The 55,202-nt window shown below is 45.1% G+C and carries 65 protein-coding genes and 1 pseudogene (1 of these 66 running past the window's edge); 54 read left to right on the top strand and 12 right to left on the bottom strand.

Annotated features, from left to right (window positions below; all coding sequences use genetic code 11):
• The 3 genes in view from BS333_RS21745 to BS333_RS21735 are tightly spaced (at most 7 nt apart) and all read right to left on the bottom strand, a layout consistent with a single transcriptional unit that may run on beyond the window.
• Positions 1 to 18: the 5' end (the start) of a site-specific integrase gene (locus BS333_RS21745; RefSeq protein ID WP_021709986.1), read on the bottom strand. It extends 915 nt beyond the left edge of the window; 18 of the gene's 933 nt are visible here — the first part of the coding sequence; the start codon lies at positions 16 to 18; the stop codon falls past the left edge of the window.
• Positions 19 to 25: 7 nt separating this feature from the next.
• Entirely contained in the window at positions 26 to 289 is a 264-nt protein-coding gene (locus BS333_RS21740; protein WP_021709985.1) for a hypothetical protein, read from the bottom strand.
• Complete coding sequence (locus tag BS333_RS21735; protein ID WP_021709984.1) at positions 282 to 500, bottom strand: hypothetical protein; 219 nt, start codon at positions 498 to 500, stop codon at positions 282 to 284. Before BS333_RS21735 ends, BS333_RS21740 begins: the two co-directional genes overlap by 8 nt.
• A gap of 549 nt (positions 501 to 1,049) precedes the next feature.
• Here BS333_RS21735 and BS333_RS21730 point away from each other — a divergent pair.
• From BS333_RS21730 to BS333_RS21720, 3 genes are read left to right on the top strand one after another with little or no spacing between them, the layout of a single operon-like run.
• Entirely contained in the window at positions 1,050 to 1,457 is a 408-nt protein-coding gene (locus BS333_RS21730; RefSeq protein ID WP_021709983.1) for a single-stranded DNA-binding protein, read from the top strand.
• 11 nt (positions 1,458 to 1,468) lie between these two features.
• Positions 1,469 to 2,062, top strand: coding sequence for a hypothetical protein (locus tag BS333_RS22430; RefSeq protein ID WP_021709982.1), 594 nt, complete (start codon positions 1,469 to 1,471; stop codon positions 2,060 to 2,062).
• Positions 2,062 to 4,293 (top strand): DNA topoisomerase III, encoded by a 2,232-nt coding sequence (locus tag BS333_RS21720; RefSeq protein ID WP_021709981.1) that lies wholly within the window; start codon positions 2,062 to 2,064, stop codon positions 4,291 to 4,293. The genes BS333_RS22430 and BS333_RS21720 overlap by 1 nt, the downstream gene beginning before the upstream one ends.
• Here BS333_RS21720 and BS333_RS21715 read toward each other — a convergent pair.
• Positions 4,253 to 5,338 (bottom strand): RNA-guided endonuclease InsQ/TnpB family protein, encoded by a 1,086-nt coding sequence (locus BS333_RS21715; RefSeq protein WP_021709980.1) that lies wholly within the window; start codon positions 5,336 to 5,338, stop codon positions 4,253 to 4,255. The genes BS333_RS21720 and BS333_RS21715 overlap by 41 nt on opposite strands.
• Positions 5,339 to 5,462: 124 nt before the next feature.
• Between BS333_RS21715 and BS333_RS21710 the strand changes: the two genes are divergently transcribed.
• The 39 genes from BS333_RS21710 (at position 5,463) to BS333_RS21520 (ending at position 37,375) form a co-directional block, all read left to right on the top strand.
• Complete coding sequence (locus tag BS333_RS21710) at positions 5,463 to 5,747, top strand: hypothetical protein (protein ID WP_021709979.1); 285 nt, start codon at positions 5,463 to 5,465, stop codon at positions 5,745 to 5,747.
• A 226-nt stretch (positions 5,748 to 5,973) separates the two neighbouring features.
• A complete protein-coding gene (locus BS333_RS21705; RefSeq protein ID WP_021709978.1) occupies positions 5,974 to 6,396 on the top strand; it encodes a DUF3577 domain-containing protein in 423 nt (140 codons plus the stop codon).
• A gap of 174 nt (positions 6,397 to 6,570) precedes the next feature.
• Positions 6,571 to 6,774, top strand: a complete 204-nt coding sequence (locus tag BS333_RS21700; RefSeq protein ID WP_021709977.1) for a hypothetical protein — start codon at positions 6,571 to 6,573, stop codon at positions 6,772 to 6,774.
• Between the two features lie 170 nt (positions 6,775 to 6,944).
• Positions 6,945 to 7,202: a type II toxin-antitoxin system Phd/YefM family antitoxin gene (locus BS333_RS21695; RefSeq protein ID WP_050584455.1), complete on the top strand. Its 258-nt coding sequence runs from the start codon at positions 6,945 to 6,947 to the stop codon at positions 7,200 to 7,202.
• Entirely contained in the window at positions 7,192 to 7,488 is a 297-nt protein-coding gene (locus BS333_RS21690) for a type II toxin-antitoxin system RelE family toxin (protein ID WP_021709975.1), read from the top strand. The genes BS333_RS21695 and BS333_RS21690 overlap by 11 nt, the downstream gene beginning before the upstream one ends.
• A gap of 317 nt (positions 7,489 to 7,805) precedes the next feature.
• Positions 7,806 to 8,978 carry a hypothetical protein gene (locus BS333_RS21685; RefSeq protein ID WP_021709974.1) on the top strand — a complete coding sequence of 391 codons (1,173 nt, stop codon included), beginning with the start codon at positions 7,806 to 7,808 and terminating at the stop codon, positions 8,976 to 8,978.
• Positions 8,975 to 10,495, top strand: a complete 1,521-nt coding sequence (locus BS333_RS21680) for a type II secretion system protein GspD (RefSeq protein ID WP_021709973.1) — start codon at positions 8,975 to 8,977, stop codon at positions 10,493 to 10,495. Before BS333_RS21685 ends, BS333_RS21680 begins: the two co-directional genes overlap by 4 nt.
• Entirely contained in the window at positions 10,492 to 11,682 is a 1,191-nt protein-coding gene (locus BS333_RS21675; RefSeq protein ID WP_021709972.1) for a hypothetical protein, read from the top strand. Before BS333_RS21680 ends, BS333_RS21675 begins: the two co-directional genes overlap by 4 nt.
• Positions 11,660 to 12,391 (top strand): hypothetical protein, encoded by a 732-nt coding sequence (locus BS333_RS21670; protein ID WP_021709971.1) that lies wholly within the window; start codon positions 11,660 to 11,662, stop codon positions 12,389 to 12,391. The genes BS333_RS21675 and BS333_RS21670 overlap by 23 nt, the downstream gene beginning before the upstream one ends.
• Positions 12,388 to 14,025, top strand: a complete 1,638-nt coding sequence (locus BS333_RS21665; RefSeq protein WP_021709970.1) for a GspE/PulE family protein — start codon at positions 12,388 to 12,390, stop codon at positions 14,023 to 14,025. The genes BS333_RS21670 and BS333_RS21665 overlap by 4 nt, the downstream gene beginning before the upstream one ends.
• Positions 14,026 to 14,027: 2 nt before the next feature.
• Positions 14,028 to 15,026 (top strand): type II secretion system F family protein, encoded by a 999-nt coding sequence (locus BS333_RS21660; RefSeq protein WP_033003836.1) that lies wholly within the window; start codon positions 14,028 to 14,030, stop codon positions 15,024 to 15,026.
• Positions 15,027 to 15,048: 22 nt separating this feature from the next.
• Positions 15,049 to 15,579, top strand: a complete 531-nt coding sequence (locus BS333_RS21655; protein ID WP_021709968.1) for a hypothetical protein — start codon at positions 15,049 to 15,051, stop codon at positions 15,577 to 15,579.
• Positions 15,580 to 15,738: 159 nt separating this feature from the next.
• A complete protein-coding gene (locus BS333_RS21650) occupies positions 15,739 to 16,095 on the top strand; it encodes a hypothetical protein (RefSeq protein WP_152428727.1) in 357 nt (118 codons plus the stop codon).
• Positions 16,096 to 16,106: 11 nt separating this feature from the next.
• The gene (locus tag BS333_RS21645; protein WP_021709966.1) at positions 16,107 to 17,078 is read left to right on the top strand and encodes a hypothetical protein; all 972 of its coding nucleotides are present in this window, start codon (positions 16,107 to 16,109) and stop codon (positions 17,076 to 17,078) included.
• A gap of 17 nt (positions 17,079 to 17,095) precedes the next feature.
• Complete coding sequence (locus BS333_RS21640) at positions 17,096 to 17,737, top strand: hypothetical protein (protein WP_021709965.1); 642 nt, start codon at positions 17,096 to 17,098, stop codon at positions 17,735 to 17,737.
• Positions 17,738 to 17,895: 158 nt separating this feature from the next.
• The gene (locus BS333_RS21635) at positions 17,896 to 18,969 is read left to right on the top strand and encodes a trypsin-like serine protease (protein ID WP_021709964.1); all 1,074 of its coding nucleotides are present in this window, start codon (positions 17,896 to 17,898) and stop codon (positions 18,967 to 18,969) included.
• Positions 18,970 to 19,171: 202 nt separating this feature from the next.
• Entirely contained in the window at positions 19,172 to 19,447 is a 276-nt protein-coding gene (locus BS333_RS21630) for an HU family DNA-binding protein (RefSeq protein ID WP_021709963.1), read from the top strand.
• Between the two features lie 195 nt (positions 19,448 to 19,642).
• Positions 19,643 to 20,353 carry a hypothetical protein gene (locus tag BS333_RS21625; protein ID WP_021709962.1) on the top strand — a complete coding sequence of 237 codons (711 nt, stop codon included), beginning with the start codon at positions 19,643 to 19,645 and terminating at the stop codon, positions 20,351 to 20,353.
• 9 nt (positions 20,354 to 20,362) lie between these two features.
• Positions 20,363 to 21,046, top strand: a complete 684-nt coding sequence (locus tag BS333_RS21620; protein ID WP_021709961.1) for a TIGR03759 family integrating conjugative element protein — start codon at positions 20,363 to 20,365, stop codon at positions 21,044 to 21,046.
• Positions 21,025 to 21,543: a lysozyme family protein gene (locus tag BS333_RS21615; RefSeq protein ID WP_021709960.1), complete on the top strand. Its 519-nt coding sequence runs from the start codon at positions 21,025 to 21,027 to the stop codon at positions 21,541 to 21,543. Before BS333_RS21620 ends, BS333_RS21615 begins: the two co-directional genes overlap by 22 nt.
• A gap of 83 nt (positions 21,544 to 21,626) precedes the next feature.
• The gene (locus BS333_RS21610) at positions 21,627 to 21,977 is read left to right on the top strand and encodes an integrating conjugative element protein (RefSeq protein WP_227739148.1); all 351 of its coding nucleotides are present in this window, start codon (positions 21,627 to 21,629) and stop codon (positions 21,975 to 21,977) included.
• 36 nt (positions 21,978 to 22,013) lie between these two features.
• Entirely contained in the window at positions 22,014 to 22,205 is a 192-nt protein-coding gene (locus BS333_RS21605) for a hypothetical protein (protein WP_021709958.1), read from the top strand.
• Positions 22,195 to 22,398, top strand: coding sequence for a hypothetical protein (locus BS333_RS21600; RefSeq protein WP_021709957.1), 204 nt, complete (start codon positions 22,195 to 22,197; stop codon positions 22,396 to 22,398). The genes BS333_RS21605 and BS333_RS21600 overlap by 11 nt, the downstream gene beginning before the upstream one ends.
• Positions 22,395 to 24,533, top strand: a complete 2,139-nt coding sequence (gene traD, locus BS333_RS21595; protein ID WP_021709956.1) for a type IV conjugative transfer system coupling protein TraD — start codon at positions 22,395 to 22,397, stop codon at positions 24,531 to 24,533. Before BS333_RS21600 ends, traD begins: the two co-directional genes overlap by 4 nt.
• Positions 24,530 to 25,027 (top strand): hypothetical protein, encoded by a 498-nt coding sequence (locus tag BS333_RS21590; protein ID WP_021709955.1) that lies wholly within the window; start codon positions 24,530 to 24,532, stop codon positions 25,025 to 25,027. Before traD ends, BS333_RS21590 begins: the two co-directional genes overlap by 4 nt.
• A gap of 139 nt (positions 25,028 to 25,166) precedes the next feature.
• Complete coding sequence (locus BS333_RS21585; protein ID WP_033003826.1) at positions 25,167 to 25,811, top strand: IncC plasmid conjugative DNA transfer DtrJ family protein; 645 nt, start codon at positions 25,167 to 25,169, stop codon at positions 25,809 to 25,811.
• Between the two features lie 149 nt (positions 25,812 to 25,960).
• On the top strand, positions 25,961 to 26,275 hold the full coding sequence (locus BS333_RS21580; RefSeq protein ID WP_021709953.1) for an integrative conjugative element protein, RAQPRD family: 315 nt from the start codon (positions 25,961 to 25,963) through the stop codon (positions 26,273 to 26,275).
• Entirely contained in the window at positions 26,184 to 26,507 is a 324-nt protein-coding gene (locus BS333_RS21575) for a TIGR03758 family integrating conjugative element protein (protein WP_227739149.1), read from the top strand. Before BS333_RS21580 ends, BS333_RS21575 begins: the two co-directional genes overlap by 92 nt.
• A complete protein-coding gene (locus BS333_RS21570; RefSeq protein ID WP_021709952.1) occupies positions 26,507 to 26,857 on the top strand; it encodes a DUF2976 domain-containing protein in 351 nt (116 codons plus the stop codon). Before BS333_RS21575 ends, BS333_RS21570 begins: the two co-directional genes overlap by 1 nt.
• Positions 26,857 to 27,186 (top strand): DUF3487 family protein, encoded by a 330-nt coding sequence (locus tag BS333_RS21565; protein WP_033003817.1) that lies wholly within the window; start codon positions 26,857 to 26,859, stop codon positions 27,184 to 27,186. Before BS333_RS21570 ends, BS333_RS21565 begins: the two co-directional genes overlap by 1 nt.
• A 9-nt stretch (positions 27,187 to 27,195) precedes the next feature.
• The gene (locus BS333_RS21560) at positions 27,196 to 27,843 is read left to right on the top strand and encodes a PFL_4703 family integrating conjugative element protein (RefSeq protein ID WP_021709950.1); all 648 of its coding nucleotides are present in this window, start codon (positions 27,196 to 27,198) and stop codon (positions 27,841 to 27,843) included.
• Positions 27,840 to 28,679 carry a TIGR03749 family integrating conjugative element protein gene (locus BS333_RS21555; RefSeq protein WP_021709949.1) on the top strand — a complete coding sequence of 280 codons (840 nt, stop codon included), beginning with the start codon at positions 27,840 to 27,842 and terminating at the stop codon, positions 28,677 to 28,679. The genes BS333_RS21560 and BS333_RS21555 overlap by 4 nt, the downstream gene beginning before the upstream one ends.
• Positions 28,676 to 30,148, top strand: a complete 1,473-nt coding sequence (locus BS333_RS21550) for a TIGR03752 family integrating conjugative element protein (protein ID WP_021709948.1) — start codon at positions 28,676 to 28,678, stop codon at positions 30,146 to 30,148. Before BS333_RS21555 ends, BS333_RS21550 begins: the two co-directional genes overlap by 4 nt.
• Positions 30,135 to 30,542 (top strand): TIGR03751 family conjugal transfer lipoprotein, encoded by a 408-nt coding sequence (locus tag BS333_RS21545; protein ID WP_021709947.1) that lies wholly within the window; start codon positions 30,135 to 30,137, stop codon positions 30,540 to 30,542. The genes BS333_RS21550 and BS333_RS21545 overlap by 14 nt, the downstream gene beginning before the upstream one ends.
• Positions 30,542 to 33,271, top strand: coding sequence for a conjugative transfer ATPase (locus BS333_RS21540; protein ID WP_021709946.1), 2,730 nt, complete (start codon positions 30,542 to 30,544; stop codon positions 33,269 to 33,271). The genes BS333_RS21545 and BS333_RS21540 overlap by 1 nt, the downstream gene beginning before the upstream one ends.
• 1 nt (position 33,272) lies before the next feature.
• A complete protein-coding gene (locus tag BS333_RS21535; protein WP_021709945.1) occupies positions 33,273 to 34,226 on the top strand; it encodes a TIGR03756 family integrating conjugative element protein in 954 nt (317 codons plus the stop codon).
• 19 nt (positions 34,227 to 34,245) lie between these two features.
• A complete protein-coding gene (locus BS333_RS21530) occupies positions 34,246 to 35,523 on the top strand; it encodes an integrating conjugative element protein (protein ID WP_021709944.1) in 1,278 nt (425 codons plus the stop codon).
• Positions 35,523 to 35,798, top strand: coding sequence for a hypothetical protein (locus tag BS333_RS21525; protein WP_021709943.1), 276 nt, complete (start codon positions 35,523 to 35,525; stop codon positions 35,796 to 35,798). Before BS333_RS21530 ends, BS333_RS21525 begins: the two co-directional genes overlap by 1 nt.
• Positions 35,789 to 37,375 carry a conjugal transfer protein TraG N-terminal domain-containing protein gene (locus tag BS333_RS21520; protein WP_021709942.1) on the top strand — a complete coding sequence of 529 codons (1,587 nt, stop codon included), beginning with the start codon at positions 35,789 to 35,791 and terminating at the stop codon, positions 37,373 to 37,375. Before BS333_RS21525 ends, BS333_RS21520 begins: the two co-directional genes overlap by 10 nt.
• A 217-nt stretch (positions 37,376 to 37,592) precedes the next feature.
• On the opposite strand, the gene BS333_RS21515 is transcribed toward BS333_RS21520, so the two are convergent.
• Positions 37,593 to 37,835 carry a hypothetical protein gene (locus tag BS333_RS21515; RefSeq protein ID WP_021709941.1) on the bottom strand — a complete coding sequence of 81 codons (243 nt, stop codon included), beginning with the start codon at positions 37,833 to 37,835 and terminating at the stop codon, positions 37,593 to 37,595.
• Between the two features lie 137 nt (positions 37,836 to 37,972).
• Between BS333_RS21515 and BS333_RS21510 the strand changes: the two genes are divergently transcribed.
• Complete coding sequence (locus BS333_RS21510) at positions 37,973 to 38,224, top strand: hypothetical protein (protein ID WP_021709940.1); 252 nt, start codon at positions 37,973 to 37,975, stop codon at positions 38,222 to 38,224.
• Positions 38,225 to 38,290: 66 nt separating this feature from the next.
• On the opposite strand, the gene BS333_RS21505 is transcribed toward BS333_RS21510, so the two are convergent.
• Positions 38,291 to 38,536 (bottom strand): hypothetical protein, encoded by a 246-nt coding sequence (locus BS333_RS21505; protein ID WP_021709939.1) that lies wholly within the window; start codon positions 38,534 to 38,536, stop codon positions 38,291 to 38,293.
• Positions 38,537 to 39,135: 599 nt separating this feature from the next.
• Here BS333_RS21505 and BS333_RS21495 point away from each other — a divergent pair.
• From BS333_RS21495 to BS333_RS21485, 3 genes are all read left to right on the top strand, one after another.
• Positions 39,136 to 39,546 carry a hypothetical protein gene (locus BS333_RS21495; RefSeq protein ID WP_021709938.1) on the top strand — a complete coding sequence of 137 codons (411 nt, stop codon included), beginning with the start codon at positions 39,136 to 39,138 and terminating at the stop codon, positions 39,544 to 39,546.
• Between the two features lie 78 nt (positions 39,547 to 39,624).
• Positions 39,625 to 40,149: a RadC family protein gene (radC, locus tag BS333_RS21490; protein WP_021709937.1), complete on the top strand. Its 525-nt coding sequence runs from the start codon at positions 39,625 to 39,627 to the stop codon at positions 40,147 to 40,149.
• Positions 40,150 to 40,246: 97 nt separating this feature from the next.
• Entirely contained in the window at positions 40,247 to 40,672 is a 426-nt protein-coding gene (locus tag BS333_RS21485) for a hypothetical protein (RefSeq protein WP_021709936.1), read from the top strand.
• A gap of 303 nt (positions 40,673 to 40,975) precedes the next feature.
• On the opposite strand, the gene BS333_RS21480 is transcribed toward BS333_RS21485, so the two are convergent.
• Entirely contained in the window at positions 40,976 to 41,944 is a 969-nt protein-coding gene (locus BS333_RS21480) for a ParB family protein (RefSeq protein ID WP_021709935.1), read from the bottom strand.
• 1 nt (position 41,945) lies between these two features.
• Positions 41,946 to 43,148, bottom strand: coding sequence for an AAA family ATPase (locus BS333_RS21475; RefSeq protein ID WP_021709934.1), 1,203 nt, complete (start codon positions 43,146 to 43,148; stop codon positions 41,946 to 41,948).
• Between the two features lie 644 nt (positions 43,149 to 43,792).
• On the opposite strand from BS333_RS21475, the gene BS333_RS21470 reads away from it, so the two are divergent.
• Positions 43,793 to 44,842, top strand: coding sequence for a replication initiation protein (locus BS333_RS21470; protein WP_021709933.1), 1,050 nt, complete (start codon positions 43,793 to 43,795; stop codon positions 44,840 to 44,842).
• A gap of 107 nt (positions 44,843 to 44,949) precedes the next feature.
• Here BS333_RS21470 and BS333_RS21465 read toward each other — a convergent pair whose 3' ends face one another.
• Both BS333_RS21465 and BS333_RS21460 read right to left on the bottom strand, forming a co-directional pair.
• Positions 44,950 to 45,258, bottom strand: a complete 309-nt coding sequence (locus tag BS333_RS21465) for a transcriptional regulator (RefSeq protein ID WP_021709932.1) — start codon at positions 45,256 to 45,258, stop codon at positions 44,950 to 44,952.
• A 46-nt stretch (positions 45,259 to 45,304) separates the two neighbouring features.
• Positions 45,305 to 45,622, bottom strand: a complete 318-nt coding sequence (locus BS333_RS21460; RefSeq protein ID WP_021709931.1) for a helix-turn-helix domain-containing protein — start codon at positions 45,620 to 45,622, stop codon at positions 45,305 to 45,307.
• 987 nt (positions 45,623 to 46,609) lie between these two features.
• On the opposite strand from BS333_RS21460, the gene mobH reads away from it, so the two are divergent.
• Genes mobH through BS333_RS21440 form a run of 4 tightly spaced genes read left to right on the top strand, consistent with a single transcriptional unit; the run spans position 46,610 to position 50,757 of the window.
• Positions 46,610 to 48,544: a MobH family relaxase gene (gene mobH / locus BS333_RS21455; RefSeq protein WP_021709930.1), complete on the top strand. Its 1,935-nt coding sequence runs from the start codon at positions 46,610 to 46,612 to the stop codon at positions 48,542 to 48,544.
• On the top strand, positions 48,541 to 49,074 hold the full coding sequence (locus BS333_RS21450) for an STY4526/YPO1902 family pathogenicity island replication protein (RefSeq protein ID WP_021709929.1): 534 nt from the start codon (positions 48,541 to 48,543) through the stop codon (positions 49,072 to 49,074). Before mobH ends, BS333_RS21450 begins: the two co-directional genes overlap by 4 nt.
• Positions 49,064 to 49,720, top strand: a complete 657-nt coding sequence (locus BS333_RS21445) for a PFL_4669 family integrating conjugative element protein (RefSeq protein WP_021709928.1) — start codon at positions 49,064 to 49,066, stop codon at positions 49,718 to 49,720. Before BS333_RS21450 ends, BS333_RS21445 begins: the two co-directional genes overlap by 11 nt.
• 32 nt (positions 49,721 to 49,752) lie before the next feature.
• Positions 49,753 to 50,757 carry a hypothetical protein gene (locus BS333_RS21440; protein ID WP_021709927.1) on the top strand — a complete coding sequence of 335 codons (1,005 nt, stop codon included), beginning with the start codon at positions 49,753 to 49,755 and terminating at the stop codon, positions 50,755 to 50,757.
• A 684-nt stretch (positions 50,758 to 51,441) separates the two neighbouring features.
• Here BS333_RS21440 and BS333_RS21435 read toward each other — a convergent pair.
• Positions 51,442 to 52,041 carry an SUKH-3 domain-containing protein gene (locus BS333_RS21435; protein ID WP_039990984.1) on the bottom strand — a complete coding sequence of 200 codons (600 nt, stop codon included), beginning with the start codon at positions 52,039 to 52,041 and terminating at the stop codon, positions 51,442 to 51,444.
• Positions 52,042 to 52,296: 255 nt separating this feature from the next.
• Here BS333_RS21435 and BS333_RS21430 point away from each other — a divergent pair, with 255 nt between their 5' ends.
• The gene (locus BS333_RS21430; protein WP_033004597.1) at positions 52,297 to 52,683 is read left to right on the top strand and encodes a hypothetical protein; all 387 of its coding nucleotides are present in this window, start codon (positions 52,297 to 52,299) and stop codon (positions 52,681 to 52,683) included.
• 76 nt (positions 52,684 to 52,759) lie between these two features.
• On the opposite strand, the gene BS333_RS21425 is transcribed toward BS333_RS21430, so the two are convergent.
• Positions 52,760 to 53,404 (bottom strand): DUF805 domain-containing protein, encoded by a 645-nt coding sequence (locus BS333_RS21425; RefSeq protein ID WP_033004595.1) that lies wholly within the window; start codon positions 53,402 to 53,404, stop codon positions 52,760 to 52,762.
• A 383-nt stretch (positions 53,405 to 53,787) separates the two neighbouring features.
• On the opposite strand from BS333_RS21425, the gene BS333_RS21420 reads away from it, so the two are divergent.
• Positions 53,788 to 54,924, top strand: coding sequence for a hypothetical protein (locus tag BS333_RS21420; RefSeq protein ID WP_021711922.1), 1,137 nt, complete (start codon positions 53,788 to 53,790; stop codon positions 54,922 to 54,924).
• A 65-nt stretch (positions 54,925 to 54,989) separates the two neighbouring features.
• Positions 54,990 to 55,139: pseudogene (locus BS333_RS21415) on the top strand (IS6 family transposase); the annotation flags it as partial.
• Positions 55,140 to 55,202 lie beyond the last annotated feature (63 nt).

Raw genomic sequence — 55,202 nt, 5'->3', positions numbered from 1 at the left:
CTTATCTTTCTTTGCCATTAAAATCCTATTCTCTTTCAATGCCTTGCCAGTGATTAATGCGATTTAAAATGGCTATCTTTGACACACTTATGGATTTATTGTTTTTTAGCCATAGTTGGATGACTGCTAAGCTACATGATTTTTCATAACGTAACGTTAAGATATCGTACCTAAATGGATCTAATTTTGATGTGTAGCGCCGTTTACGTTTTTTAACCTCAACATTACCTCTTGTCTTTAGGATCTTGTTCTTTATATGAATTAATGCCTCATCCTTTAATCTATTCATCCAACCATTTCTCCATTCGATATTGAATATTTCTAGGCGTAACCTTCAACTGCTTTTCTGTAGCAAGATATTCTGCAATGTTTCGATAGCTCATGCCGCATAACTTTAAGATCATTACCTCTTTTTTAAATGGATCAAGTTTTGACGGCTTATTTCTATAGATTCTAAAATCATCATTATCGGTTATTTCATGATTTTTCATTATATCCATGACCTGCCTCATTCTTTATTACAATGAGAAAAATATCTGTTAACCGTTAATTTGTGGGGTTTTGCCTCAGTAGGATAACAGAAGCCCCGTGCCATGCAACCTAGCGTCCCCTCAAGGTGTAAGCAAAGCGCGACACCCTGAGGGGGCGCTAGGGCTACAGAGGGCTTATGGACAAATTACTTATGAGGCAATGAAATAAAAAGTGAGGCAAATGGAAATAACCGAAGAAGCACGATTCCCCTAATATTAGAGGAGCTTAGCGACGGCTTTACTACTGAGACATATTATAAAATTATGAGGCATTGTAAATACAGTGCAGTGATAATATGAGGCAGAATAATACAAGTCATTGAGATGGGTGGGAAATAATCAAATCCTGTCCACTCTGAATTTTATAAATTTAAAGTAGGTTTGTTTTTGGGATAAAAACGCCCTAGTTTAACACAAAATAAAATATAAGTACTCGTTAGAAATAATTATTTTTAACAAGTATTTTTAATTTTTACTTTGTTAAGTTTTTCTTTCTTTTAACTGGAAAGGATAAAAACAATGGCAAAAGGTTTATTTCTATTTGATGGCAATATTGGTGTTACCCCTGAATTACGTTGGCAACCAGGTAATGAACGCTCAAATGGCGAATCACGTCCCTTGCTTAAGTTTAATGTCAAATATGACCGATTAGTGAAAATGCAGAATGAAGAGAATTCTTACGAAGATAAAGGCGGTTTTTGGGTAGACGTTAGTTACTGGGGAAAAGATGCAGAAGAGCTCAGTAAGCTATTACAAAAAGGCATGCGAGTAAAAATATCGGGTGAATTAAGAATGGACAGTTGGGAGGATAAAAATACAGGTGAACTCGTCAATGGCATGGCGGTTACTGCATCCGAGATATCTATTTGTCCTCGCCGTATCGAATCAATTTCAATGAAAGTTCGTCAACTATCAGCGGAAAAATAAGGAGGTAAACAATGCACGGGGTCAATCTTTCTAATGCCATTAAAGCCCTTCGATTTAGAGCAAAGTCACGTCGTTTGGGTGATAAGAATCAGCTCGTTCAAGCCGAGCTAGAAGTAAAAGCACAAGCTCCTTATGCCGCTCAAGTTCAGCAAGCCTTAATCAATAATTCAGAACGAATGACGCTGAGCAAAGTAACGCCTGGCTGGGTTAAATCTCAACTCAAAAAAAAGAAACAAATCGGTTATCAACTTTTAAATCCTCTGGAAACAGAGTCATCTCTGCTTATACAAAACCTTTCGCGAGAAACCAGTCATCCGATTGAGCCCGCAATGTATGTTCAGCTCAAGTCGGAAGAAATATTTGGTGTACGTCTTAGTGCAAAGAGGCTCGGTCAAATTCTGGTGCAATTATATGGCTATAAGGTCATTGAAACAGCAGAAACGGTTGAGCAAGTCGATGTACGTGAAGCTCGCGAGCATGTCGAAGTAAAAGATGTTAGCGAGAATTCGAGCTTAGATCGCGACGGCCTAATCAAAGCTATTCGACAATCCATCCCTCACGACGTGATAACGCTTGACGAACGACTGCAGAAGAAGGTGAGCTAATGAAAGTCTTTCTTTGCGAAAAACCGTCACAAGGCCGTGATATAGCCAAAGTGTTAGGCTGCAACCAAAAGCTAGACGGTGCGCTGCAAGGTAATGGTGCCATTGTGACTTGGGGTGTTGGTCATTTATTCGCCCAAGCCGATCCTGAACACTATGATGAGGCGTATCAAACGTGGTCACTTGACCTCTTGCCGATTATTCCTGCTCCGTGGAAAAGCGTTGTTCCAGCGGATAAGAAAAAACAATTAGCCGCTGTTCAACGTTGTTTGGCCAAAGCGACGGAGGTGGTCATTGCGACTGACCCTGATCGAGAAGGCGAGGTCATCGCTCGTGATATTTTGGAACATCACAACTACACGGGGCCGGTTTCAAGACTTTGGTTAAGCTCTTTGGATGAGGCAAGCATCAAAAAAGGCTTGGCCACATTGAAGCCCGGCCACGAGACCAAGCCGCTTCACCAATCTGGCCGAGCTAGATCTCGTGCAGACTGGCTCATTGGCATGAACTTTACCCGTTTGTGTACTGTGATTGGGCGAGAAGCCGGTTATACAAACGTCCTCTCGGTCGGTCGTGTTCAGACTCCAACTTTAAGAATTGTCGTTGAGCGCGACGAGGCCATCGCACATTTTGTCCCTGTTCCTTTTTACGATGTTTTTGTTGATGCCGGCTTTCGGGCCAAATGGCAGGTGCCAGAATCTCTGGCTGATGAGGCAAATCGCTGCCTGTCTTCTGCAGCAGCTCAGAATGTCGTGAATCAGTGTCAAGGTCAAACCGCACAAGTGACGGACTTTGAGACGAAACGTCGCAAAGTTTCGCACCCTAAATTGTTCCATCTTGGCTCTCTACAAAAGGAGATGTCAGCAAAACACGGTCACACTGCTCAGCAAGTGTTGGATGCGGCGCAAGCCTTGTACGAGAAGCACAAGTTGACAACCTACCCTCGTACCGATTGCGATTATTTGCCACTGTCTCAATTGGCTGAAGCCCCTTTAGTTTTGCAAGCTCTTGGTGACCTTGATGCATACCATTCTCATTGTCAGCAAGCCAACCCTCAAATTAAAAGCGGTTGTTGGAACGATAAGAAGGTCGAGCAAAGTGCTCACCATGCGATCATCCCTACATTCAAAAAGCCTTCACTTGAAGGGCTCAGTGAACGAGAAAAACACGTCTATCAGGCTATTGTCGAGCGATATCTCGCGCAGTTCTTTGAGTCTGCAGAGGATGACATCACAACCATTAATATTCGTTGTGGCGAACATGCTTTTAAGGCCTCTGGAAAGATTGAACGCGTTGCCGGCTGGCGAGTGGTTTTAGGTAAAGAGGCCGAAGCTCAAGATGAAGAAGGTACTCAAACTTTGCCCGCTTTATCGAACGGTGAATCTGTCACGATATCGTCTGCAAAAGTACTCAACAAGAAGACTAGTCCACCGTCTGCCTTCAGCGAAGGTACATTACTGGATGCGATGGCCAACATTGCTCGCAGTGACACGATTCCAGCCCAATTTAAGAACATTCTGAAGGAAACTGCAGGGCTCGGAACACAAGCAACCCGTGCCGGTGTTTTGGAGACGTTGAAGAAACGTGGTTATGTCGTGAACAAAGGTAAGAAATTGATCAGTACGGATACGGGCCGAGCATTGATCCATGCTTTACCTAACGAACTGTCCAGTCCAGCCATGACCGCGATTTGGGAGCAAGCGTTAGAGAGCATTGAGCAAGGGGCGATGCCTTTTGACGACTTCATGGCGAATCAAGAGGGGTTTGTTAGGGCGCTGGTCAGTAAAGTAAAAAATGGCGAAGTAACACTTGAGCTCCCAAAAGTTATCCAACCTATTGAACCCTGCCCTTTATGCAAAGGCAATATGAAGTTAATTCAGGGTAAGCACTCAATTTGGGTATGCCAAGCAAAAGATAAATGTGGGTTAATTCTAGACAGTGTAAGAAGCAAACCCGCTAAAAACGCCCCTTGTTCATGTAAGCAAGGGGTCCAAGTCCGTAAAGCTGGAAAAAATAAAGGCAGTTGGTACTGGAGTTGTTCAGCCTGGAAGCAAGGGTGTCAAATCCGACACTTTGATGACAAAGGTAAAATTGGCAACTTGACTGCTCCTCTCCCTAAAGGAAGAGGATTCTTAGTTCGACACGCTTTCACTAGGCTGAGTGTTTCCACTCAACCCCCGATCCAGTCGCTCCCTAAGCTAACCCCGCAAGCCCTGCGGTTTTTATGTTCTTAGCTGCGTTTATGTCTCTATCGTGGTGTGTTTCGCAAGACGGACACACCCAATCACGGACATTCAACGGCATTGCTTCATTCACGAACCCACAACAGCTACAACGTTTAGAGCTAGGGAAGAATCTATCAATCTTGGCGATAGTTCGATTAGCCCATTCAGTCTTGTATTCAAGTTGGCGTACAAACTCACCCCAACTCACATCGGCTATGTGTTTAGCTAGTTTTGGATTACGGAGCATATTCTTCACTTGAAGCGATTCAACACAAACAACTTGGTTTTCGTTAATGAGTTTGCGAGACAACTTGTGTAAGTTATCTAATCGACTATCGGCAATTTTTGCATGTAGACGGGCTACTTTGTGTCGCATCTTGTCACGATTCTTACTGCCGCGTTGTTTCTTTGACAGTTGACGTTGAAGATAAGCGAGTTTCTTTTCGTAGCGTTTGAAGTGGCGAGGATTATCGACTTTCTCACCGCTATCCGTGATGAATAGGTGGTTTAGACCTACATCAATACCAACCATGTTAGGCGTTACTGGTAGTGCTGTAGGCTCAAATTCGCAAAGCATGGATACAAAGTATCGACCTGCTTTATCTTTTGAAATCGTGATTGAGCTTGGTTCACTTGGAAGCTCACGACTCCATTTGATGTTAAGAGGTTGCTTTGATTTGGCAATGAATAGTAGACCGTCTTTGTATTTGAAAGCGGCTTTAGTTAGGCGTATTGATTGCTTATCGTGCTTCGATTTGAAGCGAGGATACTTAGCACGATGATCCCAAAAGTTTTTAAATGCTTCTTGCTGATCTCTTAGTGCTTGTTGAAAGACAACGCTTGATACCTCTTTTAGCCATTCAAATTCAGCTTTCAAATGTACTAGGCGTTTCTCAAGAAAAGAGTGGGAAATAGATTCACCGCGCTCATAGTATGCGTCAGTGCGATACTTTAGCGAGTTGTTCCAGACAAAACGACAACAACCAAACGACTTTGCCAGTAGTTCGGCTTGCTGATTATCTGGATAGAATCTATAACGGTATGCTCTTTTCATTTTTACAGCATCCTACAATTTCTGTAAGCAATCAACTATTCTTTTGCTACTTCGTAGCAATGCCTTACATCCCCGACCTAAAGGACGGGGCTTTACGGCTTATTGGTAATTGGGGAATAAGACAATGGAAATTGAAGAACAATCGCTGGGTAGCCGTGGGGAGTCATCTATGAATGTCATCCATGTTAATGATATTCCAAGCGAAGTGTTTCCAGAGTGTCCAGTCTGCAAACAGCCGATTTATATAAATCCGGTGATCATCAGCGAGCCGGATTTTGGCATGTTGTGTTTGGCTCACCGTCGATGCATTCATCGAGAGAGTGAAACAACCTGTGAAACATTTGGAGATACATCGTTACCAAAAAATGCTTTACAAGTGATTTTCGACTGCTATCCTCAGGATGTTTAACGTTGTGTACTGACGTAAAGTACAAAGCACACGGGTTTAACCGCCCTTAAATGGCTTTCTGAAACGTGTCGCGATTTCCTCTGCTTAGCAAGAGAGAAATTGGAAAGCATTCTTATACTGCCCTTAGCTTAAGCTTTGGCGCTCATACTTTGTTCTACCCACACGGGAAAATTATTTCCCAGTGGGACAGTAATTTTTCTCGTGCAGCCTGTCATGGAGAAAAATTATGTCGAACAACTCAAACGCTTACTTTGATCTACATACAACTGGTTTCGGTTATCTTAACCGCGTTCGTAAAGTAGTACCAAAGAGAGGCAACCCGTTTTACGCCGTCACCATTGCCTGTTTACGAGGTGATGATAACGAAAAAACGTACATAGACTGTAAAGTTGTTGGCAAAGAAGCGATGGCTCTTTTCGAACAACATCAGCTAGATAAAATCAAGTTCGGTCAAGGTCAAAGCACGGGCTCATTGAGCTTTGTGATTGGCGACTTGTACTTAGATACTTTTACTTACCCGAGCAACCATGCTTCGAAACCGGGTCAGACAGGTGCAGCCCTCAAAGGTCGCCTTCTGCGAGTAAAGTACCTCAAAGTGAACCAACAGGTTCTATTCCAATCAAGCAATTGTGAACAACAAGCGGCTTGATACTTAACTACCCCATCATACTTTGTATGTTGGGGTTTTCTTTTTTGACCTTTATTGAAGTATTGACGCGGCCATTCACAAGCTGGCCAGAGCAACACTTCAAATAAATAGTTTTAACCCACCGGGGATTCGATCCCCTGGGTGTCGTCTCTCCTTTTTTCATTGGAGAGAATGATGAAAAACTTAGTGACTTTTTCCGTTGCGAAAGGCAGTGACATTACCCCACCTGAACTCGCGAGAGCAGGCATAAAAATGCTGGATCATCGCTTTTATCCTAATGATATTGAGCTAGTAAAAAATCTGCTTACAGATTATATCGTTTGGGATGAATCAACTGATACTCGTTCTATTTTTCGCTTTGAACGAGCACCTTACTAATTGACCTTCACCCTCAAAGATTGACTTCTTTGAGGGCGATTCCTTCTCGATAGATAGCTTAAACGCTCAATCAATAATGAAGCTCTACACTACTCAGTGAAAACTTTACAAGTTTACATTATAATTCTACTATTAAATAACTTTTAAAAATCTTTAATAAGGCGTTTTAAATGAGCATGACACATACAATACTCACTGATATCAGTGCTGGTATTACACAATTAAAAGCTGACCCAATGGGTGTAATTGAAGAAGCGAATGGTGCTCCGGTAGCTATCCTGAATCGCAATAAGCCAGCCTTTTACGCGATACCTTGTGCTCTTTTCGAGAGTATGATGGAAGAACTGGAGAATAATCAACTAATGATGATGGCTGAAGATGCTCTCAATCGCGATGACTTCGTAGAGGTAGATATCGATGACTTATAAGCTCAAGTTTGACAGAAAAGCTAAAAAGGCTTTTGACAAACTAGGCGAACCGGTTAAATCACAATTCAAGGCCAAGCTGAGGGAAGTATTAACTAATCCCCACATAGTGGGCTCAGCCCTAAGAGGAAGGCTATCGGGTTGTTACAAATTAAAGCTAAAAAGTTCAGGATATAGACTTGTGTATAAGGTTGAAGATGGAGAATTAACGATCTTAGTACTTGCTATTGGAAAGCGTGAAAGAAATGAAGCCTATTTAAAGGCTGAACAATCAATAGCAAGAAACTAGCTCCTCCTTGGTAAAGAGGCCGAGTTTTACATTTAATACAAACACTTAACCCTCTTAACGTTGTTTTCTGTTCCATTGGTGCTCAAACCCCATAGTCTGAGATATCAGTGTGTTGGAAATTCAATGGCTGTGCCAGTGATGGCATTTATTGGTAAAGCTATCGCTCAAATCAGAATGGACAACTAAATGAAAATAACTGCATAGGATAGCATAACTAAAATAATAAATACTCGTTAGAAATAATTATTTTTAACGAGTATTTTTTTTCCCTGCTTTGATAGCTTTTCGTCCTGTTTTTAATTGTCAGGAGAGACGTTATGCAAACGCGCTGGCTTATGTTGACAGCAGGTATGTTAGTGGGATGCCAAACCACTTCAGCACCTATCGTCACAACGCCAACACTTAATATTAGAACGGCCCCCGAATTAGCTTCTACGCCAGCTGTCCACACATCTCGTTATGTGACTGAACGTGCGGCCGGAGCTGAAATGGTCGATATCCTAGGCATCCCTCTAGAGGCTCGTTTACCTGTTGTCGGTCAGATGACGGTAGAAGAAGGGATGGCGTTTTTGCTCAATGGTAGTGGCGTGTCATTGCGTCCTCCCAGCACTTACGCGCAAACACAGTTATATGCTCAGCCCTTGCCTATGAGTCACTCTGATCTAGGGAAGCTTCCCCTTCGTAGTGCGCTTCAAGTCATGGCTGGCCAAGCCTTTATGCTCGAAGAAGACGTGGTTCGTCGTGAAGTAGGGTTTCGTCTAAAACCCGGCTATGTACCGCCTAAACCGCGACTTCATGACAATGAGCCGCGTGTGAAAGGCTGGTCTGAATCCGCGCACTTATCCGATATCGCGATGACCCCAGCTTTAAAACAGAGCCTCAAAGCCAATAAAGCTTCGTTGACAGATAACGATGCGCTATTTGTTGGTGAATCCACTTCGCGTTCGACACCGGCTAAACAAAAGATGTCCACGTATCGAGTTAAAAAAGGTGAGACCTATCGTAAGGCTCTGACCCGCTGGGCTCATAAAGAAGGAAACCGTCATCTTGCCTTTGCACAAGATGCCGCGTTCTTAAAAGCGCTTGAATCCATTTCAACAACAGGGTTTGAAAAAACAGGGACACTCTCCATGGCGGTCGCGGCATTAACCGCTTCGGTGCCTCGTTTATCTTCTATGCGTCTGCACCCCAACCCAAGACTTGATCTCGTTGCTTTTCACCCTTGGGAAGGTGACAGTGTCACGACAATCATGATTCAAGGAAACACTTTAAAACAAGCGGTCAAAGATACCGTGAAACATTATGACTGGCATTGGGACGAGGCGGCATCTTGGCCAGTCAATGACTACCCCTTTTCTGCGTTTCCTTTAGTCACACGCCAAGGCGACATCAGCAGTGCCATGGCCACGATCCTTGGTCCTTACCCGCTTAAAGCTCAGCGCTTAGATGCGACAAAAACGATCTACGTTCAGGAGTCCAACCCCTTATGATTTTTATCTCATCTCGTTACACCAAAACGGTGTGTGCCGCCATAATTGCGTCTCTCTTGCTTGGCTGTGAAGCCACTGGCATGAATGAATATGACAAACGAAACCGTGAATCAGAGATTGTAAAAAGCAATATAGAGCAACATCGTGACAATTTTACCGAATTCAAAGTGGAGCGAATTGAGCAACCTCCGGTTCGATTGAAGCCCATTGAGCAAAGTACTGATACGTCATTTCTTACTAAGAAATTGAATTACAGCACCCCTGCGACGGGCCTCCCTCTCAGTTTAATCTTGGATGATATCCTGCCATCAGATTATGAAGTGCGCTTTGGTGCGGGTATTCAACCCAACCAAAAAGTCACCATTAATGCACACCAAGGCAGTTTGGCGAGCTTACTCAATTTATTAGAAAACCAACTTAAAATTGGTTTCACCCCTTCAGAGCGCACACTAAAGGTCGAGCAATTTGTCTCTCGAACCTTTGAGCTAGAACTTCCACCTGGTCGAATCAATGACCAAATTGGGGGCGCGAGTAAAGAAGAAGGTGACGGTAAAGCCGGCAGTACTTCGGTAGACGGTCAATATGTCACGACTTCAAGCAGTGATGTCGATGTATTTAGTGAAGTCGCCATCGGTGTTCAGGCTCTACTTCAACTTAACCCTGACGCATCAGGCGGTGAAGCAAGCCCTGACTCTCTTGTTGGCTCTGTTGAGCCGATCCCTGCTCTTTCGCGAATTGTGGTACGAACGTCACCTGCTCGCATGCAAGAAGTCGTTAATTTTGTTGAACAAGCCAAACAGTCGTTGACCAAACAAGTTGCTTTAGAAGTGCAAGTGCTGGAGTTTCGCTCAAGCCTTGGTCATGAGCGCGGCATTGATTGGAACCTATTGCGTGATATTGGATCGGGTTATGGTCTGAGCTTTTTTGTGCCAGGCACCAGTCTTGTTGCAAGTTCGGCCAGCCCTGGTTTTGCCTTCAATGGTGGAGGTAAATGGTCTGGTTCTACCGCGCTCATCAAGGCGCTCAATGAGCAAGGCCAAGTCTCGACGCAGACCCCCATTACGATCCTGGTTCAAAATCATCAGACCAACCACATTACCCAGCAACGTACGCTTGAGTTTTTAGAAAACATTAAAACGAATACTGAGGAAGGGGTGGTCAGCACCGATACCGAACGTGGCAAACGCAACGAAGGGGTCGATTTTATCGTTGTTCCAAACATACAACGTGATCATGTCTACTTAAGAACCTCTGGGATGCTGACTAAAATCGAAAAGATCACACCACAAGTGGTTGGCGGTGAAACGTTGATGTTCCCGTTGACACGTCAAGCGAAAATCAACTTTGCGAATAAACTGAAATACGGTCAAACCATCGTGATTGCCTCAGTGTCTCAGTTCGTCACGACAACCGAAAGCAATACCTTTTTAGGTGTCCCATTGCTCGGCTCGAACACCGCAGAGAAACAACGTATTGATACGCTTGTCCTCCTCACGCCAAGGAGGGCTGACGGATGATAGGCCTCCTTTCTTTGCCTCACCATGGCAAAGTCAGTCAAACCATCAAGACATTAAAAAAACGCGCTCCGGCCCCTTATCACTACGTCAGTGTGCGTGGTGATTGGGTATGCGTATATGCCAGTCAGACTGCTCAGCCCGTACGAAGTGAGTGGTGGTTGGATGGGCTTATTGAAGCGGGTCATTTGAAAGAAAATGAACCGGAAGATGTGGCAGTTCTGGAGTGGGTGAATAACCAATGGCAATGCACGATCATTGGTGAAGGCCGCGTTCGAGCGATCTTCGATATGGGCAGTGAGGCCATCTTAGCCTCGCGCCGGTTCATTGTCAGTGGTGAAGACTCAGAGGAATTAACCCCGCAGCCTGATGATATCCATTTGCCAGCCCCAAGCGAGGCCTCTTTAGCGACACTAGTGCATTATCAGTGTCAACGCGCAAAATGGCGACACCCCGCTTTACTCGGGGGCGCGGGGCTTATTGTCATTGCCGCGTGTCTCGCTGTTGGTGTTTACTCTCTCAATCAACAAGACACGCTCGCTGAGATTCAAGCAAGCACAGCACCAGCAAGTAACACCGTGCCTATTACTGTGCCTCCTTGGGTCAAGTACCGTTTGGCCATCAGTAACGCGACGAGTGCGCATCATCTGATTGAACAAGCCGTTTATGCCGCTTCTTATCTGGCGATGCTACCGCCAGATTGGCGTGCCACCGAGCTCAGTCAGAACGGCGACACATTAACGGCGTCCATCGTGCGAGAGCCTAAAGGATTGATCCGCGTGTTTGAGCTTTGGTTGGATAATCATGCGGAGTTAAAGCCTTATTTGTCTGGAGAGCCCACCTCTAAGGTGTTAACTCTTCCGATTCATACCTTATCAGCGTCATGGCGCGAACATGTCATGCCACTAAGGCCTACAGACCAAGTACTGCACGATGCATTAATACTGCAAGACTACGAAGTTTCATTGGTGAATACCGAGATTTCTGAAACTTGGCAAAGCAACACTTATGAGGTGAAGCATCCAAACGCGTCTCTATTGACGCTTCAACATTTGGCTACCTTGCTGAAATCGATGCCTACGTCGATGGATGGTTTGAGTTTGAAGTCCATAGACAACAACACATGGTCCCTTTCATTTTCGATAACACTTTACGGAGGATTGCAAAGTGAGCAAGCCGAGCAAAAGTAATAGCTCCCCTAAAAAACTGGTGATCGTCGTCGCATTGGGGCTAGGTGCAGCCGCAATGGGCTACACCACCCTATTCTCAAATCCCGTGTCAAAATATGCCAGCCAAGCAAAGTCTCAGACGCCAAGCGATGAGCCGATTTCTTACAGCGTGAGTGAGCCCATCGACGACGGGATGAGTTTGGAATCGCAGACCGATACCACGCAAGCTCAAAATCCACTCAGTCAAGAGTTGGCCAAGCAACTGGCTAAGTTAAATACCGAGCCCAAACAAGTGCCTCCTCCACCGCCGATGGGCATTGATGTCACGCGTTACCTGGAGAAAATCGCGCAACTCAAAAATGCCGAGCTGGATGCCATGGTTCGTGAGCAGCAATTACGCGCTCAACCCGAGGAGCCAGGACTCATGCAGTTAGGTTTTTCACCTTATCACGATGCCCCAACGATGGTATCTGCAGCACTGGACGATGAAATCGTTGCCACTGACAGGCCTGTTCCAGCTCAAACAGAATCGATTCAAATTGGTAGCGTCTCTCAAATCGATAAACAGTGGCAAGCGCGCCTCTATATCCACGGTCAATGGCACAAAGTCCATAAAGGCAGCAAAGTCGGTGCGGTGTCGGTACTTAACATCAATCAATCAGGTGTGCGCATCAGCGAATCCGGTAAGCGCCGGTGGTTACGTTTGTCTTCACAAGGAGGGTTAGGATGAATCATCAAGAGCAAAATGAAATACAAATCATTAATGATGAGACTTTACTCAAACTCTGTTTGGATGATGGCCACGCGATTGTCGATGATCAAGGAACGATTTGGATAGATAACACAGATACTCCAAAGCTCCGCGAGATCCGTCGTTATGTGCAAGAAACGGAAACCCTGCTCGGTGGCCACATATATGGTCAAGCCCCCACGGTGCGATTGACCAATGAGGTGCAGGTCCAAACAATGCTGGATATGGCAAGAGCGTTGCTCAGCAAAGATGTGCGCGAACAAATGCAATCGAATTTCGGCAAAAAGCTGACGGATTTGTGTCAGGCCGCCGTGAATGTCAAAGCTTCTGATATTCATTTAGAAGTGCATCGTAACGTGACCACGATTTTACTACGAGTCGATGGACGTCGCGAAGTGCTGACCGAGTTTGAAGGTGGTGAAAGTGCTGAGCGCCTTGATAGTACCTTGGGACAAGCGCTAGCCGCTTATGTATTTAGTATTGGTAATACCAATTACTCCCCTCGTTTGCCTCTGAATGACCGTTTTGAGATGCCACTGACGGTCAAAGACGCCCCTATGCAGGTGGAGTTTCGTGCGGCAATGATGCCACTGAGTCATGGGATTAAATTGGTGCTGCGTTGTTTAACGCCGCTTGGCGACCCTTTGACCTTAGAGAACATGGATTTGCTTCCTATGCAAAGGCATATTCTCGAAACGACGATGCAAAGACGCTCAGGGATCATTGTATTAACAGGACCAATGGGATCAGGGAAAACCTCTTTGGTATACGCCTTGTTCGATACGGTTGATACCGTAGCACGATGCTGTCATACGCTGGAAGATCCGGTCGAATTTGAGCAACAAGGCGTGACCAAAACACTGGTTGAGCCTAAACGTGAGCTACGACAAGGCAGTGGGCAATATCTCAATTACACCTTCTATGCGTTAGAGCAATTGAGACAAGATATCGACATTACCTCGTTTGGTGAGCTTCGTAGTCATGACACCGCTCAGGAGTTTACACGTAAAGGCGAAACCGGTGGTCTTGCTTTGGCCACCCTGCACGCTAACAGTGCAATTGGCGTTCCTTCGATATTCATTGAACAGCTGCATATCGCCGCCTCCATTGTTTCTGCACCAGGCTTGATGCAGTTATTTACGCACCAGAAGTTGGTCCGTCGATTATGCCCAAAATGCAACTTAACGCTTGAAGAGGCAGAAACTATCTACCGCTCTTGCGGGCAAGAGGACAGCTACAAGCGAAAGCAAGCACAACTGAAGAAGCTGCTACCCGATGAACTCGATTCTGTCCGAGTCCTAAACCCAACGGGTTGTGACCATTGCCGGAATAAAGGCGAAAAAGGTCGAGCATTAGTACTCGAATTAATCGTACTTGAGGATGCAGACCGACAGTTCATCAAAGAGCAAGATTACCTTGGTTGGAGTCATTATCTAGAAAGAGAAGGCTGGCCTGACATCCGAAAACACACACTGCATCGCATCAAGCGTGGTCAGGTGGACATCGCCTCCGCCGCTGAACAAGTGGATGGGTTAATGCCGGTGTCATCCAAAAGCCTTTATCGCCAACTCCACAATGAGATGCAAGTCTCATCACCTTGGGAGAATGAGTGATCATGACTACGTCATTTTCCTTCGAAAAACTTCTGTTTGATAAGAAAGATCAAAAGGCTTTGCTGGAGCAGTGGCGCACTTGCGCCGAATACGGCATGACTACCAAAGACTTTTGTCAAAAACTTGCGAACAGTCAGTCCAGCAGTGTGCGCAAGATTGGTGAGGCGGGATTAAACGCCCCAGGTCAAGGTAAAACCTTTACTGAAGTCTTAGAGGGGTGGCTGTCACCCGTGGCGCTCTCAACACTGATCATTGCTGAAAAAAATGGTCAGTTACGGCATGGACTGGACATCGCTCTGAATGAGCTTGAAGGCGGTCAAAATGTAATGATGAAGCTTTTCGCGATCACCGCTTTCCCTCTTTTGGTGTTCTTTGGGCTGGGCACATTGGGGGTGTACATCAGTGGTGAGATCATCCAAACCGCCGACCTAGAAGGAACCATGGCTACCACGGTACGTGACTTCGTATCCGGTCCAGGTCTTGTCTTTTTTACAACGCTCATGGCCCTTGGCGCAATCATCAGCCTCGTTATGCCTTGGTGGACGGGACCGGCACGAACTATGGCCGATAACGTCTGGCCTTTTTGTGACTACCGCTACGGCGTTGCTGGAAACTTGTTATCAACGCTGGGCCATTTGTCTGAAGCAGGCATCAGCCTCACAGGGGCCATTGAAGAGGTTCGTCCTCATTCTAATCGCTACCTTCGTTACCACTTAGAAGAAGTAAAAACCAACCTTGAGACGGAATCCAATCCGGGGCGCGCCTTTGACACAGGTTTGTTGCTGCACGATGCACAAGACAACCTCAACGTCGTGGGCGACATCGCTCCCCTCACCACACTACTGAACAAAAGTGCTGAACAGCATAAACGGCACTTGCAAAAGAAAATGGCCACGATGTCGTTGATCGTCCCCAAAGTCATTTTATTACTCGCGATCGCACTGCTTATCAGTTTGGTGGGCAGCGCGATGGGCGCACTTTTTATATCAATACAACTGTAACAATAAAAAAGGAAACACAATAATGAAACGCATTCTTCCATCAACCCAAGTTATCGCCACTGATACAGCTCCGATCCGTGCGGGTAAAAAGCAAGCAGGGGTCAGTCTTATGGACTTTATTATGTATCTTATCCTTGCGGTATTTGTCTTCCTTGGCATCGTCAAGCTCTATAACCTCGGGGTCGCTTGGAAGTCACAGGCCAATACCGTCTCCGCCGTCACTCAAATCAAAGCAGCCGCAGAAAAAGTGAAATCCATCAACCACACCGGCGTTTCCATGTCGAAATTGTGCGACGTAAAACGCAACGCATTATCGTCCATGATTTGTGGAAGTAATAATGGCGAAGGTACTAATGAATATGGCGGTAACTACAGCGTGGCGGCAACGACAGGAAACGCACAGCGCATCACCGTAAGCATCACCAACGTCGATACCCAATACATCGATGACCTCGCTGATACATTAGCGAAAGTCAGTGCGGGTAACTGTAACTCAGCAACAGGCTGCTCTACGGTTTCGGTCACCGACAGCACCATCACAGTGACAATGTAACGAAGAAGGAGATCGCCCATGAATCTGTCTTCTTTCGCCCTGGCGAGCACACTGCGCCTAGCTGTATTGGCCAGTGTAGCGGGCGGTCTTCTCCTTGGGTTTCAACATCTGCGCGAGAAGGCGCTGTTTGAGCGAACCAGTGTTGAAGTCTTACAGGCCATGACACAACAACTGCAAGCCAATATCGACAGGACCCGCTGCCTGCACGTACCGAGAGACGTTACCTTGAGCGCTTTGGTCCGTGAAGGCTGGCTAAGTACGCAGATCGTACAACACAGTCCGTGGCGTTTAACGCCACGGTATCGAGCCAACGCATCGGGCCGCGTTATCGTGAGGGAGTTGGTTATCACCGCCCCCTCAAATTTTGCTGCTATCCGTCTTCGCTCTCTCGCTCATCAACTTCCATTTAGCTGGACGTTTCAAGGACGCACGTTAACGTTGCAAGCCCCTGTGCCTGGGCCAACGGGCGTCGAACGTATGGAATTCAACCCTAAGACCGCGTGTTTTAGTATCTAATAGGAGTCGTTATGTCTGCCCGTTTGCCTACCCGCTCTGCAAGTCTGCAGCGAGGTTCAGCGTTAATCGAAACCATACTCGCGCTGTCATTAATCCTTGCTCTCGTTGGGATCAGCTTGCCCTTTTTGCTCGATCAGCGTGCCGATGAGGAAGCACAAGCATATGGTCGTCACATTCGCGGTTTGATTGAACGTATCCATCAGTATCAGTATTACAAAATCACGGAACTGGGTATCGAACCATCAAGTAAGAACAGCTGGCCACAAAGCTTATCTCGTTTGATGACCGATTATCGCAATCAATACTGGAATTCGTGCTCCACTGCGCAGGAGCGAAACGGGGATTGTGTCCGGCCTGATTATGTTCCTTGGTCTAATGCTCGTGTAACCACCAAGTTTCGGACAGCAAAAAATCAATCACACCTGGTGTTACGTTTTCCCCTGTCCTCTTTAGCCAGAGACCCCAAATCTTACCATCGCTGGGCAAAGGTACTGATTGGATTACCCGGTGCAAAACGCGTTGGCCATGACATTGAAATCACTCTTCGTCAGGCCACGCTCGCCATGATGTACGAGAACATCCTCATGCGAGATGGCAACGTTGAGCTTAAGAGTGATTGGGATGTAGGCGGTAATCACGCCATCAGTAACGTTCGAGATGTGACGATTAAGAACAGCGACGGTACAACCACGTCAGTTGTAGAAGGTCTGGTTAATTTACATTCTGTGAAGCCATGGGATACCGTCCCCATGCCCTCTTGTCCAAGGGGGCTCAGACCCGATATCACCTTATCTATAGGCCAAATAGACATCAAATACCCTTATGTCTTAACTGGCAGCGTTAAACCTTATGTCTACCGGGTAGACAATCGATACAAGCGTTGGACCGTCAGTATCGATGCCTACGTGACGCATGTTGAAAGACAAACTTACCACCGATTAAGCCGTGGTGAAATTGTTGCCATAACCCGATGTAAAAAGTAACCATTAAGGAGATGAAAATGAGTAAAAAACTGTTAGTTCTGCTCGCGATAGCCGCACTTTCAAACGCGAGCTCAGCAACAGCGGCTAGGCCCGGAAAATGTGGTGCTGGATTTGAAAAATGGGATTTAAACTGTGATGGTAAGCTCGACTACAAAGAAAGTATCGCATCCGGTCAAGCTTATCGAGACCAAGCTGCAAAAGTCTATCGTCCTGCCGCCCGAGAAGGACTGCCAGAACCAGATAAAGCAGGCTATCCAAATGTGGTTAAAAACCAAAATCCAAAACCAGAGATCTTATATTACAATCCAAATGGATTAAGAATTAGCGACGGTAGAGATAAGTCTAAAACTAAATCCGTAAGGTTGAGTAAAAACATCAGTGATTATCGAGAATTGCGCTTAACGTACAGACTGCAAGCGGAAGATGTTGGTGTGCATACGAGAAACATGACCATTAACACCGATCTCTGGCATGTTGACCCCTCTCACTCTAAATGGGATAAATTATATCGTTACGCTGAACAAGTAGGGGTAGACAAAAATCGCTGGGATTCGATTCATTTTTGGCGTATAGCGCCAAATCGCATATGGGTATTGGAAAAATGTGACTCTTGGCGTTGGTGCGGTGCTCGTCTAATGGCCGTGGAAGGCATCAAGTAAGATGTCAGAGCACCCCAAAGCCGCCACTTAGGGCGGCTTTTTTTTGATTTTTTTTCAATAAAAACAGTCTCTAATCATTGAATCAGTTATTGGGACAATGCACTTAAAACGTGTTATAAATACGCACACAAGAGAATATAAAAACAAGGAATTGAGGCATGAAACCTTCACGAGCCCTATTGGTTACAGCTGCACTGACATCCACCACTCCTGCCTGGGCGGTGGTCAACGGTGAGGAAATCGTTTGGCAAGACCACGATAACGTTGTATCGCTTTCGCATTGCACCGGCACGCGCATCGGCCGTAATTTTGTCTTGACGGCCGCGCACTGTCATGAAGGTGACGTACAGATATCTTACATTAAAGACGTCAATAATGAGGATATCCAACTTGTTGATTCGGTGGCAATTCATCCTAATTATGTGCCCACTCGTGTGAGTGAAGATATCGCTTTGGTAAAGCTTACTGAAGCAACCAATGTTAAAAAGGTACAGTTTTTTAAGGACCTCTCTGAAACAACTTACGTACAAGACGCTCCTTTTTCATTACTTGGCTTTGGAGGGGGGAATCCTGAACCAACCCATGCTTCATTTCAACTTAAAGACAAAGTAGACAACTATCCAGTAAGAATTGAAGCCGTTCAAACTGGTCGTGGCCAAGTCACAAATGGTGATTCAGGGAGCGCTTGGGTCGATGAAAATAATTTAATATTCGCAGTACTTTCAGGAACGACATTAGAGTCGACACCAGGAGAAAATAAACAGATCATCAGCGGTCGAGACCTTCACTACGCTGCAGACTTTATCTTAGAAAACGTAGATGGCTGGCACTACCCAACCATTGCCGATGCTGACGGCAAGACCACTATCGAGGTGCAATCGCTGCATCGTGATAATGTCACGGATAGCGCTTACGTAACCGGTGATGCTACGCTTATCACAGAAGAAAGTACCTGTCTTAACGGTCCCATCAAACCTTTTGGACGCTGTACTTATGTGATAGACAGCAATGGCCGCAAAGCTAAGTTGCATCTTTCTGAATCGGAAGTGGTGCGCATCAATCCAAATGCAGCGGATGCGACGGATAACACGGACAATGCAGCAGCTAACCCTGATACTGCAGAAGGTACGAAAAGTGGTAAGTCCGGTGGCTCTTTAGGCCTGATATCTCTTTCTTTGCTTGCTATTTTTGGAACGCTGCGCAGAAAAAAAGTGCGATTCACTCGCCGCTAAACAAGAAGCGACTACGATTCTTATCGTGATAAGACGGTTTGTCTTAATTTGAACATCACACATTCTTTTACTTAACGGCCCAATGCCCCCTGCATTGGGCTTTTTTTTAATCCGAACAAGACTCCTTGACGTAGAGCGCTCACTGGCACATGATGTTTAAGGCACGCTGTGCCATGTAATTTGTTTTTAAGGGAAATCTTATATGAATAAATCTCAACTGGTCGATCATATTGCCGCAACGGCAGACATCTCAAAAACCAAAGCGGAAGCCGCGCTCAGCGCATTAACAGACGGTGTCGCTCAGTCGCTGGCCAACGGCGATGACGTGGCACTGATTGGATTCGGCACCTTTAAAGTGAATGAGAGAGCGGCACGTACTGGACGTAACCCACGCACAGGGGAAGCGATTGAGATTGCAGCCGCAAAAGTTCCAGCATTTAAAGCAGGCAAAGCATTAAAAGACGCGTGTAACGAGTAGTCTTATCGAATCAAGGCAGGCCATCGCAATCGCGGTGGCTTTTTTTTTGGCTAGAGGAAGCAAGAAAAAATAACTGCACATAGTATCACAAGTAAAAATGATTTATACGCGTTAAAAATAAATATTTCTAACGCGTATTTTCATAAATCAATTTGATAGGGTCGCCACAGCACTTTTTACTCTCAGGAGCATGGCGTGAAACCCAATTTAAAATCCATTATTAGAGGGGCCATCAAGATCGTGGGTTATGTGGCGATAAGCGGCACCACCTTGTTTGTCTACCACTCTGTCATTGCCCCCACCACTCAACAAGAGATTGAGGCGGAGTTTTCTCATCGCGAGCAGCAACTCACCGTTCGATTAAATGAACGTTATGAGGCATTCCAGCAGTCTCAGGCCACGGCACTTAACACTCTGACTCAAAAGCTTGAGACATTGCAACAACACGTCGATGAGACGACAAACACCTTGCAGGTCCTCAAAGATAATGTGAGCCATCAAGCGCAGTCTACCGAAGAAATCAGTAAGCAATTTGAGCGTATTAATGAATTAGAAAGCCAACTTAGCCAAACCAAGACAGCGTTAAAAACACTCAAAGCCAAACAGCAGGCGGCCAAAGTGAAACCCGTACAGAAATCCGCCAAACCTGCAGTAAACAAAACCAGTAAGCGTAACCATTTCACCGCACCTATCGCGAAAGTCGTGCCGCCATTCAAGTTGTTTGATGTCCAAAAGCGTGGTCACGTTACGCTTGCGATCTTGGGTAAAGCAAGTGCTAGTTCGATTGGTGAACTGTCGGCGGTTCAAGAGGGCCAACAATACCTTGGTTGGCGTATTACGCGTATCTACGCTAATCGGATCGAAGCCCAGCATCGTGACCAACACACCACACTCTCGTTGAACTAGGAGAGAAAAATGAAACGACTTCTTTTCTTAACCTTGTTGTTACCGAGCTTGGGCAGTCATGCGATAGAAACGCCACACACCAAAACCCAAAGCGTGGCCAGCACAACACAATCGATCTCTCATTTACATCGAGGCGCTCAATATTGGGGGCTCAATCAAGTGCAGTGGCAACGCTACCAAGCACTGATGAATAATCCACTGACCTATGACATGCAAGATCATACGCCATTGGAGGTGTTGACTCGCTTTGCACGTGATGAACAAGAGCGCGATAAATTAGCCGAGAAACTGGTTGAATTTGAGAAAACTCGAACGGAAAGTTTACTTGCGTTAGATAAAGCTTATCAAAGAGCGTGGAAACGGCTCTATCCAAACCTAAAACCCATTTCACATCAACCTCAACGCGTGGTGTTATTTGTTCGCGCTGACTGTGGTGAGGCGTGTTTCGATGCTCTGAAAACCTGGCGGACCAAAGGCGCGTCTGTTGATGTGTATTTAGTTGGGCAAGGACAAGATGCCGAGTTACAAAACTGGGCCGCTAAAGCTGGAGTTCGTCATAGTGATGTGAACCGGCAGGTGATCACCCTTAATCATGACAACCGTGGCCTGTGGTTTGAACTGGCTAAAGGTCGCCCCGTACCCATAGCATTTTCAAAACAGGAGAATGGCCAATGGTTACACGTTCAGCCTTGATAATGATGTTGGCGCTATGCACAGCAAGCGCTCAAGCAGACATTCCGCCTTTGTATCAACGTGTGGCTCAAAAACATGGCATCCCTGCCAAGGTACTGTATTCACTGGCTCTGGGTGAAAGCAAAGCTCGACTCACCAGTGGTCAAGTTCGCCCATGGCCATGGACGTTAAATGTCAGAGGTAAGCCTTATTTTTATGCTTCATACGATGAGGCTTGCAGGGCCTTACATCGTTTTATGACCCAAACCCATTTAGTTGATATTGGATTGACTCAGCATAATTGGCGCTGGCAAAAAGCGCACTTTTCCTCACCGTGTGCGGTGTTCGATCCCGTTGCCAATCTTAATCATGCTGCGACATTGCTTTTAGAAGGCAAGCGAAAGCACGGAAATTGGGTAAATGCAGCAGGATATTTCCATCGCCCTGCAGGAGGGCCAAAAGCACGCCGCTATGAAGCCATTTTTATTGCTCACTTGAAACAGCTTTCACATCTTTGACCCAGTTTATAAGGATTGATAAGGAACAGACTATGAAACATTTCTTAACCAAGTCTCTACTGAGCGGCCTCGTTATAATGGGAGTGACTATCCCCGCCCAAGCTTCCGATCCCATGCTGGGTATGCTCCCAGTACACACGCCAGAACTTTCCCCTGGCAAGGTAGTTCGACGCAGTTTAAACCAAGTCGTCTCTCCACCGGTGTTTATTGTTGGTGACGATCCCCTTTCGCATCGCTGGCTAGAGGCCAAGCGAGATTATCTCGTTCGCATCCATGCTATGGGCATGGTCGTTAATGTCCGAGACAAGGCCGGATGGCACCGGCTTCAACGTTATGGCTTACCCCTTTATCCCGTGCCTGGTCACGACTTTGCAAAAGCCTTTGAACTCAACCACTACCCCGTTTTATTAGAGCAACACGACATCAAACAGTAACGATGGCCTCATCAGCGTATTAAAAAGGAGACTCCTATGACCGTTCACACGTTATCTGATGCTGATATTACTCAAGCTTTAAACACGGCGAAAACGGTCGTTGCCGATCAAAAGCTCGTCCCTCTTATTCTTACTTTAGTGGAACATCAGCAATTGTATGATGAGCCGCCAGAGAAAGGGTTAATCCAACTCATCAACCGTTCATCAGGAGGTCATCATGAGTATTAATAGTGATAATCCGTTTGCTCAGCGTTGCTTGCCAAAACGTAATGATAAACCCGAGCCCGTCAGTGAAAAAGCAAAACGTCAACATGCTATTCGTCAGCGGATTGCTCAATTAGAAGAGGAAAAAGCCTGGGATCGCGAATGGGGAGCCGAATCACTTTTATCCTCTGAAAACGAGAATAGAGATCACGAATGAGCGGTTATGTAGAGGGGCTGCTGCGCCCAGCCGATGAACTGCTCAGTGCGTTCATGTTTGGTCTATCCAGTGTGGTCGTCATGGCGGCACCTGATTTGTTATTGATCCCAGCTCAGTTAAGCTTTGGGGTATCCATGATCCTGCTGTTTTGCATGGTGGTGCGCCTTAAACAAGGGCTCGACGTACTTGAATACCGCAAAGGCCTACTGAAAATGCCTTACTGGTCCATGGATTCTGCGGATATCCCGGTGTACAAAAACAAGTTGTTCATAGGTAGGGGTTTTCTTGTTCAACCTCGACATGCACAACGCCTTTATGATACCCGTCAAATTTGGGCAGAGCGCTACGTCACCCCAAGCCCTTTGTACCATTTTGCACGGCGCATGGAGGCAAGATTTGAGTCCACTTGGATTGAGGCATTTTTTGCAGGCAAACAAGTCATCAAACGTGCAGGCCTTTTTTGGGGGCTGTTGAATACCTTTCTTGCGTCGTGTAATCCTGTTAAACCTTTACCTCCTGTTGGCGGTGATGCGAGGATGCACGGTGTCGGTTTGGCAGAAGAACAAGATTGCTTGCTGCCAAGCAGTGCTCGGGCGGGCCATACACTCGTGCTCGGTACAACGGGGGTCGGCAAGACTCGTCTGGCCGAGCTATTGGTCAGTCAAGACATTCGCCGAGGCGATGTCGTCTTGGTGTTTGATCCAAAAGGTGATGCCGATATGTTGCTTCGTATGTACATCGAGTGTTTACGGGCCGGGCGACTTGATGAATTTTATGTCATGCACCTAGGGTATCCCGATCAAAGTGGTCGTTACTCTCCTGTTGGGCGTTTTGGTCGTATCACCGAAGTGGCAACCCGCGTTTCTGGTCAACTTGAAGGCGGTGGTAACAGTGCAGCCTTCAAGCAGTTTGCTTGGCGGTTTGTTAACATTATTGCCAGAGCGCTGGATGCACTGGGTCGTAAGCCCGATATGGCTTCGATTCAACGTTACGTCACGGCCATTGATGAATTGTACGTAGATTACTGCGTAAAAAAATTACCCAGCTACCACCCTAAAGCGGCACAGTTAGTGGCCGCACTCGAAAGCCAGGTTACAGATAAAAATACGCCTCGTCATCTTCAAGGCCGAAGCGCTCGCATTGTCGCTTTGGAAATGTATTTTGGCGCGCACCCTTGTGCTGATGACGTGCTTGCAGGGTTACGCAGTGCGATTCAATATGACAAGAGCTACTTTGACAGAATTGTCGCCTCCTTGCTGCCACTTCTAGAAAAACTGGGCACCGGCAAAACCTCAGAAATCATTTCGCCACGTCATACGCCCGCTGACGAGCGGCCTGTCATCGACTGGCGAGAGGTCATCATGCAAGGTGGCGTCGTCTACGTCGGTTTGGACGCACTTTCTGATACCACGGTCGCGGCCGCGTTTGGTAATTCCATGTTCGCAGATTTGTGCTCTTTAGCGGGGGAAATTTACAAATTTGGTAACGCTCCAGGTTTTTCTAAAGTCAAACCACGTAATATTATGATCCACGCAGATGAGTTTAACGAGTTGATTGGTGACGAATTTATCCCAATACTCAACAAAGCTCGCGGAGCAAAATTTGTCGTGACGGCCTATACACAAACGGAATCCGATATTGAAGCGCGTTTGGGCTCTGCGGCCAAAGCGGGGCAAACGAAGGGCAACTTCAATAGCTTGATTTGTTTGCGTGTGCGTGAGCAAAAGACCGCGCAAATACTGACTTCTCGCATGGCGACGGTCACCATCAAAGACATGTTACCCGATTCGGGTGTGACCGATTCACCAGGCTCAGGTGCCGGATATCGCTCAAACAACAAAGATACGCTCCAAAATAAAGAGGTGTTATTGGTCAATGATAATGATCTGACCAACTTACCCATTGGCCAAGCTTACGCTGAGCTGGAAGGCTCCAAAATTTGGAAACTCCGCTTCCCATTACCTGGTAAGGAAGGCGATGTGGATGTTCCAGAAAGCATTCAGACGCTGGTTGACGGCATGATGGACACCTCAAAGACAGTCAAGAACCCACAAACTTGGCTTAATGAGACCGAACAATTCAACCAGTACATCAACCAAGCTTACCTTGGTTTAGAGGAAGAGGAAGCAGCATGACAACAACATCATTCAAAGCACATTCAGACGTCAGTCAAGATGAACAATATCAACGTTCGGCGTTACGCTTAATGCGCATTGTGGCAGAGACGCTCACGGTATTAGAGAGGCCGAGGTCTCAACAGAACGTGACAGAGGCACTGATGGATCTTGATGGCTTATACTCGGACTATTGCGACACCTTTATTGCCCCTATAAACCCCACCTTTGATGAAGTGATTGGATTTATAGAAAGTCAAAGTGTTGAATCGAATGTACCACAGCATTTGCGAGGACGCACAAAGCGAACCATCGCCTTAGAGGTCTATCTCAGTGAATTTGATGGCCCCAATGCTGTGCTGTCTGCTTTGCGCTATATCATGCAATATGACAAGGGCTACATGGATAAAATAGTCGCGGCATCATTGCCCATCCTCGACCGATTGGGGGTCGAGCAGTGCCTCGAGCTAGCTCCGCCTATGAGCATCAAATTTGAACAAGAGGGAACGATATGAAGCCATCATCAAAAAAAGAGCATTCTTTTACCTTTGGGGAATTTTTAGGGTATCCACGCACCGGTCACAGTGAAGTGGAACACGAACTACTCGATACCCAAATTCCCATCATCGTAAAACCTGAACTGAGGGCGTTTTTGTGTCAAACAAACCCTCACAACAACCAGTAAAAGACACCCCAACGCCGTGGTATTTTCTGCCTTTTTCGGCCGTTGGCCACTGCGCGTTGATATGGGGTTTGCTTGTATTATGTGATTGGTTTGCGCCATTTTCAGACCACAGTACAGGGGAGCACGCCAAATGGATTTTCACAGAGCAACTGATGTTACTGCAAAATGATCAACCCGAGCTCGCAAGCCGGGTGATGGATTGGATTTTACGCGTCAGTCAGTCGTGCGCCGCCATACTTGATCATACTTTCGAGCACAGCCTGACCTTACTGCAGCCTTACTGGCAAGGCGCGGTGTATACCTCATTAGCGCTGTTTTCTAGAGTGGCGTTATTGATGATGAGTTGGCCTCTGTTTGCCTTGGCGTGTTTTCTCGGTTTTGTTGATGGTTTGGTGTCAAGACAGCGACGCACGGCCTTCTTTGGTCGTGAGACGGAAACCATCCATTACTATTCACAAAAAGCGGTACCCATTGTGGTGATCGCCACGGGGTATGGCTGGTTGTTCCTTCCGGGCCTTTGGCCAGTGTCACCTTCTTGGATGCTACTGCCGGGGGTGATGCTCACGGGTATCCTCGTTCGCACATGTGTGGCCAGCTATAAGAAATACATTTGATTAGAGTGGGAAAATAATAGATAAGGCCCGTTAGGATAGCATGTTTTTTATAAAAAATACTCGTTAGAAATAATTATTTTTAACGAGTATTTTTCGATCCCGCTTTGATAGCGTGTGAGCCTGTTTTGTTATGCAGCAGGAGTCACAACGTGAAATGGCCACTTTACTTAGGGCTGAGCCTCAGTTTGCTTACCCCACCCTTACTCGCTGATGTCGACAGTGAACGTAAGGAACTGAACCTCATCATTCGACAACTCGATACCCTCGATTACTTGATATCACGAGCAGAGCGTGAAGCAGACTATCGCAGTCCTCGTCAATTTAACTATGACGCGTTCCGCAGTGATATTCGAACCTTACAAGCTGGCATTGATGCCTATTTGCGTCCACATCGAGCCAGCCCTAGACCGATTACCCCACTGGGTGGTGATTACCTCGGTACGGCAGAGGTGGTCAGTGAATGATCCTCTCATAGCATTTGAGCATGCTGCCGGCTTTTCAGCGTCCACTTTTGCCCTCTTTCTCGCAGGCCTCTGTAGCGCTTTGCTTATGTTTTGGGTGCTCTGGACATGCTGGAGCGGATTTCGCGGCATGAAAAACAATAAAGTCAGCAAAGACAAGTTCCGCCGAATGGTGTTTCGGTCTGTGTTTATTTTCCTCGTCCTTCAATGGTTTTTATATTACGGAGTCCTCTAATGAAACCCTCTTTATTTTCTCGCATCCTGATCAGCGCCCCTTTTCTACTGCCAGTCAGTCAAGTTTGGGCCAACATACCGGAAAACCAAAAGCCCTCGAAGGGCGGCAGCAATAACCTTTTGACGTTAATTTTTCAATATGCCTACGACATTGCTCTCTATGGCGGCTCTATCTTTTTAGCTGGCTCTGCCCTCTACCTGATGGCGCATTTATGGGACTTGTACAGCAAGACCAAAGACAAACAAGCCACTAAAAAGGATCTCTTAACCGATGCAGTCTTGGGTGCCGTCTTACTTCTACTGAGCATTTGGGGCCTTAACTACGGACTTGATCTCTTGGGGGACGTCTAATGCAGAGCGCCGCAATACTCAACACTATGCCCCCTTTCTACAAAGGACTGTCAATGGGGGAAATGGGGTTGTTAGTTCTGGTTTGCACCGCTCCCATCGCCGTACTGGGGGCGGTCTTAGCTTGGCAATATGACTCTATCATGTTGCTGTTAACCGGACTCATCCTCGGGCCATTAAGTGCATTCGGTTTGCCAAACGTTGTGATGCATAAGCTAAGCCGACTCAAAACGCATCACTGCCAACATTACGCCAGCCTTCGCTGGGATCGATTTTGTCATCACCAGCGTTATCAATGCCACTCAGAGCGCTTTGCGAATCGCCGTAGCTAAGGAGCCAATATGACCGAAAAACAACACCGTTTCCGCTCTGCCCTACGAGGCCGAGACAGCCATATTCGCTCTTTACGGGTCGCCTTAGTGGCCGTGAGCACGCTTGCTGCTGTGAGTTTATGGGGTTGGCATCGAGCGGGGCAAGATATCACTGTGCATACCCCACCGGACTTGCGAGAAGGGGCAACTCGACCGTGGTGGAGTGTTCCCGAGCCAAACGTGTACGATTTTGCCATCAATATTTTTGGACTCATCAACCGATGGCCAAGCAATGGTGCAACACAATACGGTGAGAACCTGCATCGTTACGTGAATTATCTGACCCCCAGTTGCCAGAAAATCCTTGAAGAAGACGTGCGCAACAAGCGCAGTAAAGGCGAACTGTCTGGCCGAGAGCGAAGCTTAGCACCGATCCCAGGACAAGGGTTTGACACTTGGCGCGTTGAAACGCATAGCCGCGACAGCTGGACCGTGCAAGCCGACCTAGAGCTCAAAGAATACGTGGACGGCACGCTCGTCAAACACAACTTCATCCGCTGGCCACTGCGCATTGTGCGTTACGACATCGATGCTAACCAAAATCCTTGGCAACTCGCCATTGATTGTTTTGCTGGCCCTGCGCGTGAACTTAAATTTGAAAAACAGGAGTCTCAATGATACGCCTTTTCCTTATCCTCTCCATGATCGTCAGCACTCAAGTCGTTGCTCAAACGCCGCGTGCGATGGAATGGCAAGGTATTCCTTTATCGATAGTTTTGGATCCTCATCAAGAAAGCATCCTCGATATTGGTGAGCCAGTGAGCATCGCGATACCCGCTCACCTCAATCACACCTTAACCGTGAGTTCGCTCGGTGGACGCATTTATTTGACGGCCAACTCGGACTTTGATGTGGCACGTGTCCACCTTAAGCGCCTCAACAGTGGTGAAATGCTTCTGTTGGATGTCAGTGCAAAGACAGGGGCAATGATGCCGAAGAAAGTCGATATCATTTTGCCTTCCAACCAAGCTGAGCCAGTAGAGAGTACGCCAGACCTTGCCCTAGAGCATCAACAGAACTTGCAAATGGCACCTGAAGCCTTGCTCATTCGCTACGCGATGCAAAGCTTGTACAGTCCGATGCATGCCATTGAGCCCCTGCCAGGTGTCATGCGCTCGCCGATGGGACTGCCAAAAGACGTGTCATCCGTGGTCTTTGCTAAATGGCGAGTCAATGCTCGTCCTATCGCCGCATGGCAATGGCAAAACTCGGTAGTGACGGCGGTGCAATTGTCTAACCTCGCCAACCAGCGTGAGCCACTTGATCCACGATTGGTGACATTGGGAGGTCAATGCCTGGTCTCTAGATGTCAAGTCGCGTTCTCTCATCCCGAGTTGGGTCCAGCAGGCAGTGAGTTGTCGAGTGTGACGGCATTCATCGTCACGCCAGGCCCTTTATCAACCCATTTGATGCCGACGCCTGAGTTTGTGCCTCGCCCTGGAGGTAAGCGATGATAAAAAGCAATCCTTTGATCAAAGTGGCGGCCGTTGCTGGCACGTTTGTATTTGTGATTGTCATGGTTGGCCTCTTTAGAGATGGGGAGGCCAAAGTGCAATCCGATGATACCAACGACAATGCCCCACTCACCGTCACCACCGATGAATCTCAAGCGCAAGCCCTGCAGGCGTTTAATGATACGCCCGTTGATACCATTCGAACACTCAATGTGGCTTACCAAAAAAGCGAACGAGATAAAGTTCAACTGACTCAAGAGCTAGAAAAAACCCAGCAACAAATGGCGTTGCAACAACAGCAAAGCCAACAGAAAGTCAGCGCCATGGAAACTCAACTCTCCGAGTTGGCGACGAGACTGAATGCTTCCCTCGATACCATTGAAAATAAATTCAATGAAGGGCACTCATCTTTACGTGATCATCAACAAAACCTCAAAGAGCAATGGGGTGAGTTAGGACTCAGTGATGAGCAGTTAGCGACTGGAACGAGCAACGCTTTTCCAAGTCATTACGCTCAATCACATCAGGTAAAGACGTCACAGGGTAACGTAGCCAATGCCGGTGATATGGTTTGGACACATCCAATGGATGCCACTCAAGATGACAAAGGACAGTGGATATTGCCAGACAGTCAAGCCATCAAGAGCAGCGTCAAACAGCTCCAATCATTTGGCCAGAACTTTGATGACCGTACCTTTGATGCCAATCAAAAGAAAAGTACACCCATTTACACCTTACATCGTGGGGCGATCTTAGCGAATGCCGTTAGCTTGACTGCCTTGATGGGCCGAGTACCGCATCACGGCAAAGTCACCGACCCTTACCCATTTTCCATGATCGTAGGCCGCCAGAACTTACTGGCCAACGGCTTCACCTTACCAGAAATCCAAGGGGCCATCGTCACTGGCACCGTGACAGGAGATTGGAGCTTGTCGTGCGTTCGTGGTGTCGTCGAGTCGATAGACTTTATTCGTCAAGATGGCTCCATCTTGTCTTTCCCTGAAGCGCAAGATCAGGCGATTGATTCCGGCTTCGATGGCTCCACCATTAAGACACAAGATTTAGGGTTCTTTGCGGATGTCAACGGCAACCCTTGTCTTAATGGCCAGCGCATCTCTAATGCACCGGAATATTTAACCACCAAGGGGTTACTGGATGCGACCACAGCCGCCGCTCAAGCGGTCGCGATTTCGCAAAAAACCTTATCTGTTGATGGCGGAACCAGCACCGCCACATTGACGGGCAGCGCTGCAAAAAATGCGGTGGCGGAATCGGGCGCAGCATTGAGTTCGACCGTGTCGGATTTTATCCAAGGTCGTATGGGGGCAAGCTTTGACATTATTTACACCCCACCGAACACCGTTGCCAGTATCCACATTCGAAAACCCATCACTCTCAGTGCGCCCAAGGAAGCGGTGAAAGTGCGTTACCAAACAGCAAACCAAGGAGGCCATTATGCGTTACCGTAGTCCTTTATTTTTGGCGTTCAGTGCCCTACTTCTCAACGGATGTGCAACCAACCAGCAAGACACCTTGCCTCAACCGGCCACCGACACGCAGCGCGTATGGCAAACTCAAATGGGGCAAGGTAACGCTTCTCTCGCGCCACAATCGGGGGCGGTGCATCGGCTGTCTCCTGCCGCTCTTGCGAGTGCGCAAAGTGATTATGCTCGCGACAGTTGGCGAGAAACGACCAATGTGTTCCCTCGGCTGCCTAATCCTGACATCGTCATGTATGTCTTACCTCATCGTGCCGGTGCTTTGCCCGTGCCTGGCTACAGCACGGTTTTTCCTTTGTATGAGCGCGTTCATTACGCCACGCCGATGGAGAGCCCGGCTAACCTACCGAAGGAGCATTTTTGATGTTAGATCGCCTTGTTGCCCCCATTCGCCATTTTTTCCTTGAAGGCAAGACGTTAGATGTGCCGCCACTGGATTACACGGTGCCGCCCTCCTTTGCTTCTCATCTTCCATGGATTGATGTGAATTCAAAAGGATTAGTTCAGCTTGAGGATGGCAGGTCATGGGGGCTATTTTTTGACGTTGCTCCGATGGTAACGGAAGATAAAACACAAGAGCAGTTACATCGCATCGTTCGCTCTGTGGCCAATACGCTCGGCATTTTCGTTGATGAAGATTCCCCCTGGGTCGTGCAATTTTTTGCTCGCGATGTGGATGCCTTGCAGGACATGCATGAACGACTGCTTTCACAAGCCAAAGTGGACGATGCGTTTACCCGCGCCGTCTTTGAAGAAGACCGCCGACATTTTGAACTCATTAGCCGTCCCCAAGGGATTTTCTCGGTCAACAATCGGCCATGGCGAGCGCGTGAGCGACAAGTCAGGCTGGCCATTTACCGATGGTTACCCGAGAGTGCAAGCGAGCCTGAACAACAAGCCAACCTCAAAGCCTTAAAACGTTTTCGCCGCCGCCTGTTGGCACCGAGTTCATTTCAAGACTTGGGCATTACGCTAACGCCATCCAATGGTGAGTCTATCCACGATTGGTTGAGTCCTTTCTTTAATCCATCTGGCGTGCCAGGTGAAACACACCGTTATCGAGACACACGCAGCCCGATTGATAAAGACTTTTCCGAGCGCCTGTTGCGCAGCAGTGTTCGCAGTGATGCCGAACATGGCCTGTGGTGGTTCGATGGTGCCCACCCTGTTGCGACCCGAGTGATGGAGTTGGATACCTGGGAGAACGATCAATTTCTCGCAGGGGCCGTGTTTGGCGATGTCCTTAGCGATGAGGATTTGGAAAAATCAGAGAAGCGACCACAACATGTCCTATTTGATGAGTTGCCACCCGGCACCATGATGGCCATGACGCTGGTTGCTCAAAGCAAAGCCCAAGCTCGCGAACGGCTTGGTACGGTAAGAGGCGGAGCGGTTGGGGATGAGCCAGAGCTGGAATCAATACGGCAACAATGCGATGACTTCAACACGTTAGTCGAAAACCACCCGCTCTGGCGAGGGCAAATCGCGTTTTACGTACAAGGAAAAAGCGTGGCTGAGGTCAATGACCGAACCGAATCATTAAGGGCGACCTTCGATGGCCGCAATTTGTCATTACGTTTTATTAAAAACAGTGATCAAGTCGCGCCCCTCGACAGTTTCCTGCGCTGGCTTCCGATGAATTACAACCCAGCCTATGACGAAAAGCTGTGGTATTGCGGCTGGGTTTGGCTCGAAGATATGTTGTCTTTGTCGCCGTTATTTGGACGCGCAAGAGGCACGGGCAGCGATCTCTTTCATTATTTCAATCGGGGCGGTGAGCTAATGGGGTTCGATCCGCTTCGTGATCACCTTTCCAATGCACACTTAAGCTTATTTGGTCCTTCGGGCTCCGGTAAATCCGCTACCTTGGTAGGGATGTTGTTGCGAGCTTTGGCGATGCACCGCCCTCGCCTATTTATTATTGACGCGGGTAACAGCTTTGGCCTTATGGGGGAGTTCTGCAAGCGTCATGGCTTGTCTGTCAACCATATCAAAATCACCGGTCAATCGCGGGGATTAATGGCACCGTTCGCCGATGCCAAACACCTTCTTGGCCAAGCTCTGCCCCAAGTCACGGATGATGAGGCTTTAAAAGCTGAGCATTTAAATGATGACGACCACCACGACGATGAAGCAAGAGATATTCTCGGTGAGCTGGAAATCATGGCCCGGTTAATGATCACGGGCGGTGAAAAGCGTGAACTTGATGACTACCGCCGAGCCGATTCCTCCATGGTGCGAGAAGCGATAAAAGCCGCAGCAGAAAATGCCGATGCGCACCAAGTTCAAGTCAGGCCAACGCACGTCAAAGATGCCCTACTGAGCTTTAGTCAAGATGAGCAACGACCACAGGCTAGGCGAACTCGCGCCGGTCTCATGGCGGAATCCATGGCGTTTTTCTGCGAAGGGCTTGAAGGGCAGATTTTTGATCAAGACGCCGAGCATTGGCCTGAAGCCGATGTCACCATCATTGATTTGGGTATTTATGCGAAAAATGGCTATGAGGCGCAAATGGCCACCGCTTATATCTCGCTGATTAACCGGATTAATAGTATTGCAGAGCGAGACCAACACTCTGGCCGTGACATCATCGCTTTGACCGACGAAGGTCACTTGGTCGCAACCAATGAGTTATTGGCCCCCTACGCCGTCAAGATTGTAAAAATGTGGCGTAAGTTACGAGCTTGGTTTTGGATGGCAACGCAAGATGTCGCGGACTACCCGGCTCATGCCCGTAAGATGCTCAACAACAATGAGTGGTGGGTCATGCTCAATATGAGTGAAGATGAACTCAGCAACCTGTCTGAGTTTAAACACCTCAATGACACCGAACTCACCCTGCTGCGCTCCATGCGCTCAGAAAAAAACAAGTACAAAGAGGGCGTCGTCACAGGCATGAACAACACCTTCATGCAACGCTTTGCCGTCGTACCTCCTGCTCTCTATCTTGCGCTTGGTGAGACCGATGGCGAAGCGAAAGAGCGGCGCAAAATCTTGATGGATGAACATGGTATGTCCGATGAACTGGATGCGACTTTGCTCAAGGCGCGTGAGATTGAAGCGTACCGCCGACAGCATGAGGAGGAGGTTTAACATGCCAAATTGGTTTCGTCGGACAGTCCTGTCAATTATGTTCACGGCTTGCACCCTTCCTCAACCAACATCAGCAAGCACCTTAACCACACCAGAGATTATGGCCAGTACCGCCTGCCCTGATTGCCTTGATTACCAAGTCATTGGGGCGTGTTTATGGCTGACTTGCGGCCTAACGGGATGTCACGTTGCGACCTCGCTCAAAGTCAAACATCGATTACCGGATTTCGTGGTCATGAGTTATCCAGAAACCGGCAACGCTCCTTGGAAAGAGCTTGCGTTTATGGGCGCTCCAAATCCAATGGCCAAAGGTGGGGGGCATCGAAGTCGTGGCACGGTGCAGGGTATCGACAGTCCGACGCTTCGCTTTAACAATGCGGATGTGATAGGGCATCCTGGTGCGGCCGTGGTGTTTTCAATGTTGTCGAGTTTTGGCTTTTTTATTGAAAGTCGTGTGACGCCTCTTATGCCTCATTATCTTTCAAGCCTAGACCCGATAGGTTGGCGCTTTGATATTCCCGACCGATTCACTTTCGATGGCCTGAACCCTCTCAATCAATCACTGGGCAATTTCGGTGACGTTACCCCTCGTGGGGGATTTGTTTTGCAGCGCCATCCTTTTAAAGCCTCCGCTTTGGCCGCCTTCCGAGCGCTTCATCTCGTCACAAGAGCAAACCAAAGCCGGGTTTATCAACCTTTTGTCCTCACGTCAAAAGCAGGGTTTTGGCCTCCGGGCCCAGTCAGTGCGACGAACTCAGACACCGCTTTTCAAATGCTCCTACCAAAACGTCAAAACGACGCAAAAGTATGGCCTGAATTTGATGACACACTGATGGCCTCAGATCCGTACGCCAAACAAATGGCCGACGATGGCCAATACGCTTGGAACGTATGGCGACGTTACAAGGGCTGCAAACGACGCGGAGCAAAATTGCTCGCTCACTTTGGCAATTAATCACAACAAGGATTGGAAAATGAAACTCCCCTTTTTAACGCTGCTTATCGCTCTGCCCATTTCCTCAGCATCGAGCTCACCGATTAACGTAAGCATCGACGGCTCTGACATTCTCCACTACACACTGGGCGGTGGCTCCATCGTTCGTCATCCCGCTAGAGAACGAAAGCTCAACTCCGCCAAGCTTGGTTTAGGCTGGGACATGAATCTGCAGTGCGGTCTGCTCGACCCCAAGCTGACCATCAAAAATCAGCTCAACGGCTTGACCGAAGGCTTTCAAGACACCATGGGAAGCATGCTTGATAACGCTACCGCAGCCGTGAGCGCTTTGCCTGGTCGCTACATCCAAAAGAAAGATCCCGGTCTCTACGACATGTTGAGTAATGGTGTACTGCAAGGCAAGTTCGATTTTGCCGACATTAATACCTCATGTGAAAACATGGCCACAACCATGGTGGAAATGACCGGTGATGCTTATGGCACGATGGCCAAAGCCAAAGCTTGGAGCCAAGCAGTCAAAAGTGGCGATGCCGTCCAAGCCAAAAAAGACGTCGATAAGGACATGGGGGATTCCGGTATTACCTGGAAAGATGGTCGCTCTGCAGGGGGGCGCAATCAACCCGCCATTAATGCCACCAAAGACGCTGTAGAAGCGGGGTTCACCATGCTCAGTCAACGCAGTCAAAAGGCCAAAAAAGAAGGGCTTTATCGTTACTGGGATTCGCAGAAGGACATGAGCGAGTGGGTGACTGGCGTGATTGGCAGTCAATCTGTCCAAACGGGCGTGGACAAATCTAAGACCGGCGCAACACCGGGGATCGGTTTAAGCCAAGAAGTGAGTAAACACAGCCAAAAATTGGAGTTGGAACTGCGTGATGCGGTGACAGAGCAAAAGGAGACCTCTCACTTTCCTAAAGCACTCATCGAGGCCCTCAAAGAGAGCCAAGTGGATAAAAATACGTTGTCACGTATTGCAAGCGAACTGGCCCTATCTCATGCGATAGAAAAAGCGCTGTATGCACGTCGCACTTTACTGACAGGAAAATACGAAGTGAATATCGCTCAGCATAATGCGGCTCAAGACGACATCGATGATGCGGTGACGCGTCTTGAACGTGAAATTGACATGCTGCGCTACGAAGCGGAAGTGCGCCAACAGGTAGGGACTCGAACCGCTCAAGCCGTTGTGGATGATTACCGCTATCAAAGACCTCAGGTGCGTCCTTCAACTAAGACGGCACCATCCCAGTTCTTAAAAAGAGACCGTTTTAGCAACCGAACTCAAGGAGAGGAGTAATGACGATATCTAATTCTAAATGGAAACGCCCGTTCACCACTTTCAGTCTTTGTCTGTTCATCATCATGATTGCAACCGCTCTGATGCTGGTCATCGATACCCAACACCTGATTAATAACGCTTATTCGTTAATGTCTGTGGCTTGGAGGTTGTTGACTTATACCGTCATTTTTTTCAAATCCCCCTCAAAAGTTCGTGGTGGCTTATTCGTATTATTTCTCATCAATGAAGGCTTTATCTTTAGCTATTCTGTAGGAGGCCTAGCATGGTCGTAAATGATCCACTCTCAGCCCTATTAACCATGGAAGGTTGGTACATCGCCAACAAAATCATGATTGTCTTGAACCAAACCAACTTGCTTATTTTTATGCTGACGGTGATTGTGTTTCAGGTTTGGGTTGAGGTTGCCCAAGAAGGGGAAGATGAGGGCAATAAAGGTTTGCTGAGCCTTAACCGCACAGAAGTGAAAATGATCCTCGCGACTTTAGTGTGTTTGTTCGCAGTCCTCCCGATGTGGCCCGCGAACGTCAACACACTCCAGCTTGACCAAGACGCCAGCGAGCGCTGTGGTGTTGGCATCAGTTCAGGAGCCACATCATCAACCCAAACCACCTTTAATGGTGAGAGAGTGTTAGTCCCTGTTTGGTGGAGTCTGTGGCATTCGATTTCGCAAGGCATCACCAATGCTGCCGTTTCTTCGATACCGTGTCACTACGACATCGAGCGAAGCATGTTGCAAATTTCTCAGCTCGATATCCGCAGTGAACAGCTACGTCAAGAAACACAAGATTTCTACGAGCAATGTTTCACTCGCGCTCGTATCGCGATGAAAGCCGCCGCTCGTAAAGAATTGGTTGACCAAGATGACTTTGATGAAGCCAATTGGCTTGGGGGGCATTACTTTATGAAGACAAACCCCTTACTCCCCAAGAGTAGCTACAACGAGTTACAAGCAGAGAAGGCCGTGTTTAATTTCCCATATAATGCCTCACGGGATAACCCCGTACAACAGCAATACAGCAGCGCACCAGTCGATACCAGTGCAGCCTATCCTTACTGCAACGAATGGTGGGAGAGCAAAAACGGGCGTGCCGATGGACAAAGAGCGGGTCTGAAATGGCGTTTGTTTAATGATGTTGAGAAGCACAACACTGAATTGGTGGGGGAAATCTTAGACAGTCGTGGGTTCTTTGGCCGTTTCTTTGGTCCAGAGCTTACCCCTGAAGACAAAGCCGATATGTTGGTGCAACGTGTCTTAAGTGTTGAGAACCAATCCACGGACGGTCGCATCGTCCGTGGCTATGGCCAAGTGTTAAACAAGACGCTTGACCACGAAGCCAGAGAGGTTTGGAACGGCGGTGTGGGTTACTTGGGCGTGGAACTGGGTCACGCAATCATTGGCCCTGCCTATTTTGCTATTCGCGAAGCAATGCCTATGATTCAAGCTTTTATGATCACCGTTCTCATCGTTGCCAGCCCCATCGTTCTTACCATCAGTGGCTTTAATATGATGACGTTAATGTCACTGACTCTGAGCTACTTTGGTCTGCAGTTTTTGACCTTTTGGTGGGAACTGTGCCGAAGCTTAGACAGCAAACTGATTGAAGGGGTATACAACATGCACGACAACTTCAACCCAATAATAGGAATGATGAACGGCATGGATAATTCCATCTTAAAGCTGACAATGATTGTCTTTTACGTCATTGTGCCCGCTGTATGGTTTGGGATACTCGGTTACACCAGTTACAAAGTCAATGGCGTCTCGATAGACAGTGCCGTTGAAAAAGTAAATACAACAGCTCAAAAAGGAAGCGACAGAGTAATTAAATTCATAGGTAATAAAGTCTAAATTTGATGCCTTTTTAAAGGCTAACCAAGAAGGCCGTTAATAGAGAATATGGGATTCTGAATTAATTGCCTTCTTAGAAAGGTTATATGTACATATAAATAGGTAAGAGTGATCGAGTTACTTATAACTCAGAATGTTTGTAAGTGAGGAGCTGTATTAAATTGAGGTACTAAGATACTCTGAAAAGTCATGTGAGCTTAAGCATTATATTAATTTATCAGGAAGACCTATAGAACTCCTCATCTTCTTCATACTCCGTACATTCTTCATGTGCTTTAGTAAATGCTTTCAGCCAATCGGAGAGTTCATCACTCGATTTTTTATTTAAAGAACAGACCGCTTCATCAAAACTCATACCTTCTGCACACAAAGCATTACGTTCAGCTTCCGCTTCTGCGTGTAGTCGATTGGATTTGTCTTCCAGGTAAGCCTGACGCCATCTCTTCAAAAACGCTAACATAATACCTCCTTTCATCTCATAGCTTGACTTTACTCCGTTATGAAACTTAACGCAATAAGTCTAGCTAGTTGTGACTTTTATTTAAGTAGAAACTGTGCAGTAGATTAGACAGCAAACTGATCGAAGGGGTATACAACATGCACGACAACTTCAACCCAATAATAGGAATGATGAACGGCATGGATAATTCCATCTTAAAGCTGACAATGATTGCCTTTTACGCCATTGTGTCAGCTGTATGGTTTGGGATACTGGGTTACACCAGTTACAAAGTCAATGGCGTCTCGATAGACAGTGCCGTTGAAAAAGTAAATCAAGCGACTCAAAAGGGCGTTGATGTGGCTAGGAATACGGCGGCCGGGGCAGTTAGAAATTTTTTCAAAAGCTAAAAAATAGGTAGGTAATTAAGAGCTATGGCAACTTTAGTAGGTGTCATAGCTCTACATTAAACTATATTAGTAACGTGTCGTATCTTCATAATAATTATTAACCCAACTATCTTCATAAAGTTGCTCTTCCGCCTCAACCCATGCATCCAAAATAGCATCACTCTTATTTAGGTGATTTAAAGCACTTTCCGCCTCATCAAAACTTATACCTCCTGCACACAAAGCATTACGTTCAGCTTCGGCTTCTGCGTGTAGTCGATTGGATTTGTCTTCGAGGTAGGCCTGACGCCATCTCTTCAAAAACGCTAACATAGTACCTCCTTGCATCTCATAACTTGACTTTACTCCGTTATGAAACTTAACACAATTCATCTGGACAATTTGTTTCTTTTAAGTGGTTGACAATCCTCCCTAAACTCAATTAACCTCGGGCCGTTTTCGTTGAACACTGACGTAAAGTGTTAAGCACACGGGCAACCCCCTTAAATGGCTTTCTGAAACGTGTCGCGATTTCTTTCTGCTTAGCAAGAAAGAAATTGGAAAGCATTCTTTAACTGCCCTTAGCGCAAGCTTTGGCGCTATCACCACCCACCAGGGAACCTTTCCCTGTGGGCAAGTGTTCCCTGTTTGTATTACAGGAGCAACACATGGACTTTTCAACTTTACTCGTTAACGTGGTTTTTTGGGGTCTCTTACTCACTGTCCTTTGGCTAGTCGTAAGCAGTAACATCTCTACCGCTTACTTTTCTGCATATTTGTCGCTCATCAAGCGCAATTATTTACCCATATTCATTATGTGGTATGCAAAAAAACTAGCAAATAGAGCTTAACCACAACAACCTGTAACCATTACTTACCTCTAGGGAGTTCATTTCCTAGAGGGATGACTCCCTTTATTAAGGAGTCATTTTATGGAAAAAATACAACCGCAATTCTCAAAGCACATCAAAGAGAAAACCTTAGAGGTGGAGGCATTGGATTTTGTGGATATCACAAACCAAGCCAAAGAAGCGGGTTTCTACTTTGAATGCACTGGCATCAGTCGGTTGGCATTTAACACCGTTGTTAATGTTCCTGAAACACTTCAAGAATGCTCGCAAGACAGCTTGATACGTCAGTTGCTAAAGCTTGCCTGGAGAGCAGCACGGAAAGTGCCAGAATCCTCGCAGGTTACGTTCACCGTTTGCAAACCGCCAACAGTGGATAGCATCTACATTAATCAGCCTGTCGATTTATTTTGCAGCATTGAACTCAGCAATGAAAAAATACCGATGTTAATCATTACGACGAAAGAAGAAGTTTTGAAATACATTGAGTCATAAGTCCATCGATTAGATAGACAACCACTTCACTCACCCATGGGGCTCCTCATGGGGGCTCCATTTTACTTTGGAGCCCTTATGAATTACAAAAACTCTTACGGTAATGGAAAGCTACTAAAACTTGAAGTTAATGATTTTTCAGAACACTACTACAAGCTTACTCAGCCTGTGACACCTCAAGAGTTACTAGAAATTGCCCACGCAATGGCTGCTGACAGTTTTGCTAAAGGTGAAGCTTTGAGTAGTCCTGAACACACAAAGCATATTCTCTCTGGCCTTTTACAAGGCATAGAAAGAGAAGTATTTGGTGTGCTGTTTTTAGATAATCAACATCGGATCATTAAATTTGAGACGTTGTTTTATGGCACAATTGATGCTGCTTCTGTTTATCCTCGTGAGGTTGTAAAACACACCCTAATGTGGAACGCGGCTGCAGTGATATTTTGTCATAATCATCCAAGTGGCATCGCTGAACCAAGTCAAGCTGACAAACGCATTACTCGAAAACTACAAGATGCATTAAGCATGATTGATGTGAGAGTGCTGGATCACTTCATTGTTGGTGAAACCGTAATTTCATTTGCTGAGAGGGGCTGGGTTTAATAACTAGCACCTCAACAAAAAACTTAACCCATAAGGGCAATACATGTCCTTATGGCTAGGTATTGTCCTTTTTAGAATTTGAGATTAGGGCATATCTATGAGCCAAAATTTAAACATACAAGTTACTTTTCTGAGTAACTTTAACTTAGTGCACGATAAGGCAGAAAATCTACAAGACGATAAAAGACTTGGTGATGTGCTCAATCAACGTGAAACGCTAAATTGTTCTCACTGTGATTTTCACGAGGTTCGTAACCTTTGTGAGTTTATCGATGACTATGACATGAATATTAGCTGCGAAGACTTAAGCTCTGCCTTCAAAGCTCATTCAATTCTCGAGCAATTGCGCCAAGAATTGAAAAACAAGCCTTATATTAATGCTAGTTCGGTAACAGAACTAAAATTAATACTATTGAAAAAAGAGGTTTTAGAACTGTTTAATCTTATATTCTTACCAAAAGGTACCTGTACCTTTCATTACATCCACTTTCAATTACTGGATGCAAAGTTCAACCAGTACTGAGCGTAAAAAAACGTTCAAAAAAGTGAAGAGCTAGAATATAAAAATTAAACCGATTAGAAGGGGAGGGCAGTAATGCTCTCCTTTTTTATTTGCTTGTGTACCCAATGAACAAGAAAAGGGAGGCTGCGCCAAAGGGTAAAGGGACAAGGGAAGGGTTTTCCCCAAGGGAAAAGCCCTATCCAAAAAGGGAAAGGGATTCATCGCAATACTTAAAAGTGGCGATTTCACCCTGAAATCCAAACCAAAATAAAACAAAAAGCCTTTAAAAACAATAACTTAAAAACGAAATCAAAGTGGAGAAACTTAATCATCAAAATGCTGTTTCAGTAACTGGGCAACCGCCTCGTCTATTTCTTTAATAAGGCTTTTTGGCATACGACTAAATTCATAATTCACCGTTCTATTGCCTTCTTTTCGACGCGCAAATTTGTCTTTTTCCTGAAAGTCTCTTAACTGCTTAGTGATGACTTTAGCTTTTTTAGGTACGGAGAGCTGTAGCTGTGCCTCAGCCTTGTATAACTTGATTAACACATCTTTATACTGCTCAGCTGGCAGTTGAGAGTCTACCTTTTCTAGCTGAACACCAACCGATTGTACTAAAGCAGATAAATCTAATTGCCTTTCTGAATAAGCCTTATCAAGTTCTAATAACATCTTATAGTCAGGGTAGGTGAGTTCTGACTGAACAGGAAACAGTTCCAGCATAGATTGAGGAACTGATGCTGCTTGTATCGCTCTACTTACTTTAGCAGCCGACATCCCCTCACTTAAGGCAATATCTTTCTGGTCCATGCCATTGTCACGCAGAATAGTTAAACGCAAACCAATTTCACGTAAGTTGTGCTCTCGAGCAGTTTGAATATCTGCCGCAAGTTGACGAGCATCTGCTACCGTTAGGTGTTCATCTGTTACTAAAACGTCTAGCCCAGTGTTTATGAATATAGCTGCAGCACGACGGCGAGAGCCATCGAGGATCTCAATTCGCCTGTCGTCACAACTGCGGCCAATCGCAGGGAAGAATTGATTCAGCCCAAGAGTACGTGTGATATCGGATACTGCAGCTTCAGTTAATGCACTCTGGTCACGCCCATTCGTAGACATCTCAACGAAAGTTACTTCTTTGAGTCGGTTTGCATCAATATGCTTTAACTTAAAGGTCGCTTTTTTTCCAGATGCCAAGGTGAAAGTTTGTGAATGTGGTTCTGAGGAATTTGACTTACTGATCAATTCTTTTGTAGCAAGAGTTCTACCTATAGTTTTACGATTTTTCATTTCACATTACCTGTTCAGAACGTATGTATTCAATTCGGTCGAATACTGCTTTTGAGAAATTTTCGGTAGCAACTCGTGCATTTTTTAATGCATCAGCACTACCAGCATAGTTTGCAGGATTAGCAGAAATTACGGTATCGAATGATTCACCACATCTTTCAAAAGCATCTAAACGCGGTAGAGCGGCATCTAACATATCACCACCAAAGATTTCTTTCGCAAAACTATGGCAAAGTTTATGGTCTGCTTTATTCGCTAATTTAGACATAAAGCCGATGTTAGCCTTGGGAACATGAGAGTTGCCGCTTTCCTCAATGATTGAAAATAGTTCAGGAAGTCTCGATAAGTACTTCAAAGTACTATGAAAGTCTACTTGAGCAGGAGGAACTGGCGTCATCAAAATGTCTGCAGAGGATAGGGCATTGATGAGGAATGCATCTAAATGTGGCCCGCTATCAACGAATATAAAATCATAATCTTTATTTATTTTATTAATTATATTCGTTTGAAGGATCTCATTAATGTTTTGACCTGGCAGGTGTTCTTCACAGAGAGTTTCCCATTTGGATGCTATAAATGCATCTTCAATCGAAGCAGGTATCACATCTACTCCAGGAACGCCAGACTCAACAATGAATTCTTCTAGAAGCTCTTCACGAGTTACATCTTGGAGCATTGCTTGTGCTGCTGTGGTCTCAACTGAACCAATAGCGTAATTGTGGGACAAGAACATTGTCGCTGAAGCTTGAGGATCCAAATCAATCACAAGAATTCTTAAGTCTTCGTGCAATAAATGAGGATGTGCTCTTAGACCGTGTGCTAATGACACTGAACTTACAGTCTTTGATACACCACCTTTTAGACTAGCTATGTTGACAATAAATGCTTCTTTATGACGATCTCTATATTTAGGGATGTCTCTATGTTTGTAGATGTCGATAATATTTTGAATGCTCATCGCATAAACGTGAGTACTTCCAGCTTTACGTTTTGAAAACGTATAACCAGCTTCTTCCATCTCAGCTACAGATTTGTCTACGATTGCTTTTGACAGCTTTGGTAATTTGGCAACATTAGCTTTTGAATAGTGCTGATAGAAGTCAACAACATCAAATTCAGCTTTGTGGTTGTTTATCTCATCTGTTAAAGCAGATAACATTCTCACAGAACGTTCAGCTATTCTTGTGATGTGATTATTAGACATGCTAGAAATCTCCGTTTGTGCAGCATTTTAGCAAAAATACCTTATTCCTGCATTTTACACTACAGTTTGTCTTTCTGCATATCTTTTTTTACGGTATTTCTAGATCTGATGTGTGTATTTCATTGATAATTCTAGTTATCCACATTTCCACATCTCTATAATAGTTATATTTTATTTATGAAGATCTATAAGGATCTATAATACTATATAGATTCGACTTTCTCTTTAATATTCAATGCCTTGAGAGGTTAACTATTACTTTTTACTCCGCTAAATAGATCTTATTACTCCGGTTAATAGATCGTTTTACTCCGCTAACTATTACCTCTTACTCCTGCTTTTAGATCCTTTTGCTCCGCTAATTATAACCATTTACTCCGATAAGTATTGATTTTCTGTGAGTTTTTTTCCCTTTGTGTGCCTAATTGGTGGGGAATTTGATGAACTATGACCTTTTACTCCGCAAAAGAGCATTCTAAATGCCGATATCGTTATTCTATGACTTGTTACTCCGGTTTTTATGGCTATAATTCTAATTAAATGACCTCTTACTCCGATTTGGGCGGAGTAGAGAGTCATAGTTAACCTAAAGTTGGCGACAAAAAGTAATCTTTAAAGATTGAACGGAGTAAAAGGTAATAGTTATGAAGCGGAATGAGGTTGTGGATTCAAAAGTACATAAGGAAGGTACTATTACTAGCGCTGTATCTACAGATATTCATAGTGACTTTTTCAAGAAATCCCACGCACTTGTCTTTTCTCGCCTATCACTCTCACCTGTTGAACATGATATTTTCGCTTTACTGTTGTCTAGGTTGCACAAAGATCAATGGGAAGATTTTATTTCAGGTAAGACCCCAATATCACCTAGTTATGAATTCAAGAGCAAGATCCTTTGCGATTGGTTTTGTGTAGAGAAGGAGGATCTATATAACATCCTCTACAAACCATCAGAACGTTTATCTGAAAAGAAGATAGGTGTTACTCATGAAGGTAACTCATTTGATTTTATTCCTCTTTTCAAACGTGTTAAGTACCAAAATGGAACTTTAACAATCAAACCGAACGATGAGTTGATCACTGAGTACTTGGGTATTTCACAAGGTCACGCTCAGATCCCTCACAAATCCTTCAGGAAAATAAAAACTGAGCATGGCAAAAGGCTATACACGATGCTTTGTCGGTTTAAATCTCCACATACAGAGCTTCATGCTCAGAGTATTGAAGAGCTTCATGGCTTTTTTGGCTTACTTGATAAGCAGGGTAAGATTTTGAAAAAGACTTATGCTGTTAATGCTAATTTTATAAAAAGAATTATAAAGCCAGCCATTCAGGAGATCGACGAAAAGGAATCTAGGATCAGCTTCCAAATTGATGAGAAGACAGGTAACTATGGTTTCTCATACGTAAAAGATGGAAGAAAAGTTGTTGGTATAAAGTTCCTATTCAAGTGGACTCAATCAGATAGACCTGCGAAGACGTCTGAAAAAGGTGAGTTGAAATATGAGGATGCACTTAGAACATACCTAGATATCACTGAAAAGCGTTGTATACCAACTACGGATGAGGTGCTCAATCTCAAAGCTAATCTGGTTGAGATGGGAACAGATGGCTATGACCTTAGTGGTGAGTTTTTCACTTTACTAAGAGAGGCTCAGGAGGCCATTGCGGACTTGGACAACCTAGAGGGATAATTACCCCTCACTTTGAACGGCAAGTGAGGGATGTTTACTTGCCTTCTAGCATAGAAATGTGTCTGCGAGTTTACAGAGCTAAGCTCTTCAAGGAAGCACATTACTTTTCATGTGTTTGATTTCTGGTCGAGAGCTTGTAGAAGCGTTTCAAGTGACTTTAGTATATGGTCATGCTCTTCAGGTAGAGCTGATATAGTTCTAACGAGATTTTTTTGTATCGGCCTCAAAGACAGTTCAAGGGAATCATCTATCCCGAGAATCTCACAGACTTTCGCTAAATTATCACTCCTAATAGCTCTTCCTTCTTTCCACAAAGGTATGGTTGAACGGGCAACTTTACAACGACGTGCTATTTCTGAGTTACTCAGGGTGCTTTCAAGCAGTGCTTTATGTACTCGTTTTTCAAGACTATCCATTTCCACTCCATACAAAGCTAGAGGTTTATCAAACTGCTTTTAATCGCTATTCCTTATCTTCGAGAATACTGATTACGTGCTCTAATTTATAATAATGTTTATCAGGTAGCTCTTTTATCATTTGAATTGCACGAACTTTAAGCGGTTCAAGCTCGATAAAGGAATCATTTCCAATTAATTCACTAATTTCAACTTTCAAAAGGGCACATAGTGATAAGAGGTTATCAGTTGAAATGCTACCTCCATTCAGCCAATGATTAACACTTCCTCGTGTTACGCCTAATCTGCGAGCGATCTCGGATTGACTTAAAGTGCTTGAACTAACGAGAGCTTTTAAACGTTTTTGTAAATTAGAATCAGGCAATTTCTCTTCTCTGTTGTCATACCATCACATTGAGATCATAACTGGTGTTTGCCACTAAAAGAATTGACAATAAAGATATACGTGTATATTTTAGCTATACGCTCTTTAAAAACCAGCCCATTTATGTCGTTGAGCCTTGGCGCTTTCAACCCACTCGCGCCACCTGTGTCGGACTCACCGCAATGAGTCCGACTTTTTTTTATTAACAGAACTTCTATGTCAAGTGCCTAAGCCATGATGGATGAGAGAGGATTATCCAGATAATGATTAATTATCAATCGATTAGAATTAATTTCTTGAAAAACTAACTGTAATTTAAAGGTAATTAAAGTGTTAATTGATATTACAAGTTGTTGATTTTTATGTTTTATTTATTAATGCTTAGTAAATAAGCAATGCTTAACATTACCTTATGCAATTGGTTTTCTATTGTGGTGCACTTTTTTGTGATCTATTATCCAAAAAACAATGCAATCAAGTGGCTTATCAATCGAAGCTCTTTAAATCTTTGGTGACTTTTATACTTAAATGACGAAGTAAGCGACAAAAATGCAACAAATGTGATGTTTAAGTTGCATTTTATAATTACTTTGAATATGTTTACGCCAGAATAATTCATATCATATAAGCACACGGGCAACCCCCTTAAATGGCTTTCTGAAACGTGTCGCGGTTTCCTCTGTTTAGTCAGAGAGAAATTGGAAAGCATTCTTAACTTACTGTGACCCCCTTGTTTTGGGGAGTACACTTTAGAGCCTAGGGCCTACCAAATTGCGCATAAGTCGCTAACTCCAGTCTACACGGTGTTTTTATACTGTGTCTGGCATCTTTACTACCTAAAAATAAATGGGTTTACCTCCCCAGGACTCAGTGCATCTGTTCCTTGGAGATAATGGGCTTTCGCCCTGTTTTTTGCATCAAAATTCATATAAAATACTGTATGTATGTACAGCTATTTATAATTTTTAAGTAAGAAGGTAGATAGGGATGTTCCAAAGCGTTCAGCGTTTTTTTAGTTGGCTATACAGTGAACCTCAACAATCAGAAAGAAAAACATGCTCTGGCATCATTGCGCCGGAGGGCTTCGTCGTACCAAGAACGAGTGAAGATTTGGGGAACGATGAGATTATCCAGGATAAACTTAGAGTCTTAAAGCGCAGTGGCCTTGCGTTGCCGTTTGAGCTTTGGCAAGAGTTTGTCGTGGATACGGTCGTGAATTACGCCATGTACTGCCAAGATTTGCCGGCTTCTGAGTCTTACCATCACGCAGGCAAACGCGGTCTGCTATTGCACAGTTTAGATGTTGCTATCTACGCGATGCGTATCCGCCGCAACTTCATATTGCCACCAAATACGGCACCTGAAGACGTGATCCATCGTGAAATCGTGTGGGTTTACGGCGTCTTTCTTTGTGCACTTTTGCATGACAGCGGCAAAATCAATGACGTTGAGATAGAGCTCTTTGAGCCAAACTCTGAGCCAACAAAATGGAGTTTAGCATTAGGGCCGATCACTCAACCATACCGATGCCGATACCTTGCAGAACGCCAATACACGACTCACCAATACACTGGCCACAGTCTACTAGGTCATGTACTTAGCCATGATGCAATGCTCGCAATTTCAAGTGACAGAGCGCTGTATCAAACGATGGTTGAATATTTAAGTGGGCATAAGAACCCAGACAATGTGATTTCTCAAATTGTTATTCAGGCTGATGCGTCCAGCGTGGCACAAGATCTTGGTGCGGATAAAGAAGGCATTAACCTCGCTGCAGAGAAAGCGCGTGGAGCGCCGACATCGTTGGCCAGCCAATTGCGATTGACACTCTCGCATTTGCTTGAGAAAGGCACGATACCGCTCAACAAGAAAGGCGCAGAGGGGTTTGTCGATGGTGAACATATTTATTTGATGAGTAAACCCATTGCTGATCGTATTCGCACGGCTTTGCTTGAGCGTGGCATTACTTCAGTGCCACAAAGTAATTCAAAGTTGTTTAATGAACTGCAGCAACACAACCTGATAAGACCTAATGAACAAGATCTTGCTATCTGGAAGTGTGAGGTATTCCTATCAGAACAAGATTGGAAAAAGACGTTTACTTTCATTTGTGTTCACTGGCCGTCGTTACTGCCAGAAGGAAAGCTTGAGCAGATCAAAGGTCATATCGAAGTGATTGAGAATCAGGATTCACCGGGCTCTAAAGAAGCAGGCGCATGTGACAAAGAAAAAGAGACTGCACCAATTTCTAAAGCCTCCCCTGAGATTGAGACAACGGATTCCCGTGCTCCACAGAAAGAGGAGATTAATGAGGATTTAATGAAGTTTATGACTTCGTTGAATGAGCCAGCATCGCAACCTGTTGATACAAAGAACGTAGTGTCTGAGCCAGTTTCTCAAGCCGTTGCCACAGTAAAAGAAGACTCTGAGCCAGAAATGACTTTGTCTTTTGACGAGATGAATAAAGAAAAAGACGGTGTTGAAGATGCACTTGAGGCGCTTAAAAAAGAGCACATTCTTTTGAAGGAAATCGACCTTCGTCGAGTCAAGGGGGCTGAACTGGGCATCGCTTTTTGTGATTGGATTGATGCGGTGCTGAAAGGAGGCGTTCATAAAGTTAATCAGCAAGATGCGATGTTCCATCGTGTTGAGCAGGGGTTGTTTGTCGTTTCCCCTACAGCCTTTCGCACGTTTATCAACGAGCGTTGTAAATACGGCAAACAGAATAGTTATAGCGAAGTACAGCAGGGGTTACAGTTCCTAGGACGCCACATTGTTAATAAAAGTGGCCGAAACGTACATAAAGCGTTGGTTAATCAAGAGGCAACCCAAGCACTCAATGGCTTTGTATTTCCAATCACTGCAGATTGGTCAGAGCGATATGCGATTAATCCGCATGTGACATTGGAGAACAAAGAATGATTCAAAGCAGGGATGTATTAGCAAGTGAGCTGTGTCATGTGGTTGTAGCAAAACTTGCTTACCTAGCAGGAACGGGCCAAGGAGAGATGCTCAAAACTGTAGGTGTGAGTGATAAACAAATCATTCAGCTAAACAAGTTGTCTCTTAACGAAATTAATCAACTCGTAGCCAAAAACCAAATAGACGTTAGAGGATTCGTCAACAGCGTGTTGGACGAGCTGAATGATGACGTGCCGGAGCAATATAAAACTTACCTTGAGTACGGTGCGAATAACAAAATGATGTTTCGATACTTCAACGTGCAAGCAGCACAGTGCAGTAGTTGGAGATCGAGTTTAACCATTGAGCCGCCATTTCGAGCAAGAAGTATTGCACATAAGAAGCACAGTGCGGTGTGCAAAGCATTACAAGCGGAAGGGCCATATCAACAAATCAGCGCAGAGGCGTTACTGAAAATTGCAAAAACCTATCAGGTCAGCCTGTGTGCGCTATGGAAAGAGTTAGAAGAGTGGAACAAATATGACCAATAATAAAACGAAGAAAAAGAAAAACAAACTAGGCTCGTTGGTTGCAAGTGCGGAACTTGCGTTGCATAGCATTGATACATTGCGCTTATGGAACCCATCAAAGAAGAGTAAATCGCTGGGTGCCGGTGTGTTCTTTTCGAGAGCTTCAACGTTAGAGTATGCAGCGCGTCAAAATGACCCGTATGCCGATTATGCGTTACTTGTTATCGAAAATGCTTTAGATGCGGCCATGAGAACGTGTCAAGAAATCGAAGCGGCACTGCCTGTGCGCAACACTTCACGAGTGTCATACCACGAGGCACTTAGCCGAGATCCGATCACCAAAACCATCAAAACAACCACACGTTTTGGCTGGCGCTTCGTTGCTCTTATCGAGCAATTCGATATCACAATGGTTCGTTTATCTGATGCCAATTTCAAAGCCCAGATCACGCGTAAGGAAACGGAAGACTATCGCAGTAAAGCACTGTCAGCGATACGAAACGTCATCACTCTCTCTGTTCAAATGCAACATTCTGGTATCACTCGCCATGATGTCGCAAGCAATAATGCAAAAGCGCAAGCCGCTCAAGAAAAATTAGGCGCAATTCCATTAGAAGTGCTTGAAGGTATCGAACGAGCGCAGTTTGCGCCTGAAATTAACGCTTAAGTCTACAAAACGTCATTGGCTACGGATAGAAAATGAAAAAGAACAAAGCGAAGGCACCAAAGAATAAAAAAACGCGTAATAAAGCGTTTAAGGGTGATACGCAATTCGATGATATATTCGAACACCTGGCCGATGGCGTTAATGTCGAATCAGAGGGAATTGAGGGTGAAAGCGTTATTGATGAGACGGTGACGCCAACCCGCGTGCATGTCCAGGCACCAAGGCCAGAAAGTGAAGAAGCGGAGATGACGTACAAACAGCGTCGTCAGCAATCGTTAAGAAAGCTTGGGATGAAACTGAAAGATAGCATTGAAGCGGGTGATACCCAATTGCCTGGCTTTAACCCTGAGCGGATTACCCTGGATATTAATGGGAACATAAAACCGGGTCGCGTTACGTTGCCGGTGTATTATAAAGCGATCTTAAGCCGCTGTAAGAACTTGATTAATGATTACAGCGTCTTACCCAGCCTGAGTGCCACTTGCCCTGGTATGAACCAAAGAATCGTCAGGATCCGTATGGCGCAAGTGCTTGCAGTGTTATTGACGTCAACCGAGTTCGCCGGCGGACGTATTGGGCGACTCTGCCAAGGCTCTGGCATCACTCCTGTCGCTTTTTCTGAGTTACGTAGTGCTTTTATGCTTCGCTTTGGTTTTGAGATAAGTGAGAACACCTGGTATAGCGCTATTCACCGTTTACGTGTTTCTGGTCTTCTTCAAACTATGGCCGTTAACGTGCCGGTCGAAGTGGAAAACGCAAACGGTGACAAGGTAACGATTGTTCGCAGTGCGGCCTCCTATAAGCAATTTACAGAGCGTTTCTTTAGAGAGTTCAAAGTGACGCGATACAATAATGTTATGTCTCTCATTGAAGCTGGCGTTAGCAAAATGAAGAGTCATGGTTTCATATTTAAGTGGGTTAATTTCTCATGCTTGGCCAATAGCGTTCGTGATCGAGTGCAGGCCTCCTTCCTTAACGATTTGATTGAACAAGTCGCGCCAGTTTCTGGCTTTCGAAACTTCTCTACTGTCCCCTAGATACATAGATTGATGTTTATGCCTCTTCACTGAGGTCGATTCTGTACGTCTAACGTTTTTATATAACCAAATGGAATGTTAAATTGAACATCTATAGCGTTCATTCCGTTTTTCAGCACGGTTAGCTCGACTTGGCCACCGATGTTGGATGGATGTTATCCACAGAACTGCCTCTCTTTTGTTCAAATGTTCTGTTTTACACAATAAGTAGGGGGTTAGATAATGGAGTTAAAAAAGAAGGCTATGCCCCATAGCCGTTATTTGAAGTTAATAGATAAAATAATAGATAAAAATAGAGGGTCGCATTTCATGCTTTATTTGAGACCTCCCATTCCCAGCGCAATTGGCTTCAACACATCTAAGATCTTTCTCTGCGCATGGGAACGGGCCCCCATTGACACGTACCATCAGTAGCATGGCGATAAGCCCTGAGAGCGCGATAGGTCAACCGCATTTTTGGTCGCAAGCGACCGGGTCTAGCAGGGAGGAGGGGCAAGATTTAAGCCACTTCTAATGCATTTATACCACGGATGTGGAAAGCCTTACGTTGACTGATTTTCGCTGCGCTCATTCTATATGTCGTCGCGCAGCTCCTCCATGAATAGACGCTTTTCATAGGGTGACCAGTCAAATCGAATGAGTCAGGGCACGGGGGAACTCCGCTTTCCTTAACAAACCCTTCAATCACTTTGTCATTCTTAGAAATGACTTGAATCGTTGCAAAAAACCAGTTTTCAGCGGAATAAGACCTAATTCGATGTCATACACCCAGGGGGCCGGTGTTGTCGAATTGTAATACGTTAACCTTTGCGAGGATGTTAATTTACTCTCAATTCCTTCTGGATAGTTGACACAACAGCAAGGCTCAGGCTCGTCAATCCCGATCATATCCCTCTCCTCGAAAACTATCGTTTCAATAAACTCATCTAGATTTGAACCCAAAAAGCATAGTTCTCCATCTGAGTAATAAAAATTCCCATGTTTATCTATATATAGGTAAGCTGCAAATTCAGGCACTTCGCCAATTGGGCACAAATCTAAAGGGAGTTTATAATCCTCAATCATTTCCTCAACATTTTCTTTTACGCGATCAAAGTCCTTACTCGTTAGGAGTAAAGGTCTCTTATAACCATCCGAATCAATTAAAGTGAGACCGTATATATTTCTCAGGATTCTTTTGATATTGTCATTGATTGAATAGGAAGAATACTCTTCTGGTAATTCAACCATACGTTCACTACTCCAACCTATGGAGACTAAATACTCTTCATTTTTTTGTTGCATTGTCTATTAATCCATCTTTACGGCCTTGGTGCAACAAGCCCATTCTTTTTAGGTTATATGATTGTTATTGATATACTTTATTTCAAGATAAATGAAGATATTTAAATCTATAGATTTGTTGAAAGTTTAACATTATAAGTGATTGATAAAAAAGGTAAATATAACAATTAAATGAATGATTTAGTTGCTCTCAAACCTGAAGAAGTGTTATTTTCGCCATAGTCAATTTAATTCAGCTATTTAACGCATCATTTCATGAAATTCAGTACTCAAAGAAAAATTTATCGCTCACGAAAAAAATTTCACTTTTTTATTTATCGTACCAGTCGAATAATATTGCATCTGGTCGGTGGGATATTTTTGGGCCTTATGTCTGCCGCATTCTGGGAGGAATATAATAGTGGAACAATGACGAGCTACAAAATGGGGTATCGTAGGGTAATAGAAATTCCTGAATTCTTTCAGTTTTTTTCATTACTCGCAAGCGCGTTTTTTGGTTTAATTGCTTTCTGCTTTCTGGTTTGTACTTTTATTTATATCATTAAAGGGTATTGTAAAGATGAGTATCAAGCGTCAAGAAGAGAGTGGAGGAAAAACAGGCGTGATAAAAAACTAAAGAAAAAAGCTGATGGTAAGCCTTAACGACAAAGTGGCTTGGTGCAAAAGGTGTTTCTGAGGTGCCCATCTGAGCACCTCTTAAATTTTTGCAGCAAGTCTATCAGCCGTACAGTTTGTTACCAATAATTAACAAAGCCAAAGGGACAATTATGGGTGAACCGTAGACCACTATTTTTTTACCTAATGTAGCCTCACCAGTAGGTAAACCATAACTATTTTCCCCCTGAGTTCCTTTCCAAAAGCAAAGTAATAAGTTGATTACAGGTAAACCTAACACTATAGATAATACAGGATGCCAACCAATATCTTTCAATCGACCATGAGCATAAATAAGAGAAATTGGAATCTGAATCATCCAGAGGCTCATTGCATTGTAATGCATACTATATCCACTATCAAAACGCAAACTTTGCAATGGCTTAAAGCCATCTAGCGCTAGAATTAACTCCTTTGACAAAAGTTGATGGGTAATTGGGTAGTTCAAAAACTCAAATATCATGTACTGTGTAAAAACTGGTAAGAACAACCAGACGATAATCATGTAGAAAGTAAACTCTACTCGTCCCAATCTAGGGCTCTTACTCTTGAGTTCACTTTTCTTATTAATAGGTGATTTTTTTTTCATACTCCTCGGTGACAGAGCGTCATCCAGCAATAACGAAAAACAACTTTTACAAATTAAGGACCCTTCAACTTTTTTCAGCTCTTTAATATCAAAACTATTATTACATTTATTACACTTCATCAGTATCAATCCTACTTATTTAAACAAACGACCGTCTTGAGGGGAGAGTAATTGTAGACTTTGCACTATAAGGCCTTTCTCAGTGAATTCACTAAGAAAACAACAACCACTTCAATATCAATGATTTAGGTATAATACCAATTTAATATTTTATTGCTAAAACAATTTAACTCTGAAGTCACGACCATAATCAAACTCGGTCAAAAATCGTCTTGCGTACCACTTTTTAAAATACCTGAATTTGGTGCGAAATTACGCATGAAAAGAGGTACCTTTATGAGTATCTATTTTCATGCAAAAATCCAATCAGAGATCAATATAAACCAACCAAATAAGCCGCGTTTTACATCGTCACATTTATTTGAATAACAAGAGAATAAACCATGAAAACTCATTACACAGTGTGTCTGCTCGCACTGACTTTGCTTGCTGGCTGTGAAAAAGAGCCCGCTAACCAAACTGAAGCGATGGCGACTTCCAAAGTTGAGAAACCCCAAACAGTAGAAGAGCGCATCGCCGCAAAAAATGCTCAAGATTGGGAAGATGGCCGTGTTTATATTACGGAAAATAACTACGTCATTTACGACCAAGGGACGGGAAAACCTAGGTACTTTGTCTTTAAAGCGAAAGAGTGGCCACGAGAAGATTTAAATAATAAAGCCTCTTATGACTTACCTCGTGTGGTTTTTCGTTGGGATAATGCCAGAAAGGAAGCAGAAGACCATTATGATCAGAAAGATAAAGTTTGGAGCATCAAAACCGATGGTACCGATTTACGTTTGGTCGCGGATGAGTTTACAGGGATGGTGCGTTTAATGCGGATGTCGCCGAATAATCGCTATTTAGCTTTAGCCTATTCGACTGGCGAAGGCATGTTCAAAGTGATTAAAGATCTGAAAACTGGAGAGTATACGGAGTTGGGGCACTCACGGGGTTACCCTGAATTTTTATGGGCAGAGGACAGCAGCTATCTCTATTATGACGACCAATTTAAACACTGGAAGTATACTTTAGCAACGGGTGATAAAGAGAAAATTAAAACTAAATTTAATGAATTCTCTGTTATCTATCAAGGGAAACGCATTATCGTGTCTGACCTAGGTGTTGGTGTCTATGATGAGAGTAAAGATAAGCGTTTGTATGAGGTTATTCCGGACGAAACGAGCTCCGTCAGAGACGCTAGGTTTCGAAACCGCTCGATTAGCCCAGATGGTCGCTATGCTTGGGCTGAGACTTATACTAAGCGCTATCTTATTGATGTCGAGAACAAAACGTTTCAAATGGAAGAAATTGTCCCGCGCGCAGTTGGGACATTGCGGTATTTTGATGTTTTAGGCAAAGATGCAAAGTTTGTACGCTACGGAGCTGCGCAAGTGATATTAAGTCGTTTCATGGACAATAAAAGATTTGGTCCTTATTTGATGTGGAAGCAGATTGGGACAGGACACAGTGCAACGGACTCCTCTCTCTACAATGCCTTTGCGAATAACGGTGATTTTGTCAAAGGAGGTGAACTATGAGGGCTTGTTGCAAAACCTCACAACCCGCCAGACTTTCACTATGATTCATCACCGAGTAATGCGTTATGGCCAAGTCTGAATTCAAATGGCGACAATTCATCCTTGAACTTATCTTATGGTGTGTGCGGTGGTATGGCACTACCGCAATGAGCTACGCAAACCTCAGTGATATGTTGGCCAAATGCGGTATATTCGTAAATCGCTCCACGATTTATTCTTCTCTCATAAGCGCAATAAAGAGGTGCTCAGATAGACACCTCAGTCACATATTCTATTTT

Source organism: Vibrio azureus, assembly GCF_002849855.1.
Classification (GTDB): Bacteria; Pseudomonadota; Gammaproteobacteria; order Enterobacterales; family Vibrionaceae; genus Vibrio; species Vibrio azureus.
This window is presented reverse-complemented; position numbering and strand designations above follow the sequence as displayed.

Excerpts from the sequence above, each read along its gene's own strand:
- BS333_RS21740 (WP_021709985.1), bottom strand. The coding sequence starts at position 289 with ATGAATAGATTAAAGGATGAGGCATTAATTCATATAAAGAACAAGATC.
- BS333_RS21735 (WP_021709984.1), bottom strand. The coding sequence starts at position 500 with ATGGATATAATGAAAAATCATGAAATAACCGATAATGATGATTTTAGA.
- BS333_RS21730 (WP_021709983.1), top strand. The coding sequence starts at position 1,050 with ATGGCAAAAGGTTTATTTCTATTTGATGGCAATATTGGTGTTACCCCT.
- BS333_RS22430 (WP_021709982.1), top strand. The coding sequence starts at position 1,469 with ATGCACGGGGTCAATCTTTCTAATGCCATTAAAGCCCTTCGATTTAGA.
- BS333_RS21720 (WP_021709981.1), top strand. The coding sequence starts at position 2,062 with ATGAAAGTCTTTCTTTGCGAAAAACCGTCACAAGGCCGTGATATAGCC.
- BS333_RS21715 (WP_021709980.1), bottom strand. The coding sequence starts at position 5,338 with ATGAAAAGAGCATACCGTTATAGATTCTATCCAGATAATCAGCAAGCC.
- BS333_RS21710 (WP_021709979.1), top strand. The coding sequence starts at position 5,463 with ATGGAAATTGAAGAACAATCGCTGGGTAGCCGTGGGGAGTCATCTATG.
- BS333_RS21705 (WP_021709978.1), top strand. The coding sequence starts at position 5,974 with ATGTCGAACAACTCAAACGCTTACTTTGATCTACATACAACTGGTTTC.
- BS333_RS21700 (WP_021709977.1), top strand. The coding sequence starts at position 6,571 with ATGAAAAACTTAGTGACTTTTTCCGTTGCGAAAGGCAGTGACATTACC.
- BS333_RS21695 (WP_050584455.1), top strand. The coding sequence starts at position 6,945 with ATGAGCATGACACATACAATACTCACTGATATCAGTGCTGGTATTACA.
- BS333_RS21690 (WP_021709975.1), top strand. The coding sequence starts at position 7,192 with ATGACTTATAAGCTCAAGTTTGACAGAAAAGCTAAAAAGGCTTTTGAC.
- BS333_RS21685 (WP_021709974.1), top strand. The coding sequence starts at position 7,806 with ATGCAAACGCGCTGGCTTATGTTGACAGCAGGTATGTTAGTGGGATGC.
- BS333_RS21680 (WP_021709973.1), top strand. The coding sequence starts at position 8,975 with ATGATTTTTATCTCATCTCGTTACACCAAAACGGTGTGTGCCGCCATA.
- BS333_RS21675 (WP_021709972.1), top strand. The coding sequence starts at position 10,492 with ATGATAGGCCTCCTTTCTTTGCCTCACCATGGCAAAGTCAGTCAAACC.
- BS333_RS21665 (WP_021709970.1), top strand. The coding sequence starts at position 12,388 with ATGAATCATCAAGAGCAAAATGAAATACAAATCATTAATGATGAGACT.
- BS333_RS21660 (WP_033003836.1), top strand. The coding sequence starts at position 14,028 with ATGACTACGTCATTTTCCTTCGAAAAACTTCTGTTTGATAAGAAAGAT.
- BS333_RS21655 (WP_021709968.1), top strand. The coding sequence starts at position 15,049 with ATGAAACGCATTCTTCCATCAACCCAAGTTATCGCCACTGATACAGCT.
- BS333_RS21650 (WP_152428727.1), top strand. The coding sequence starts at position 15,739 with ATGACACAACAACTGCAAGCCAATATCGACAGGACCCGCTGCCTGCAC.
- BS333_RS21645 (WP_021709966.1), top strand. The coding sequence starts at position 16,107 with ATGTCTGCCCGTTTGCCTACCCGCTCTGCAAGTCTGCAGCGAGGTTCA.
- BS333_RS21640 (WP_021709965.1), top strand. The coding sequence starts at position 17,096 with ATGAGTAAAAAACTGTTAGTTCTGCTCGCGATAGCCGCACTTTCAAAC.
- BS333_RS21635 (WP_021709964.1), top strand. The coding sequence starts at position 17,896 with ATGAAACCTTCACGAGCCCTATTGGTTACAGCTGCACTGACATCCACC.
- BS333_RS21630 (WP_021709963.1), top strand. The coding sequence starts at position 19,172 with ATGAATAAATCTCAACTGGTCGATCATATTGCCGCAACGGCAGACATC.
- BS333_RS21620 (WP_021709961.1), top strand. The coding sequence starts at position 20,363 with ATGAAACGACTTCTTTTCTTAACCTTGTTGTTACCGAGCTTGGGCAGT.
- BS333_RS21615 (WP_021709960.1), top strand. The coding sequence starts at position 21,025 with ATGGTTACACGTTCAGCCTTGATAATGATGTTGGCGCTATGCACAGCA.
- BS333_RS21605 (WP_021709958.1), top strand. The coding sequence starts at position 22,014 with ATGACCGTTCACACGTTATCTGATGCTGATATTACTCAAGCTTTAAAC.
- BS333_RS21600 (WP_021709957.1), top strand. The coding sequence starts at position 22,195 with ATGAGTATTAATAGTGATAATCCGTTTGCTCAGCGTTGCTTGCCAAAA.
- traD (WP_021709956.1), top strand. The coding sequence starts at position 22,395 with ATGAGCGGTTATGTAGAGGGGCTGCTGCGCCCAGCCGATGAACTGCTC.
- BS333_RS21590 (WP_021709955.1), top strand. The coding sequence starts at position 24,530 with ATGACAACAACATCATTCAAAGCACATTCAGACGTCAGTCAAGATGAA.
- BS333_RS21575 (WP_227739149.1), top strand. The coding sequence starts at position 26,184 with ATGCCTATTTGCGTCCACATCGAGCCAGCCCTAGACCGATTACCCCAC.
- BS333_RS21570 (WP_021709952.1), top strand. The coding sequence starts at position 26,507 with ATGAAACCCTCTTTATTTTCTCGCATCCTGATCAGCGCCCCTTTTCTA.
- BS333_RS21565 (WP_033003817.1), top strand. The coding sequence starts at position 26,857 with ATGCAGAGCGCCGCAATACTCAACACTATGCCCCCTTTCTACAAAGGA.
- BS333_RS21560 (WP_021709950.1), top strand. The coding sequence starts at position 27,196 with ATGACCGAAAAACAACACCGTTTCCGCTCTGCCCTACGAGGCCGAGAC.
- BS333_RS21555 (WP_021709949.1), top strand. The coding sequence starts at position 27,840 with ATGATACGCCTTTTCCTTATCCTCTCCATGATCGTCAGCACTCAAGTC.
- BS333_RS21550 (WP_021709948.1), top strand. The coding sequence starts at position 28,676 with ATGATAAAAAGCAATCCTTTGATCAAAGTGGCGGCCGTTGCTGGCACG.
- BS333_RS21545 (WP_021709947.1), top strand. The coding sequence starts at position 30,135 with ATGCGTTACCGTAGTCCTTTATTTTTGGCGTTCAGTGCCCTACTTCTC.
- BS333_RS21540 (WP_021709946.1), top strand. The coding sequence starts at position 30,542 with ATGTTAGATCGCCTTGTTGCCCCCATTCGCCATTTTTTCCTTGAAGGC.
- BS333_RS21535 (WP_021709945.1), top strand. The coding sequence starts at position 33,273 with ATGCCAAATTGGTTTCGTCGGACAGTCCTGTCAATTATGTTCACGGCT.
- BS333_RS21530 (WP_021709944.1), top strand. The coding sequence starts at position 34,246 with ATGAAACTCCCCTTTTTAACGCTGCTTATCGCTCTGCCCATTTCCTCA.
- BS333_RS21525 (WP_021709943.1), top strand. The coding sequence starts at position 35,523 with ATGACGATATCTAATTCTAAATGGAAACGCCCGTTCACCACTTTCAGT.
- BS333_RS21520 (WP_021709942.1), top strand. The coding sequence starts at position 35,789 with ATGGTCGTAAATGATCCACTCTCAGCCCTATTAACCATGGAAGGTTGG.
- BS333_RS21515 (WP_021709941.1), bottom strand. The coding sequence starts at position 37,835 with ATGTTAGCGTTTTTGAAGAGATGGCGTCAGGCTTACCTGGAAGACAAA.
- BS333_RS21510 (WP_021709940.1), top strand. The coding sequence starts at position 37,973 with ATGCACGACAACTTCAACCCAATAATAGGAATGATGAACGGCATGGAT.
- BS333_RS21505 (WP_021709939.1), bottom strand. The coding sequence starts at position 38,536 with ATGTTAGCGTTTTTGAAGAGATGGCGTCAGGCCTACCTCGAAGACAAA.
- BS333_RS21495 (WP_021709938.1), top strand. The coding sequence starts at position 39,136 with ATGGAAAAAATACAACCGCAATTCTCAAAGCACATCAAAGAGAAAACC.
- radC (WP_021709937.1), top strand. The coding sequence starts at position 39,625 with ATGAATTACAAAAACTCTTACGGTAATGGAAAGCTACTAAAACTTGAA.
- BS333_RS21485 (WP_021709936.1), top strand. The coding sequence starts at position 40,247 with ATGAGCCAAAATTTAAACATACAAGTTACTTTTCTGAGTAACTTTAAC.
- BS333_RS21480 (WP_021709935.1), bottom strand. The coding sequence starts at position 41,944 with ATGAAAAATCGTAAAACTATAGGTAGAACTCTTGCTACAAAAGAATTG.
- BS333_RS21475 (WP_021709934.1), bottom strand. The coding sequence starts at position 43,148 with ATGTCTAATAATCACATCACAAGAATAGCTGAACGTTCTGTGAGAATG.
- BS333_RS21470 (WP_021709933.1), top strand. The coding sequence starts at position 43,793 with ATGAAGCGGAATGAGGTTGTGGATTCAAAAGTACATAAGGAAGGTACT.
- BS333_RS21465 (WP_021709932.1), bottom strand. The coding sequence starts at position 45,258 with ATGGATAGTCTTGAAAAACGAGTACATAAAGCACTGCTTGAAAGCACC.
- mobH (WP_021709930.1), top strand. The coding sequence starts at position 46,610 with ATGTTCCAAAGCGTTCAGCGTTTTTTTAGTTGGCTATACAGTGAACCT.
- BS333_RS21450 (WP_021709929.1), top strand. The coding sequence starts at position 48,541 with ATGATTCAAAGCAGGGATGTATTAGCAAGTGAGCTGTGTCATGTGGTT.
- BS333_RS21445 (WP_021709928.1), top strand. The coding sequence starts at position 49,064 with ATGACCAATAATAAAACGAAGAAAAAGAAAAACAAACTAGGCTCGTTG.
- BS333_RS21440 (WP_021709927.1), top strand. The coding sequence starts at position 49,753 with ATGAAAAAGAACAAAGCGAAGGCACCAAAGAATAAAAAAACGCGTAAT.
- BS333_RS21435 (WP_039990984.1), bottom strand. The coding sequence starts at position 52,041 with ATGCAACAAAAAAATGAAGAGTATTTAGTCTCCATAGGTTGGAGTAGT.
- BS333_RS21430 (WP_033004597.1), top strand. The coding sequence starts at position 52,297 with ATGAAATTCAGTACTCAAAGAAAAATTTATCGCTCACGAAAAAAATTT.
- BS333_RS21425 (WP_033004595.1), bottom strand. The coding sequence starts at position 53,404 with ATGAAGTGTAATAAATGTAATAATAGTTTTGATATTAAAGAGCTGAAA.
- BS333_RS21420 (WP_021711922.1), top strand. The coding sequence starts at position 53,788 with ATGAAAACTCATTACACAGTGTGTCTGCTCGCACTGACTTTGCTTGCT.